Genomic DNA, 57,671 nt, shown 5'->3' on the forward strand with positions numbered 1-57,671 from the left:
TACAATTAGAAAAGCCTGCAAAAAGTTGGGTACTTACGACTTATCTGGATGTGAGCTTTACACTAACGCTTACCCTTGTCCAATGTGTCTTGGAGCTATTATTTGGGCAAATATCAAAACTTGTTACTACGGAAATACTGCCGAAGATGCTAAAAATATTGGCTTCAGAGATGACTTCATCTATCAATTTTTAGATAATGGTCTCCAAGATAAAAACACCTTGAACTTAGAACAGCATGACAGAGATACTACCATTAAAGCTTTTGACAACTTCAAAGATGATTCTTCACATACTATCTACTAAAAAAAGTTAAACCTCAACTGGTTTAACTTTTTTTATATTTAAAACTTCACTGCATTCTTATCCAACTGATAAACAGTCGCCTGAACTTTCATATCCTTCTCAGAAATAACGTTTAACTTAGCCCCGTCGGCATAAAATCTTTCTGTGAAGGTTCTTTCTCCATTATTAATGAATATTTCAATCGAACTGGTATCAACGTATAAATGGAATTCTAACTGTTCAGTTTTTGACAAAATTGCTTCGCGTTCAGGATCATCTCCCGAACGATTTAAAACAATTCTATTATTTCTCTTATCATATACAACTCTTAAAATTAAATTATTTTTGGCATTTCTTAGTTCAAAACCGGCCTCATCATTATCTCCAACATTAAGATTCAATTTAGCCTCATAGTTTCTAGAATTAGAAACTATATTCTGATTACCTTTAACTAGGTAATTTTTATTCAATAGTTCTCTGGTTCTTAATTTTTCTAATTCCTTAATTGGTTTCATTTTTAGAATTCCATCTTGATAAATCAGTTCTCGTGGAATAGTTAATGCTCCAGCCCAACCATCGGCACTTTCTGGCATTGGACTTTCCCACATATCCATCCAACCAATAACGATTCTTCGACCATCTGGGGTTAAGGTAGTCTGTGTTGCATAAAAATCATGTCCATTATCTAGTTCATTAAAATCTCCACGTTCAAAATTATTATCGTTATAACGATAATTACCTACTAAATAGCCTGTTTCATGAAGATTCTTAAAACGCCCTTTATCAGCCTCTATTCCTTGTGGGGACATTAGAAGAAAGTCATTATCTCCTAATCTAAAGAAATCTGGACATTCCCACATATAACCTTCTTTTTTTGTATCTTTTGATTCTGCAACTGGGCCTACTAAAATCCAATCAATTAAATTGTCCGATTTATAAAGTAATACTCGACCCATTTCTTGCTTATTTTGGCTTCCTAATATCAAATACCATTTTCCATTGTTATACCAGACTTTAGGATCACGAAAATGTTGAGTATTATCTTCAGGCGCTTGAGATATAATCGGATTATTTTCATATTTTTCAAAATGGATCCCATCTTCACTAATTGCCAAATTCTGATTTTGCCAAAAATGATCCGGATCACCATCTCCATAATAATGATGGCCTGTATAAATCAAATGCATCTTGCCGTTATAGACAACTGCACTTCCTGAGAAACAGCCATCTTCATCTTCTTTATCTCCAGGAGTAAGTGCTATTGGCAAAGTCTCCCAATGTACTAAATCCTTACTTCTAGCGTGTCCCCAATGCATTGGTCCCCATTTAGAATCATTAGGATAATGCTGGTAAAAAATATGATAATATCCTTGAAAATAACAAAAGCCATTTGGATCATTAATCCATCCAGATGGTGCCATTATATGGTATCCCAATCTATAACGTGTATTATTTAATTTTATCTTTTTACTTTCTACTTCTTGCATAAATTTCTCCTTAACTTTGAACATGAGCATCAATTGAATTTGTCTTAGTTATTTGTGAATCACCCTTTTTCAGAGTAAACACTGCTATTACTGCAAAGACACAAACAAAAATACCAAGATATAAATAAGTTATTTTAAATCCGAGTGAATCATACATTTTACCTACAAGTGAAGATAACCCAATCGTTCCAATCTGACTAGAGAACTGATAACCAACCAAATATAGAATAGAAGATAATCTAGCTTCAAAATTAGCATCTAAGTATTTAAATACAGAAACTAACAGAATTGGCAATTCAAATGAGTGAATTAGTTTCATCATTGAAATTAAAATTGGTCCATTAACCAAACCTGACCCCGTAATTCGAAATGCCATCAAAAATCCTGCTAGCAAAAGTGAATTACGAGCACCAATTTTATTAACAATCTTTGGTGCTAAAAGCATCATTCCAGCTTCAAGAAAAACTTGGAATGAATTTAAATAACCAAACATTTGATTACCTAATTTTACTGTTGCAAATTGTTCTGCAAAATAACGTGGAAATTGTTGATCATAAACCCCATAAACACATGTAACACCTAAAACAAAGATAACAAAGAACCAAAAATCCTTTAACTTAAATAAATTGAAAACATCTTTAACGGTAACTGAATCAGCATTCTTAGCTTCAACATCAGTAACTTCAACCTTAGTAGTCAAAATAATTAGGAACATCACAATTGCCGCAATAGATGCGATCCAGAAATTATAACTAGGATTTATGTTAAATAATTGTCCCGCAAAAAATGTTGTTACAGCCCAACCTAATGAACCCCACATCCGAGCACGTCCATATTCAAAATCATATTTACGACTGATTTTTTCAATATAAGATTCAACCGCACCACAAGAGGCCAAATATCCAACCCCTAGAAAAATTCCACCTACTATTGCTCCTATAACTACATTAAATTTTAATAATGGTCCATATACATAAATAAAAAATGGACCTGTGAAAATCAAAATACCGCTTAAATAAACTAGTAAATCTTTACGAACACCTAACTTATCCGAAATATATCCATACAAAGGTTGCATTAACAAAGTAAAAGCTGCGTTAATTCCAAAAATAAGCCCTGTTGCTTCACCATTTAAATGAATTTCTTGACCTAACCAAATTGCAAACAATGAATAACAAGCTGACCAACTGACAAAGAAAAAGAAGAAAAAGGCACTAAGTCTAACATAAGCATTTTTACGCATTATTGATTACTCCTTATTTTGTGTTAACCGGTTGACATTTAATTATTAAAAAATAAGCACTTAACAAAATTTATTGTAAGCACTTACATATTTTATGTCAACCGGTTATCACAAATTTATACTGTCTTTCCTCTCCAAACCTTAACTGGAAGAACCTTATTTTCCCCAGCATCATTATTAGAAATCCTTGCTACTAGCATATTTACAGCTATTTCGGCCATTCGATCAATGGGTTGAATAATTGTCGTTAAGTTCGGTAATAAAATTCTTGTAGTTTCTGCTCCATCATAGCCCACTATTTTCAAATCGTCAGGTACTTTATAGCCCAGATCACCAGCAATATCAATGACTTGAGCAGCATCCACATCATTAGAAATAAACATACCGTCAACATCCGGATGATCTTTAAAAATATTCTTTAAAAATTTGGCTTTTTGCTCATAACTAACATTGAAATCGACCGTATAAGTTATTGGTTTTAAGCCATATTGAATCATAGTATCTTCATATGCTTGACGTCTTTTTTGAGCTGGAGTTTGTAAAGTTTTTGGTCCATTTGTGTGGATAATCACCTTAGCACCATTTTTTATCAGTAATTCTGTAGCCATTTTACCGCCTTGATAATTATCGGATGATACTACGGGAATATCATTATTCATAATTCGATCAATAGCAATAATGGGTAAATTAGCATTTTGATACTCCTTGATACCTTGATTATGAGCACCAACAATCAAACCATCGACTTGATGTGCCATTAACTCTCGCAAATATAACTTTTCTTTTTCAGGATCATTCATAGAGTCACCAAGTAAAACTTTAAATCCTTTACTAAAAAGCTTTTTTTCCATAGTGGCAACCAATTGTCCAAAAAAGGGATTATTGACCGTTGGAAAAATCAACCCCACCAATTTTGTTTCCTGCTTAAATAACTGCCTTGCCACAACATTAGGTTGGTAATTTAATTCATCCATCGCATCATGAACTTTTTTAATTGTTTTCTCACTCAAATAACCCCGTTTATTCATCACCCTTGAAACGGTAGTTTTGGAAACTCCTGCTAATTTCGCTACATCATCTATTTTTGCTTTCATTATTTCACCCATTGTTTATATAACTAATTTAATTATATCATGCTGTCTTGAAACAAATTTCTTCAACTTATGACAATAATTTAGTAATTTATTTTGATAAATTTAATTTGACGTAAAAAACAAAAAATAGTATCGTGTAATACATTGAAAACGATTACCTGAAAATTGAAGGAGAGATTACATTGCTAGTAGGAAGTATTGAAGCGGGCGGAACTAAATTTGTTTGTGCTGTTGGTGACGAAGATTATCGAATTAAAGACAGTATTCATTTCCCAACTACAACACCAGAAGAAACCTTACAAAAGGCCATTGATTATTTTAAGAAATTTGACATTCAAGCTTTAGGAATTGCTTCTTTTGGTCCCATAGAACTACGTAAAAATTCACCTAAATATGGTTACATTACATCAACCCCTAAACCAGGCTGGAAAGATACTGATTTCATTGGAACAATGAAAAAAAGTCTAAATGTCCCAATGTTTTGGACAACAGACGTTAATGGTTCAGCTTATGGTGAGTATGTTATGTCAACATTATCCAATGAAAAAATCGATTCACTAGTTTATTACACTATTGGTACTGGTGTAGGTGCTGGTGCCATTTCTGATGGTAAATTCATCGGTAATATGGGACATCCTGAAATGGGTCATACTTTCTTAAAACGTCATCCTGACGATCTTGATTTTAAGGGTATCTGTCCTTTCCACGGCGACTGTTTGGAAGGTCTTGTTGCTGGTCCTACCTTTGATGCTCGTCTTGGCAAGCCTGGTAAAGATGTTCCTCTTACTGATCACGTTTGGGATATCATGGCTTACTATGTTGCTCAAGCAGCCATTCAAGCCACTTTAATTTTAAGACCTGACAAAATTGTCTTTGGTGGTGGCGTTGTTAGTGAGGCATTCCTAGAAAAAGTTCGTACTCAATTTAAAGAATTATTGAACAATTATATTGAAGTACCTGCCTTAGACAAATACATCACGATGCCTGAAGTTAAGAATAATGGCTCAGCTACAATGGGTGATTTTGCCTTGGCCATTCGTGAATTACAAGACTAATCTAATAATAAAAAGTGATAATGAATTTATAGAAATATTAAATTCATTATCACTTTTCTTTATATTTATGCTAAGTTGGATTTATTAACTCCAATTCTGAGGTATTGCCATGAAACTCCGTCATAAAATTTTCTTTATTACTATTGGTTTCGTTATTTTCATAACTTTATTTACAATTCTTTGGTTTAACTATCTTGATATAATTGAGAATTTTTTCAATTATACTTTTAATCGTCAAACCTTAATTACTCTTTTAAGAAGCCAAGGTAAACATAACGCCGTTATATTTATGGCAGTGATTGCTATTGGGTCGGCAATTCCTGGTGTACCAATCTCAGCCATTGCTATATTATCAGGCGTATGCTTTGGACGCTGGCTTGGATTCGGTATCAATATTTGTGGAATTGTTATTGGAAATCTATTAGCCATTAATATTCTTGGATCATTCCCTCATAAAGTTAAACCAAGTCGCTTTAGATCTTTAGCAGACCGTTTAAGGAACATGCGCCATCCAAGAATTGGTCTAAGTATCGGCTACGCGATTCCCATGTTGCCAACATTACTTGTCAATTACGCCGCTTTAGAATTGAAAATGTCATTGAAAAACAAAACCTTATGCATACTTATTGGTTCACTACCAGTTTCATTTCTATATGCCTTCGGTGGTGACGAATTGATTTTTGGTAATACTAAATTAGTTCTTATAGCAGCAATAATATTATTACTACTTTTTGGCTTATATGAAATCATTCGTCGAGATCAAAAAGTAATTGCAGAGAAAGAATAAAACTGATTTCATTAATCTGTAAAAATCCGCTAAAAATTTTTTTCCAACTAAAAAGAACAGCATCCATTAAAAGATTCAGATATATTTTTATATACCTTGAATACTTTTCAATAGATGCTGTTCTTTTTTATCTAGAATTTAAAGTAAAACACTATAATTTGAAAAATTCACAAATTAGTTTCTTTTTCTGAAAATAATAAACTTACTAAAAATATAGTTCAATAAAACAACTACTACATTAGCAATCAACTTAACAATAAAACCATTTCCATGTAATAGAATCATTCCGATAAACATCGTTCCTTGATCTATGATCCAAGAACCACCTCTGAAAAGGAAGAATGAACCCATTTCTTGAAAAAAGGCTTTCCATGTCGTCGTATGAGAATTGAAAACCCACAGTTTATTTGTCACATAGGCAAAAATAACTGAAATCAAATAGGCAATTGCATTAGCAATTTGTGAGTTCACTCCCATTACACGCCACAATAAGGCAAAAGCCAAATAATTTACTACAGTTGTTAAGACTCCGAAAAATAAATACGGAATCGCATCTTTATATTTATTCCATAATTCTTTTAACATTTGTTCATATCCTTAATGGTTTAATTTCCAATTCTTATAGCTTAATCCCAAGAAATATGCGATAACTTCAAAAGCTGAAATGAAGAACGTAACTGGCCAATTCGTAACAAAGGCTAAGTACAAACCTAACCAAACGCCAGCTAATGATAAACCAACTGATACCATGATCAACTTAGGAACTGTATGTACTACATATTTTGCAGTAGCCCCTGGTAAAGTTAGTAGAACGAAAACTAATAATGAACCAACAATCTGGGCGCCAATACTGACACTCAGAGCCAAAGTTACCAAAAAGGCAATCGATAGTAGTCTTGTTGGCAAACCGGCCGCACGAGCTCCAATATGGTCAAATGAATCAAATGACAAGGGCTTATAGAAAATAATGAAAACAAAAATAACGAATAATGCCAAAATCATCAATTGATTAACTTCTTTTGAACTAATACCAACGATACTCCCAAACAAAATATTAGTAGCATAACTACTAGATTCAGAGGATAACGATAAAAACAAGATTCCTAAACCAATGAATAACGATGATATAGCGCTAATTGACGCCTCACGTCTTGAGGATTCAGTACTTAAACTACCGACAGCAATCGAGCTGACTAAAGTAAAGAGAATCATCCCTGCCAATGGCGAAATACCAACCAGAATTCCAAACGCAGCTCCAGCAAATCCAATTTCTGAAAGTGTATGCGAAAGAAATGACATATTTCTTGAAACTACGAAAACTCCAACCAAACCAGCCGTTATAGCAATAAAGGTACTGGCGATGAAGGCCTCTTTCATAAATTCATATCCAAACATAATTAACTCCCCATCTCAAACATATCTTCAGAAACATCAGAAACTTTGACCTCTTCCAACGTCTTACCTTTAAAGAATAATGCCCGACTAGTATATTTCTTAGTTAATTCATAATCATGGGTAATGAAAATGACTGTCAAATTATACTTTTCATTTAATTCTTTAACCAAATCCATCAATTGCATTTTAACTTCAACATCAAGACTAGCTGTAGATTCATCCAAAATTAAAATTTTAGGATCATTTAGCAATGATTGTGCCAAATATGCCTTTTGCTTTTCACCACCGGACGCTAATCCTAATGGACGGTCCTTTAATTCAGTTAACTTGGTTTTAGCTAAAATTGTTTTGATCAACTCATTATTCTCGCGTCTTTTAGTTGGACTAATCGTGAATTTTAAATTCAATCTGACAAATTGTTCAATATCTAGAGGATAATCGAGATCAATATTTCTAAACTGTGGGACATAACCAATCGTTTGCGACTTATCAATCTTTAATTCGCCGCTAGTCTTTTTTTCTAACCCCATCATGATCTTAACTAAAGTTGTCTTACCTGATCCATTAGGACCAATCAGACTAATAAACTCACCATCTGGAATTTTAAAATTAAGATTCTCGAATACTAGTTGTTTTCCAAATCTCTTTGTTAAATCCTTCGCTTCAATCACAGCTATTTCTTCACTATCCTTTCGATCTGTGTAATATTGCCGTCCATCCAATCATAATATCCCACATCATTTGGTAATGTTTCTGTGAAATAAACGATTGGAACGTGATATTTTTTAGCCAAACCAGTCATTTTAGTAATAATTCCACTTGTAACTTGTTTATTTACCACTAAAAAACTAACTTTATGATTCTTCAAACCATTTTCCATATTCTTCACATCTTCAATTGAAGGATCAGTATCATCTTCAATTGATTTAGCAAAGTGAGGATTAGCAATTTTCACACCTAAATCTTTCAACATATAGTATGGCAGAGGCTCTGTGACATAAGCTTTTTTACCGTTAGTATATTTTTTCAAAGCATCTTCTCTTTGGATTAAACTAGTTAATTTTAAATTATATTCCTTAAAATTAGCTTGATAATACGACTTATTCTTAGGATCTACCTTAGACATATGTTGATAGACAGATTTGCTTAGTTTTTGTACATTCTTAACACCGAACCAAACATGCTCGTTGTCGCCATCTTTTTTGTGGAGTACATCACTAGCAAAATCTATTAAGTTTTTATTTTGATTATTAGCGGTCACAATTTTATTAACCCAATCATCATAGCCCAATCCACTTGAAACTATCAATTGTGAATCAGCAATTTGCTTGGCATCATTGCTTGAAGGTGAAAAACTGTGAGGATCAACGTTAACTGACTCAATAATCGATTCCACTTTATACTTATTGCCCACAACACTCTTAATCGGTTCAATATAAGTATTCACCGTTGTTGTGATAATTTTTTGAGATGTCTTTTTCTGAGCACATCCCCCTACAAATATCAGTAGCGAAAATAAAACAAATAAAATTACTTTCTTTTTTCGCATTTATTATCCTCTATTCAAATAATTACATGACTAAAATAGAGGCCTGAACAAAACCATAAGTTTTGTACCGACCTCTTAAAAATATAACTAATTATTATTGTAAAGGCAAGTTTAGTTACATTACAAATTTGCCGCCCTCTACAACAAAAAATGCCTATTAAGTATTTTTACTACCTTGAATACTTAATGGGCATTACTTTTTTTAATTACTAAAGATTACCAGATTTGGAAAAATTGACCATTTGTTGGTACCAAATAGCTTCCTACTGGTGAATCAGAATTCTTACTATAGATATTTATTTGATATCCATTAACATTATTCCAAGTAACTTTACCATTAGCAACATATTGTGTTGTTGACTTGTCATAAGTTGAGCTCAATTGATCTGCTAGATATTCCGTTGCCTGATCAGCAGTCGTGATATTAACTGATTGTTGACTTTGATCTTGTTGATCTTGAGTAGTCTGGTCATTACTCTTTGAATCAGTTGTACTTGAACTATTAGCATTGTTACTGCTTTGATCAGTTGTACCTTGATTGTTATTAGTATTTTGATCATTATCAGATTTTGAATTCGTTGAATTTTTAGCATTATCATCAGATTCAGTATCTGATGTATTAGCAGATTTAGTCGATTTATTGGGAGTTTTATTTTTCGTACTATCTTGTGTTTGTTCGGATCTAGCAGCTGATTGCGTACTAGCAGATTGTTGATTAGCACAGCCAGCTAATAATACCCCTGATAAGACAACCGTAAATATAGATAATCTTTTAAACATGTGGAAGTACCTCCTTATACACCAAATATTATATCGGAAGTGTTTCCAGCTCCGCAATGTTTCTCATGAAACATTAATAAATCTTAGTAAAATCGATTTTTTCGCCACGACGAATCTTTTCACCAAATTCAATTGATTTATCGACGATTACTCCTTGACCATCAATAACATTATATGGATGATCTGGTGCTTTTTCTTGAGCGAAAGATAACTCTGTACATCCTAGAACAATAACGTCACAGTCAAATTTATCATGCATTGTCTTCAAAATATGGAAGTACTTAGGAGCATTCATCTGACCCTTGATCTTAATATCGTCATAAATTAAACTCTCTACTTCATCTTGAACAGCTTGATCACCCAAACTATATTCAAAACCTGCATCTTTGATTTCATTTTCATAGACATGATCAGCAATTGTTCCCTTAGTAGCAATCAATCCGATTCTTTTTGCCTTTGGATACTTTTTCTTCATCACACTGATTGCCATATGGGGCATATGAATAATGGGAATATCAGTGGCTGCTTGTAGTTCCTTATAGTAATAGTGGGCTGTATTACAAATTATTACCATAAATTCAGGCTTTAATAAACTTTGTTGTTTAATATCTTCAGTTAGTGGAGGTAAGAAACTAGGCTTACTGTGGTCCAAAATATGTGCTGTCCGATCTGGAACAGTTGAATGATTAACCAAAATATAATCTAAATAATCTTGGTCTTTTTTTGTAGGTGTACGTTCATTCAGCAAATGAATATAACTTTCAGTAGCTAAACTACCCATTCCACCAATTACTGTAAAGAACTTCTTCATGATTCTAACCCTCAATATCCTTCAAAATTTTCTTAGCAACTACTGGATCGCTTGGATAAGGAACATCGACGCCTTTAGTCTTTTGATAAGCATCATTACCCTTAGCAGCTAAAACCACAATATCATCATCGCTACTAGATTCAATCATTTCACGAATGGCTTTTTCACGATCTAAAACAGTTTTCACTTGAACCTTTGTATGGTCAATCTGATCATCAATTTGTTTACAGATAGCTGCTGGATCTTCAAAACCAGGATCGTCAGTTGTTAAAATAGCAAAATCAGCTAGCTCAGTCAAAACTTTAGCAAAGCTTTCACGTCTAGAAACTCCCTTATCACCAGGACTTCCAACAACTACCTTAATCTTAGAACTTGGATATTCACGCTTGATGAAGCTCAAAAGAGCATTCATACTGGCATAATTGTGAGCATAATCTACAAAAATCGTTCCATGAGATTGGGTATTAATATGTTCCATTCTTCCGGGAACAAACGCTGATTTTAAACTATCAGCAATCACTTCGTTTTTAACACCGATCTTCTTGGCGGCAATTATTGCTGCCCCAGCATTTAACTCATTGAAGTCACCAACAAGGCCCAATTTGTATGTATATTCGCTATGTTCCTGTAAATCCTCTGCTTTATCACTTTCGGCTGTAAAGGTAAAGACAGAATCGTTCAAGTTTGATTCCTTGTTACGAATACTAAAATCAGTATCGCCAACTTCATTTTGAGCGAATCTGTAAATATCCTTATCAGTGCTTGTTTCTTTAGCTGCGGCATAAACTGTGTCGTAGTCATTTGTTTGACGATTAATAATATTGATCTTGGAATTGATCATTAATTGTTTCTTGCAATTCAAGTAGTCCTCATAAGTTGGATGTTCATTAGGTCCAATATGATCAGGTGTAATATTCAAGAATCCACCAATATCAAACTTCAAGCCATAAACACGATTCTTCTTATAAGCTTGAGAAGATACTTCCATAACTAAGTATTTAAGACCATTATCAACACATCTTCTCATGTCACGGAATAACTCCAATGACTCGGGTGTTGTAAGATCTGACTTAAATTCATCTTTAGGATCTGGTCCCACAATACGATCAACGGTTGAAAATAGACCAACTTGTTTAGGATAAGCATTCTTCAAAATATCATATAGGAAGTATGATGTCGTTGTTTTTCCTTTAGTTCCGGTAAAAGCAACAATGAATAAATCATTTTCTGGATTGCCATAGTATTTGGCACTCAATAGAGCCAAAGCTTTTGAAGCATCCTTAACGATTAAACAATCAATATCCTTACTATATTCTTTTTCTGATACATAAATTTTGGCACCATTCTTAATGGCTTGATCCAAATATTCAGCTTTAAATTTATTACCCTTGCAGAAGAAAATTCCATTTGTTTGATCCGCTTTAGAATTGTAACTAATATTTGTTACTTCAAGGTTTTCATCACTAACTGAACTAGAAACCAGTAAATCATGCTTTTTCAAAATCTCTATCGCACTACTAATTTTTAAACTCATTTCTACACGCTCCTAAAATAAATGTTTAAAAAATTCTATGATTTGATTCCACCAAGATTTCTGGTTTGTCTTCTTATCTACTACTTTTTTAACATCTGCCTTTTTAAACGGAAGATAACCGTTACCAGTGTTTGTGGCAATCAATTTTACCGTTTGTTTATCGTGAATTGCAGTAAAACCTAACTCGTCACTACTTACATTATAACGTAAATCTGCAATATTAAAGTTTTTAGGCAGCCAAGCATAAACAGGTTCATAAGTTTTATATTTTTTATTATTAATCGTGACACTTTGATTCTTTTGAACAATTTCTTTACGTTCGTAATTCTCTTTCAAATAATGCACCAACTTCTGAGTACTACGGAATCTCTTATCTTTGTCATCCTTCTCACCTTGGGCATTTAAAACGATCGTAACGATACGTGAGTTATCCATTGGCAATGTTCCGACAAAAGACTCGCCTGCAGCATCAGTCGTTCCCGTTTTTAATCCATCAAATTCATATCCTTCTTGATAATCACGATTACCTTTCAGCAAAAAATTCAAAGAATCAAAATTCTTCACTTCATTATCCACTGGAAACTCTAATTTAGACTTAGACGTTGTTTCTAGGATTTCTGGGTATTGATCTAAAACATGTTTAACAATAACCCCAATATCGTTAGCGGATAACTTATTCTCATCGTTCTTAGTACCAAGATACATCCCTGCATCCAAATCTGAATTATTCAAACCTGACACATTATAAAGCTGAGCATTCTTGATACCCCAATCCTTAACCGTTTGTCGCATCATCTTAACGAATTTAGCCTGACTTCCAGCCACCTTATCCGCTAACATCATTGCTGCCGAGTTTGATGAAACAATCCAAGCTGCATTATAAAGATCTTTTACTGAGTATGTTTTATCAGCATCAATTCTTACATTGGTATACTCGGCTTTTTGGGTCATATCAGCTTGAGCCTGTGTTGGCTGCAATTGGTCGTTCTCAGTAATTTTGCCCTCTTTAAGAGCCCTAGTTACTAAATATAAAGTAATGATTTTAGTTATTGAGCCGATTGCAACTTTTTCATCAGCATCTTTTTTATAAATGACTTGACCAGTTTGCTCGTCAAACATCATTCCTGCTGTAGCATTCAAATCAAACTGTGCTGCTGTATCATCAGCTTTAACAGTTGATGTAAAAATTGGCAACGTCAGAATAACAACTGACATTACCAACATTAATTTCTTAAAGAAACTTTTCATATTAAACCTCTTAAATCAATCTTGGGATTTTGAAATTGGAAAATGACTAATAAATGATGTTTTTTCGTCGTTTGAAGTAACGGCAATAGTTCCACCATGTAACTGCACCATACTTTGAGCTATTGCAAGACCTAAACCAGTTCCACCTGTTTTTTTAGATCGAGAATCTTCAACTCGATAAAAACGATCAAAAACATGTTTCAAAGAGTCTTCCGGAATAGATTTACCATTATTAGCTACTGTCACTACAACTTCTTTTTCTTTCATCTCAGCAGTCAGCCAAATATGGGTTGCTCCTTTACCATACTTAAAAGCATTCATGATCAGGTTATTGAAGACTCTTCCGAGCTTTTCAGTATCACCTTTCATCATGATCTTGTCTGGTACAGAATTAACAATAATTTCCATACCTCGCTTATTAGCCTCTAATTCAAAATCAGCCGACAATTGATCTAGCATTTGTGCCATATCAAATTTTGTCATATTCAAACGACTTGTTGCATGTTGCACATTAGCGTATTCAAATAGTGAATTGACTAGATTTTGCATTTCTAATGATTTTTTATAAGCAATATGCGTATACTTCAAAATCTGACCTAAATCATTGAAATTCTTGCTCTCAATCAATCCCAAATAACCAATAACTGAGGTTAAAGGCGTTCTGATATCATGACTGACATTACTAATCAATTCATCCTTACTTTTTTCAGATTGGCGCTGCTCTTCGGAGTGACGATTCATATTGGAAATTAATAGATTAAAGCTATCTACAATATTTTGCAAATTAGGATTCACTTTTAAATTGATCTGCTTAGTTAAATTATCTGTTGCAGTTTTATGCAAAATCTTTTTGATCTGACTTAGTTCCATCTCATGATAAGTATGAATAACTATTAAGTAAGTCAAAAATATTTCTAAAACCAAAACTAAAATAATTACCCAACTCTTATCTAAAAGTCCTTGGAAATTAGTTTGCAAATTATTCACTAACTTATTAGGACCAATTCCCGCAATTAAAATAACATTTATTATCTGAAATAAAAGAAAGGTGCCTATTCCTTCAATCAGGAGGACACCTTTTTCCCTTACATTCAGTTTGATTCGTTTGCTCAAAATCAAACCTCCACTTTGTAGCCTACGCCCCAAACGGTTTCAATAACCTTTTCACCATTGGTAGCTTCTTCTAATTTATCTCGTAAGTGACTAACATGTACCATAACTGTTTTAGCGGAAACAACACTCTCTTGTTTCCAAACTCGTTCAAAAATCTCATCAGCTGAAAATACTCGATTTGGATGACTGGCAAGCAAATAGAGCACCCCGAATTCCAAAGCTGTTAATTGGACTTTTTGATCTGAATCAGTTACAACTTCATGAGAATCCTTATATATTGTAATCGGACCAACTTCCAATTTGTCTGGAACATTTTTAGCCGTCTGTTGTGAACTACGACGTAACAATGAACGAATTCTGGCCATAATTTCCAAAGGATTGAATGGCTTCGTAACATAATCGTCAGCACCGGTAATAAGACCTTGTATCTTATCCATATCGGTAGTCTTGGCAGAAACAATTATAATTGGTATTTGTGAGTTTTTACGAACCCGTTTAACGACCTCAATCCCATCAATACCAGGCATCATGATATCTAAAACCATTAGCGCTATATCGCTATGAGCAGCCAATTGGTCCATTGCCTCTTGCCCCGAATTAGCCGCAATTGGCTCATATCCCTCATTCTTTATATAAATGCTGAGTAGTTCCACAATTTCTTTATCATCATCAACAACTAAGATTTTCATTTAATAAACCTCTCAAGCGAACATATATTTACAAGTCTACAACTAGTTAGTATTATACAATAAGATGTAGCTAGATTACTAATTAGACAATGAAAGAGAGCCCACATGGAATATTTAAAAAAGAGAATGAAGTTTCTACTGATAATTATCTTTTCGGTTGCCGTAATTTTCTTCGTTCAATATGAACTACATTTCGATAATAATTTAGATCTTAAAAAGGTTGGTTTGATCATGACCATTTTACAAGCTGCCGCCGGTGGTTATGGGATATATGGAGTGGTTCAATTCTTTCGGGTTAAATAAGACTGCCGTCCTCCGCAACAAAGAAAATTGGGCTGAAACGTAGTGAGCTAAGTAGAACTTCACTACTGAGCCCATTTTCTTTGTTGCTCCAGACTGGTGTATCCATTGGTTTTGATTGATATTTTAGATTTTAAATCTTTAAACAAATTTATTACTACTATTAATCCATTAGATATGATATTAGATCCTACTTCATTTCAATACAAAAATAAAAATAGCAGTATTTAGTAAGAAATCTGGAATTATATCTTCCAAGAGTCTTAGTAAATACTGCTTTATTTTTTATATTCAGAATCCTTATTTACGTATATCTTAGTCCGGAACAACAACCAGCTGATGGGCTCAGCCGCGAAATTCTACTTAGTGGGGAACCCACTTAAACCCACTTAGTAGAAGGTCAGTATTTGAAACAATTCGTAGAATTGTTTCAAATCTGTGCCCGCAGCGTTCCAGCCCAATCAGCTGGTTGTTGTGGAGGACGGCATCCTTCAATAAACCTCAAAATCACCTAAAATACTGAACGGTCATGAATTCCCATGGTACGGCGGAATACAAAACGAACACCGTAAGCAACTGCAGCGGCAATAAAGTAACCAATTGCATTAAGCGCTGGGTTGATTGTTGCAGGTACAACTGTCATAGCGGCTAGGAAAACAAACATAAATACTAAACCGACTAACAAGTAACCGATTGTAATTCCCCAACCTGGTCGTTTATCTTTAGGCAATTTCATTTGGTTGTTGAACCATGTCAACAAGACACCCCACATTGCTGATAAGACAACTAGAGTAACAATACCAGTTTGGTTATTAGGATCGGCTTTTTTACTTGTCAAAGCTACGATACCATACAACAAACCAAACAATGCAAAGAATAATAGAGATGTATCAATCCACGAAGCCCAGAATGGTGTCTTCTTAGGTTTTTTAACTGGATGAACAATATCTTTGGCTCTTTGAGTTACTGGTCCATAAAGTTGATTAGCTGGAATTCCTTTAATTTGGTTATCAACGATTTCAGGAAGTAATTTATCAATAGCTTCTTTAGCTTCTTCTTCCTTAAATCCGTCGTCCATTAAGTATTTATTTAGCTTGAATACATATTCAGCATTTTTATTACTTAATTTCTTGCGTAAATCATCCGCATTAGCACTATAAATTTCGCTTTTGATTTCTTCTTTTTTTTCGTTCTTAGCTGAAGCAACTTTTTGTTTTTCAGCAGCTTGTTTATTCTTCTCTCTTAAATCCTCTGACATTTTTGTCCCCCTGATTAGACATTGAAGCGGAATTCAATAATATCTCCGTCTTGTACTTCGTAATCCTTACCTTCAACTCGTAGTTTTCCGGCTTCTTTAACAGCTTTTTCGCTACCTAAACTATCTAAATCACTAAAAGCTGTAACTTCAGCACGGATAAATCCACGTTCAAAATCAGAATGGATAATTCCGGCAACTTGTGGTGCTTTCATACCTTCATGGAATGTCCAAGCACGTGTTTCTTTACCACCAGCTGTGAAGAATGTTCTAAGACCTAATAATTTGTAACTAGCCTTGATCAACTTATCAAGACCAGATTCAGTAACACCTTCAGCCTCAAGGAATTCTTTTCTTTCATCATCATCCAATTCAGCAATTTCTTCTTCAGTCTTAGCTGAAACTCCGATTACTTGAGCATTTTCCTTCTTAGCATAATCTTCAATTAACTTATAATACTTAGAAGCTTCTGGATCAGCCATATCTTCTTCAGCAATATTAGCTACATACAAAACTGGTTTTGAAGTTAATAGAAATAGTCCTTTAACAATTTTTTGTTCTTCCTCATCAAAATCAATTGATCTAACAGCTCCGCCTTCTTCAAGGACTGGCTTGATTTTTTCAAGTACAGCAAATTCAGCTTGAGCTTCTTTATCTTTAGCACTCTTAGCAGCCTTTTCAACACGTGTATAACGCTTATTGATACTATCAAGGTCAGCTAAACCAAGTTCCAAATTAATTGTTTCAATATCATCCAATGGGTCAACTTTACCAGTAACACTAGTAATATCATCATCATCAAAAGCACGAACTACGTGAACAATGGCATCAACTTGACGAATATTTTCCAAGAACTTGTTACCAAGTCCTTCACCTTTACTAGCACCCTTAACGATACCCGCAATATCTGTAAATTCAAAAGTTGTATGAATTATTTTTTTAGCAGGGATCAATTCATCGATTCTTGATAGACGTGCATCTGGCACTTCAACCATTCCGACATTAGGATCAATTGTAGCGAAAGGATAGTTGGCCATTTCGGCACCAGCCTTTGTAATAGCATTAAATAAAGTTGACTTACCAACATTTGGTAGTCCGACGATTCCGGCAGTTAGAGCCATTAGTTATTCCTCATTTCTTTTAATAAAGTTTGGTGGCATCAATTGAGATTTGCTCAAATAATGTTCTTCATTTTCCGTTTTTACCTGATCAGCTTGGGTTAAAACCTTCTTGAATTTCTTATTAAATTCAGCCCGTGGAATCATAACGATATGTCCACAGCCTAGACATTTAACTTTGATATCTGCACCAAGACGAATAACTTCCCAGCGGTTTGCCCCACAAGCATGAGGTTTCTTCATTGTGATAATATCTCCAAGTTTAAACATACAAGCCCTCTAATCTAAATGGATTCCTAATATGTCTAAAATACGATTTAAATCATCCGTATTTGTAAAATCAATTTCGAGTTTTCCATGACCGCTACGTGTTTCTTTAACCGTTACGGGAGTATCAAATCTCTCAACTAATTTTTCTTCAGTTGCTCTTATGTAAGGTGACTTTTGAGCAATCTTCTTTTTCTTTTTACTATTGTGCTTTGATTCGGTAGCCAATTGTTCTAGTTGGCGGACAGTCAAATCTTCATTAACAGCTCTTTGAGCTAATTTATCAATTTGATCTTTATCCTTCAAACTGAGTAAGGTTCTGGCTTGTCCCATTGATAATTGACCGTTCTGAACTAATTTCTTAGTTGCTTCTGGCAAATTCAACAGACGTAAATAGTTAGCAATGTAAGGACGACTTTTACCGAGTCGTTGAGAAACTTGTTCTTGAGTAAGATTTAACTTAGTAATCAAGGTTTGATAAGCGTCAGCTTCTTCAAGCGGAGTTAAGTCTTCACGTTGCAAGTTTTCTAAAACAGCGATTTCCATCATTCCTGATTCACTTAATGGACGAACGATTGCTGGAATAGCAGTCTTCTTAGCAATTTTACTAGCACGGAAACGTCTTTCACCGGCTATGATTTCAAATCCATTAACACTTTCACGAACGATAATCGGTTGAAAAACCCCATTTTGTTCAATTGAATGTGCTAATTCGTTTAAAGCATGTTCATCAAAAGTTTTTCTTGGTTGATACGGATTAGGTCGAATATCATCGATGGACAAATCAACGACGGTCTCGCTGTTTTCATCGATAGCTTCGAATTCTGAGAAGATTGCGTCGATTCCTCTCCCTAAGCCTTTTTTATTTTTGCTTGATGCCATTACGCTTTAACACCTCCTTAGCAAGGTCACGATAAGCTTGCGCACCCCTTGACTTATCGTCAAAATCTACGATGGGTAGGCCATAACTTGGAGCCTCAGCTAAACGTGTATTTCTTGGAACAATGGACTTGTAAACCGAATCGCCAAAGTATGATTTCACTTCATCAACAACTTGTGCCCCTAGATTAGTTCTCGCATCAAGCATTGTGATTAGAACACCTTCAATAGCTAAATTAGTATTGAAATGCTTTTGAACTAAACGAATTGTATTCAGTAGTTGACTCAAACCTTCCAGCGCATAATACTCACTTTGAACCGGAATAATAATTGAATCACTTGCTGTAAAGGCATTCGTGGAAAGCTGACCTAATGAAGGTGGACAGTCGATCAAAATTATATCGTAATCTTTATCAACCTCTTCGATTCCAGCACGCAAACGTGTTTCACGGGCCATCATGGTAGTCAATTCCATCTCTGCACCGGCCAGTTGAATTGTTGCAGGAACGATATCCAGATTTTTATGTTTAGTATGAATAATCGTTTTTCTCAAAGGGTATTCATTGACCAAAACATCATAGACATCTTTTTCAACATTGGCTTTTTTAATCCCCAGTCCACTAGTGGCATTACCTTGGGGATCAGTATCTACTATTAATACTTTTTGACCAAGATCAGTTAAACATGCTCCCAAATTGATGGTGGTTGTGGTTTTTCCAACACCACCCTTTTGATTTGCAACAGATATTTTTCGTGCCATCTTATTCCCCTATCTCTAGAAATTGTCGTAACAATTCCACAAAATATTTATCTATGGTAATCACTTTCTGGCGCTTTTGCCATAACTATACAATCTTATCATTTTTTCAATATCATTTAATACCTAGTAATTATTTCACAAGTGGTTTTTTGGCAGGTGTACCTGGTTTACGAGGATATTTTTTAGGTGTGTTAGAAATTTTACTTACAAAAATAAAATTACGGATTCCGGCATCATTTGGTAATTCAATTGACTCTTGTTGTTTGATTTCTCCACCTAAAGTTTTAATAGCATATTGTGCTGTTTTGACTTCTTCAGGTGCTTTTTCTGATTTCATAGCAACGAATTGTCCGCCAACCTTAACTAAAGGTAAACAAAATTCTGTCAAAACATTCATTGCTGCAACTGCACGAGCTGTGACAACATCAAAAGATTCACGGAATTGACTATTCTTGCCAACTTCCTCAGCACGTCCATGAACTAAATTAACATTATCTAAACCTAATTTTTCGACCAAAGTTTCCAAGAATTTGATTCGCTTATTCAATGAATCAACGATTGTAATCTTTAACTTGGGGTTGATGATTTTCAATGGCAATGATGGGAATCCTGCTCCTGAACCAACATCACAAAGTGTCAGTTCATCATGCAATAATTTATTATCAACGAATCCTAAAACAATTGAATCATAAAAATGTTTCAAATAAACTTGATCTTCTTCAGTAATAGAAGTTAAATTCATGACCTTATTAGTTTCAACTAATTCGTGAAAATAAGTTGCAAATTGTTCTTTTTGAGTTGAACTCAACTCGATGCCCTGTTTAGCCAAAGCTTCAAAAAATTCTTCCGGTTTCATTAACATACCTCCACTCGTGAAACACATGTTTCACACTCTTTTATCCTATATTATTGTGTAACTTAATTCAATGTCGAGTTAATGAAGCTCCTTAAAATTATTGTTGTATTTACAACAATTTAGCTATATGATATTCACCAATAATTCACTTACTTGGAGGTATCTTATGATTGATGTAAAACGCACTGACGATCTAACTACTCAGGAATTAATCGACATTTTAAAGGCTCGTGTTGGAGTCTTCGTTGTTGAACAGAACTGTCCTTACCAAGAAGTCGACGAAGATGACTATAACGATTTGCATGTTCGTCTACTCGAAAATGGAGTTTTAAAAGCTTACACTAGAATTATTGATAAGGGCGATCACATTACTTTTGGTCGTGTCTTAGTTGTCAAAGAGTATCGTAAAGCTGGTTTAGGTGAAAAAATCGTTGCCGCTACGATTGACGAAATCAAGCAAAGATTCCCTAATAAACCAATTCAAATACAAGCTCAAGCTTATTTACAAAAATTTTATTCTCAATTTGGCTTCAAAGCTATTTCTGATGTTTATCTGGAAGACAACATCCCTCACCTAGATATGCTTATGAAATTTTAAAAGGAAGTGCTTAATATGAAATTTAATTTATTACCTATCAGTATTAATGAAGTTGACTATTCCGACCTACCTTTACTAAAAAAGCTCAGTATCGAAACATTCAATGATTCTTTTCGTAGTGAACGTGGCGATTTATCAGGCTACACTAAAAAGAATTTTAATTATGGTCAATTAGCCGTAGAAATGATTAATCCGGATTCTCATTTTTACTTTATTTACTATAATCATAAATTGGCTGGTTATTTAAAGCTCAATCTTAATCATGCTCAATCTCAGGATATGGGCGTTGATGCTCTGGAAATCGACCGAATTTATCTTCTTCAAAAATTTGAATACATTGGCTTAGAAAGTAAATTAATTAATTTTGCTTTTGATCAAGCCAAGAAGTTTCATAAACATACTGTTTGGAGTAGCGTTTGGGAACACAATCAACCAATCATTCATTTTTATAATCAATTTGGCTTCAAATCTGTTGCCAGTAAAAAATTCCATTTGATTGGTCGATTACATAAGGATCTTGTCATGAAAACAAGCCTATAAAAGAAAAAAGTCTCCATGTAGTAACCACCTTTGATGGTCACCGCATAGAGATTTTTTATTGCTCGGGAATCAAATCCCGCTTTTTGTCGCCCCTGCCAAGGAACTTAATTTTAACACATATCTGAACAACCATCTGGTAGACAGTCACATTTAACACGTTCAGGAGCCGTTTTAATCTTTTCATTTAAAGTATTTTGTAAAATCTCAATATCCGAACGACTTATTTCCATCGAATCAATCAATTCATTTAAAACTGATCCCGACTTATGAGCACAAAAGTTACTAAATAAACCATTAGCATACTCATTCATTGTCGCCTGTTCTTCTACAGTTGCCGAATAAATATATCTGCCATTCTCTTTTTCTCGGCTAAGAAATCTCTTTTTAGTTAGACGTGTTATCAAGGTCTTAATTGTTGAATCAGACCAGGTCTGCTTCTTTTGCATAAGATTTATAATCTCGGAACTTGTAACATCATTTAGAGTCCAAACTATTCTCATAATTTGCCATTCAGCTGAAGAAATTTCAACTTTTTTCTGTTCTTTCTTTACCACAGTATCCATCAAAACATTCCTCTCGTAATGACAACATTATATAACATTCTTAGATTGATTTGAGATTAGATTTTTCGGCATAAACTTCAACGCAATAATTTTTTTGACCACAGTTAGGACAAACTAGTTTACGAGTTCTAGGGTTATGATTACTGAAAAAAGCTGCTTTAAATGTTGGTCTAAATTCATAATTACAATTTGGACATATGTAATTAACTTTGTTGAAATAATACTTAGAAATCCAAATAGCAAAAATAATTGCCATTAACATTATTATTATAAATGGCACCCATTGGTTCTTCTTAATTCCCCAAACTAGACTTCCAATTTCAGCCACATCCATTAATAAACCAGTAATAACCATTTTCATATGTACTTTTCTCAAGGCTTTTTTATTATTCATGATATTATCTATGTCATCAATCGTTCTTAATGAAATTTGATTTATTTGTGGCAAATTATGCTTAATATTTTCAATCATCTTTATTTGATTTTTAGAATTCTTGATCTGTAACTTAGTTGCTTTCAATTGTTGTTCTAACAGTAAATCTAAAACTTCCATTGAATTATCACTTTTGAGAATTTCCTTGATTGCCTTCAATGAAAGACCCAAATTTTTTAATAATAAAATCAATTTTAATCGACTAACATCTTTTTCAGAGTAAATTCTCTTACCATTATCATAAATATGACTTGGCTCAAGAAGTTCTTTTTTATCATAAAATTGTAAAGTTCTAATAGAGATCTGAAACATTTTTGCCAATTCACCAGTAGTATATTCTGACATAGATTTCACCTCCTTGATTCTATTTATAGCTTATTACCTTAGGTCGCTAGCAAGTCTTTTATCAAAAAATATTTATAACGGCGTTATGCTTATATATTTTATTATAATTTCACTTATCACAAAACTATATATTTATTGATATAAGCTTCAAAATGTCTTAGAATACTCTAATAGTGAACAACTGTAGACAAGGGGGAAAGACATACGAGTTATAGTTTTTTTGTTCAACCGCAAATAGATAAAAGTAACAACTCTATCTTTGGTTACGAGGTTCTTTTACGTAAAGAAGATAACGGTGCTTGGCATTTACCAAAGGATTTCACTGAACTTTCAATTGAGGATCAGGTTAAGTTAGTTGAGAAGACTGCCAAATCAATTAGGAATCACGTCGGGGAAAATAAGGCCTTATCATTCAACTTAAATAGACAACAAGCTAATGATCCTTATACTCTAGGGGAAATCATTGCCCTAAAAAAACGTATCAGTCCTGCTGAATTGACGATTGAATTAACCGAGGCAATGCCTTTGGATAAAATTAAGGAATTCAGTCTTTTACTCCATCAGTACGATATTTCTTTAGTTATCGATGATGTTGGTACTGGTTCTAATACCTTTGATAATATCAAACATTCATTGCCTTACGTAGATAAAATCAAATTTGCCATGCAAAACCTTCGTATGGAAGGTCATGCTGAAAAGATTCCGGATTACTTATCATTTTGGGTTCAACAGGCTAAAAAGTATTGTCTTGATGTCGTACTTGAAGGTGTTGAGGATTGCAAAGATCAACTTCTCGCCCAAAAATTTGGTATTGATATTCAACAAGGATATCTTTACGGAAAACCTGCTATGCCACAATAAAAATACAGCACATATTAAGAAAGTTCATACCACGAACTCTTAATATATGCTGTTATTTTTTTATACTATGATAAAGAATCCCAAGCAGGCAAAACTACTGGCTCTTGATCATATTCATTCAATTCTTGATTAGTAAGATATTTCTTATTAATAATTACTTCATAAACATAATCTTCAAACCACTTTTGGTCCATCATAAAGTAGCCATTTTCACCATTAGCCTGACCCCAGGAATTTTCAACCTTCCAACGATTTGGCTCCCCGTTAACTAAATTAACCCCAGTAATTGTCATTGCATGAGAAACTGCTGCTTGTTTGTAGTCCAAGCGCAACCCCTTTTCCACTTGAGAGTCGATACCAAATAATTGGTCATATTGATAAAGATCACCTAATAAATAACCCTTCTTACGATCTGATTCTTCTGAAACATCATTGCCAAACCAAATTGTGTCGTTACCCTTTAACTGTTCAACACTTAGTTCCTTCAATCGATCGATTGGCAAATTCAAGAATTTATCGACTGCACCGCCGACAACATTACCAGTTCCCTCGATTGTATAAACTTGGTGGTATCTTTTACTCTTTTGAGGAGAATTTTCGATTATCGCATAATCGTTCAAATCCATCGTAAAATATCTCTTCAAGAATTCCTTCGGAGTAATACTATTCTCTTCTATCAACTTACCATTATCATTTTGCAAAGAAAGTTCAAATTTCTTAGGTGGCAAACCAAATGAATAAACACATAAGCGGTAAACTTCACTGAGCATTTCTTCAACTCTTTGATTAATTTTTTTTTCAGAAAGACCCTCTTGAACCAAATGACGTAATTCAATTCCGTTCTTGCGCAATAATTTTCCTAAGACATCATTGAATTCAGTTGTATTATCAGATGCCGCCGTTTCTGGCATGACATAACTAGGAACTACTCCATACTTTTCAATTAAATTAGCCGCATATCTCCAAAAACCACCGTCACCATTAGGACTACTGAAAATATTATTAACTTTACGGTCATCGATTGGAAGATCTGCTGTAGCAATTACAGCCTGATAAAAATGATTGGATTTTTCTAAACGATCATAAAATGATAAATAGTTTTGAGATAGTTCAAAATCTTTCAAATTGTTTTTTAAAGCAAATTCAGTTCTTAATGTATTTAAAGCAGCGAACAACCAACAACGTCCAGAATGCTTTTGATTAGAGACTTTTCCTGTATCTACCGTTATATTGAACGATGGATTTAATAATGTTTTAGCTTCGGGATTTTCTGAAGCCTTATAGATACCAACTTGTGCTACTGAATTTTTTAACACATTATTAGTTGCATCTTGATTTAAGTTCTTGCGAAAATCTGCTAAAATCTCTTTATTGATTTCTTTTGTCAATTAAATCACCTCATTATCTAACTATATTACATGTTCCTACTTGTATTGGAGAAAAATCATGACAGATACTATAAAAATTGCTTATTTGTACGAAGATTTGATGAACACTTACGGAGATAGTGGCGATGTTAAGATCCTCAGCTTTCTTCTTAAAGAAAAAGGTTACGAAACTCAAGTCGACAACATCAGTTTGGATATGAAGTTCAATGCTTTTGACTATGACTTCTTATTCTTTGGCGGTGGCCAAGACTTTGAGCAATCTGTCGTTGCTACTGACCTACAAAGACATCGACAAACTATTAAAGATTACATTGAAGCCGACAAACCAATGCTTTGTATCTGCGGTGGCTATCAATTCTTAGGTAAATATTACGAAACTAGTGGTGGTCAAACTATTCAATGTCTTGACGTTTTGCCACTACACACCATCTTTAAAGCTGACAGCAGAATGATTGGTGACACCGAGTACGAAACAGAATGGGGAACCGTTAAAGCCTTTGAAAACCATAGTGGTAGAACCTATTTCGATGATAAAACTATGCTGAAACCATTTGGAAAGATGATTGAAGGTTACGGTAATAATCCTGATGAAAAACAAGAAGGTATGCGTTACAAGAACGTTATTGGAAGTTATTCACACGGACCAATTTTAAAAAATGAAAATGTTGCTCGTGCAATTGCTGATAAAATTATTACTTCCCACAAAGAACGACTAGCTCAAAAAGTTAAATAAAAGCATTTCTACTTTGACTATCTTAATTTATACTAAGATAGTCATTTTATTTATAAAGGGGACTACTTTGAAAAATAAAGAAAAAGTTTTTTTAGCTATTTCTGATATTCTTATTTTTGTAATTTTAACTTATCCTATCCTAAAAGGTGGAGTTGTTGGTGGTTACGATCCTGGTTTCCATATGGCTCGTATAAGTACATTAGCATCGAACATCTCTCACGGTCATTTTCCTAATCCTATCGGTTTTGAGTATCTTGATAAGTTAGGATACGGTGTGGGATTCTTCTATGGGAATTTTCTACTTTATCCCTTTGCCATTGTCAACGCCTTAGGATTAAGCAGTTATCATTCTTATCTACTATTTCTTTTTGTATTTGCTGCTTTAAATATCTTCTCAATTAATTTTGTTGTTAACAAATTATTCAATAATGCTTGGGCTACAATTGTATCTGCACCAATTTACCTTAGTTCCTATTACTTCTATGGTGTTATCTATATGCGAGCCGCCGCAGGTGAACTAATTGCCTTTGCATTAATTCCCTGGATATTACTAAGTACTTTTAAATTAGTAAAGGGGCATACGAATTATTGGCCCATGCTTTCGATATCCTTAGGTTTATTGTTTGTTTCTCATATCTTGTCATTTTTAATCACCTTAGGAACTGTTTTAATAATTTTTATTATGAACATTATCCCAGTTTTCAAAAACAAAAAGATATTCATTTCTTTTGTTAAATCTGGCTTATTATTTCTTGGCTTAACAAGTGTTTTTCTTTTCTCATTTATCCAACAATACACTGCCCAAAAATATATTGATACTTCTAAAACAGCTGATGGCCAATATGGAATTATTGTTAATGCCATGTTGAAGAAAAATTCTATTTTTGATACTCAACAATTTTTACCTGTTAATGGTACTTTTCTAGTTATTCTTTTATTAGCATCACTTATATTCTATTTGATCAAAGCAAAGGGATTTCATTTCTCTGATAACCTTATTCCCCAAGCTTTCATCATCATCGTGCTTTATAGTTCTTTATTACTTTCAACTGACCTATTAAAACTTGCCGTAAAAATATTTAAACCTTTAGTTTTATTACAAGTTATTTCTCGTGTTGACGTAATAATTTTGCCACTGTTAACATTTGTTGTCGCTAATGCATTAGGACAAATAATTACTCATACTGGTAAACTAAAGATTCCAGTAACCGCAGTCTTTTTAATCGTTATCGCAGTTATAACGATCTCTTTCCCAATTAAATCAAATCTTGCATTTGTCGCCAATCGCAAGGGACCCATTACTCCTTTAAGTGTCAGCATGGGTGAATATGAACCTGAAGATTTTATGAAATATATGACCGCCAATAATTTTCAAGTCACTACTAAATCAATCGCAAAGTCTGAGGGCTTTAAAGTTGTTCATAACGATCATAACGTTGTTACAGTAAAAATTGATAACAACACTAAAAACAGAACTATAATGTTACCACGCCTTTATTACAAAGGATATCAAGTATCTCTCAATTCAAATGGCAAAGAAGTTATTGTTCCAACTGAAGTTAAAAACGGACTAGTTGCTGCAACCTTACCAAAATCATTCCATTCTGGAAGAATTTCTGTTGAGTATAAGATGACAACTGTTGCTAAAATCGGTTGGGCAATTTCAATTATGACATTACTATTATCTGGTTATTTGATATTCAAAAAGAGATTCATTCAAAAAAGTTAACTAAAACATAAAAAGCCTCCCTAATGACTTTAAGGGAGGCCTTTTTAGTAGATTTAATAAAATTTCAATATCAAACTAATAGTCTATTTTTGTAATTTTGCAACTTGTCTAACCATTGCTAACTCTTCATCAGTTGGTATCAACAATACCTTAATTGCTGAATCAGAACTACTGATCAATCCTTCTTGACCAGCTTCATTTAACTTTGAATCCAATTTAACATTAAAAATAGCTAATTCATCAATGATCTGTTGACGTAATTGAACATTATGTTCACCAATACCACCGGCAAATACCAAAGCATCAGCACCATGCAATTCCGTCAAATAACTACCTGCATATTTAATAATTCGATTTACAAAAATGTCGACTGCTAATTTAGCCTGTGGGTTAGTTTGTTCTTGAGCTTTGATTTCACGCATATCCGGCGAAATTCCGGAAACACCTAATAAACCAGATTTCTGATTGAGCATCATCATAATTTCATTAGGATCAGTTATTTTTAGTTCTTTCATTAGGTAAGGAACAACTGCGGGATCAATATCTCCTGATCTTGTTCCCATTGTTACCCCTGTCAAAGGAGTGAATCCCATTGAAGTATCAAAAGCCTTGCCATCCTTAACTGCTGCTAATGATGCTCCACTACCCAAATGCATTGTTACCAAATCAATCTTACTCTTTGGCATATCGAGTAACTCAGCTGCTCGACTTGTTAAGTAGCCATGAGAAATACCATGTTCACCGTAACGACGAATTTGATATTTTTTAGTCAATTCATAAGGCAAGCTATAAATAGCATTCATTTCAGGAAGATCTGTAAAGAATTGGCTATCAAAGACAGCATATTGCTTCACACCAGGCAACGTCTTTGCCATTGTTTCAATTCCTTGTGCTTCCATTGGATTGTGTAATGGTGCGAAGTTACTCAAGTTCTTTATTTGTTCTAATACTTCTGGTGTCACTTCAACAGCTGACTTGAATACTTGACCGCCAGCAACGACTCTATGAGCTACAGCTGTTATTTCGGAAAGATCTTGTATTATTTCTAACTTTTGCAATTCATCAAAAACCATTTTTGCTGCATCAGCCTGATCTAGATTATCAACTGTTGTTTCAAATTTTTGATGATCACCATACTTAATTGTAAAAATTGAGCCCGGCATACTAATACGTTCTACTAAACCGCTAGCTAAGACATTTTCAGATGGCATTTCAAATAATTGCCACTTTAATGATGAGCTACCAGCATTGATGATTAATGTTTTTTGCATCGAAATCACACTCCCATTAATATAGAATACCTAATTTTCAGAAAATATGTTGAAGTTTCTCATTAGTTGATACAAAAATTCCTAATTGTCTAAAAATTTATTAGTCTTTAAAATTGCCGTGGAAATGGCTGGTGCTAATACAATCGCTGCAATCATCTCTGGTATTCCATTTGTTCCAATAATAACTAAGAGTAATTTATTCAATAAATCAGTTTGAGTAGCATAGGCCTGTGCCATAGCACTAGAATACATCACACGCATCAGTCCTAAGACTAAAACTGTATTTGTCAGTGATCCAAAAGCAGAGGCAATGGCCATCCCTAAAACCTTTTTATTAGTATTCTTTTTGAACCATAAATAAATCCAACCAGCAATCAAACCAACAATTACTCTTGGCAAAATTGCCACAACGGGATTAGTAAACACAGTCGTATCTATAATTGAAGTAGGACTTGTAAATGCACGAATAATCGTTCCGATCCCCCATACCAATCCAACGATTGCTCCATCTTTTGGTCCTAAAACAATTGCCGCCACAATAACTGTAATATGAATAATAGTAATATTAATGAACCCTGTAGGAATATATCCTAAAAAAGGAACCATTGATTGTACAAAAATAATAGCAATAAGTACCCCTAAAATTGCGGTGCGATAAGCTTTACGTCTTTGCAAAGTTCTTTCCCCTTTATCCAATTTTTCTTAATTCTAACCGATTACATCTCAAAGAACAAAAAAATACTTTATAACTGATAGAAGTATTTATTACCAATTATAAAGTATTTTAATCTTATTTAATTATTTATTTTCGGCAGCATCGACAGCCTTAATAACTGCATTTCTAAAACCGTACTCTTCCAAGGCAGCTACACCACGAATTGTCGAACCACCTGGTGAAGTAACCTCATCTTTTAAAGCAGAAACATTCATTTCTGATTGCTTGGCTAGCTTACTTGCACCAATTGCCATACCGATAGCAGCATCATAAGCCAATTTTCTATTCAATCCATGTTTAACACCAGCATCACTCAAAGCTTCTATGAAAAGATCTAAGAATGCAGGTGAACAACCAGCAACAGTTCCCAAAATACCCAATTGATTTTCAGGAACCTCAACAACTTGTCCGGTATATCCTAAAACAGATTCAATCTTCTTCTTATCTTCGTCAGTAAAGTTATTAGAATAAGCTATTCCTGTAAAACCTGCTCCAACCTTTACCGGTGTATTTGGAATAGCATGTGCAACTTTAACATCACCTAAAAATTGTTTCAGATGAGTTATCGAAGCTCCACCCGTAAAGGCAACAATCAACTTATCTGCTGCAATTTCCTTTAACTCTTTCAAAACACTATCAAGTGCATTAGCACCTACAGCAATAAAGATTACATCCGTTTCTTCTAATTGTTTAACCTTTTTTACCATTTGGAAGCCTAATTGATCGCACAAAAGTTTAGTGCGATTAGAGTGACCACCTTTAACAATAATATTTTTAGCATCATAGCCATTTTTGACCATACCCGTTATAACGGCTCCACCAATACTACCAGCACCAATAAATCCAATCATAAAATCTTCTCCTTTTTAAAGGTCTACATTATCTATTATATTTAAAGATAATTCGTAAACAAAATAAAAGCAATAATTATCTAATATCACCGTAATCGTGTATTCTTATTAAATGAAAGGGGGAGATAATTATGAAAAATTATCGTACAAGACTAGAACTCAAAAATGAGGTCAAAAATCTTTTAAGAGGTAATTGGTCAAAAGCTATTTTACTTTATTTGATTCCAATGATTATTTTTTGGTTCTCTAACGAATATGACAAATTTTCTCCAGATATAGATATTAGATACAGCATTACTAATTTTGATATAACCCACTTTACTAAGGTGGCTTCTTCTTTTGGTTTGATTAGTTTCATCCTAAGTTTAGTTTTCTTACTTGTCACTCTCTCAGTTACTTTCCGTGGCTTAGATTGGTTGGAAGATCCTGAACTTGACTTTAGTCCTTGGAAAAGTAACTTCACCTATTTCAGAAGCCCTGATTGGTGGCAGTTAATTATTATTTATGTCCTTATTAGCATCTTTACATTCCTTTGGGCATTACTTTTAATCATCCCAGGAATAGTTAAATCGATTGCTTATTCACAAACATACTTTATTTATAAAGATTTTAATGACCGTGGTTTAACTGATAACTATTCTCTCACGACTTATATCAATAAAAGTCAGCAATTGATGATGGGTAATAAATGGCGTTACTTTGTCCTACAACTAAGTTTTATCGGTTGGTGGATTCTTGGAGCTATTACCTTAGGAATTGGTTTTATTTGGATCTATCCTTACTATAAATTGACTATGGCTAATTTCTATCGTGATTTAATTGAAAAAAATCCTAATTTTATTGAATAAAACTGTAATACTAAAAAATCAGCGTCTATTAAGAGATTTAAGTGTATTTTATATATCTCTTAATAGATGCTGATTTTGCTTTTATAACTAGAATCTAAAATTTAACGAGCCTGAGAACTATTTTACTATTCCATAGAGATTTGCATCATGAAAGGCTCCATTAGAATAAATTTCGTCTTTTAATTGACCTTCTAGTTTAAAGTCAACATTTGTAGCCACATCATTACTAGCAGTATTAATCACTTCTGCCATTAATTTTATCTTATGAAGGTTTAATTGCTCGAATCCAACTTGCAAAACTTTTTTTAAACTATCAGTCATAACGCCGTTACCTTGATAATCCTTACCTAGCCAATAACCAATTTCAGCGTGCATGTTATCTAGATCAATATTATGGAGATCAATCATTCCAACTGGTTTATTATCAATCAAAATACTAGCATTCCATAGTTTCTTTTCTTGCATCCTACTTTGACAATACTCTAAAAAATCTCTTTCATCTTCAACAGACTGAGTTGATTCTCCCCATGGCATGAACTTTGCCAATTGCGAACGCGTTTTTTCAATCTGCTCGTATAAACTGGCTGCATCATCTGGGTCTACCAATCGTAACTTTACATTATCTCTAACAAACCATTCCTCCATAATTTCACCTTCTAATTATTTTGTATATTGGTATATCACATCATGAAGAAGTTTTACAACTGGCACTTGTGCTTTTTGATCATAATACTTAGTAAAACGGTCATCGTTTATATACATATCGACTAAACCACGATGAGCTTGTTTATTATATTTAGGCCACATGTATTTTAACCAATCTCTATGTTCTTGATAAATCTTTTCAGCTAATGATGATTTCAAATCTGGATTCTTTTTTAACTCCACTAAGTCAAATATCATTTGCTTTTCTAAATTCGTCATTTGTTTAAATTCTTGTTCTTCAAGTTGACCATATTTTGTATTTACTTGATCCACATTATCTTCTCCATACTTATTTCTAATTTCAGCTCCATATTGCTGCTCATTATTTTTGATTTGATTTTCTTTAAAAGCTTGAAACTTTTCTGAATCTGTCATATTGGTTACTCCTTGGTAATCTTTAATAGTATTTTCCAAATTAGTTAAAAGATTATTTATTTGCGCTTGCCTTGCCAAAAGTAGTTTTCTTTGCTCATTTAAAGCTTCTATCTCCGAAAAATTGGGATCATTCATCAACTGTTTAATTTTCTTTAACGAAAATCCTAGAGCTCGATAAAACATGATTTGCTGCAATTTATTTACATTTTTTTCAGTATAAATTCTGTAATTACTACTATTTATTTCGTCTGGTTTCAACAAATCTATTTGATCATAGTACCTCAATGTACGTGTACTAACACCGGCTAGTTCGGCTAATTTTTTAATTGTATATTTCATAAATAATTCTCCCAACAAAACAAATTCTAAGGGTTTACGTTACGTCAAGGTCAAGTAATTTACATAAAAAACTGCCGACATTTTCTAGTATTACTGTTAAGATAAGGGTTAACAATTATTAGGTGGGTGACTATATTGAATGAATTTACTCAAGTTTTAACTATTGCTGGCTCTGACTCTGACGGAAGTGCTGGTGCTCAAGCTGATCTAAAGACATTTATGGCTTGTGGTGTATACGGAATGTCCGTTCTAACCGCTGCCGTTGCTGGTAATTCTTATGGAATACACGATAGTGTTAATATGCCAGCTAGTTTTATCCAAAACCAAATCAAAGATATTAAGGATGATTTCAAGGTCTCTGCTTTTAAAACAGGTATGCTTTCTGATTCCGAAATTATCAATACCGTAGCTGATGCTATTAAAGACAAACCTTTTGGCACATTCGTCCTTGATCCTGTTATTATAACTAAACATGGTGCTATGCTTCTTGAATCTGAAGCGTACCAAACTTTGATCGACAAATTGTTCCCTCTTGCCGATTTGATCACTCCTAACTTTTATGAAGCAAAGAAATTATCTGGTCTGGAATTAAAAAATAAAGAAGAAATTATTAAGGCTGCACATAAATTACGCAAATTGGGACCAAAAAATATTATGATAAAGGGTGAACATAGTGACGACTCTATTAATGAAGTCGAAGACTACGTTCTACTAGAAGATGGACAATCATTCTGGATCTCTGAACCATATGTCAAAACTGATCACATTAATGGTACTGGTGATACACTTTCATCATGTATTGTGGCGGAAATTGCCAAAGGTCAAAGTATGGAAGATGCCATCAAAATTGCTAAAACATTTACTTACAATGCTATTAAACATGAAATTGCTGTAGGTCATAAATATGGTCCTATTAACCATTTTATAAAGGATTGATATACAATAGTATTTGTGAGTAAAATTGGAGGTTTATTATGGTAAGAATAACAAAAATTTCTGCCGGAATTTTATTGCTTATACTATCAATTGTTTTAATGATCAAGGCTGGCTTTGAAGGTTTTATAGCCGCTTTGGTAGGAACCGGTGCTATCGGTGGTGCTGCCGGAATTTTAATGGCCATCACTTATATTATTTCTGCTGCTATTTATATTTTGACAAATCGTACGTACAGTATCGTTCCTGATATTGTCGGTTTTGTCATTTTAATTCTTGGCGGTTTAATGGGATTATTTAACGCCAACATGCCTGGCGCTGGTTTCTTAAAGATTTGGGCTTGGGTTGGTATTATTATCGGTGCCATTGATTTAATAATTGTCATTGTTGATATGATTCTTCATCCTGTTTCTGATGAGGAACCTGAAGAAAATCCATACGATAATAATCAATTCAACAATCAAAACCAACCTAACCAGTTTTATGATCAACAACAATCACAGCAATTTAATCAACCAAACAATTTTAATCAACCTAACTATGGATATGATCCTTATCAAAATAATCAGGGAAACCAAGGGTACAATCAACCCATTCAAAACCCTAACCAATATCAACAAGGATCCTATGATCAGCGACCTATGAATCAACAATTTCATCCCAATATGGCTCAAAATCAAATGAACCAACAACAGATGCCGGGTCAACAGGGAAATTTCAATAATAATCGTTATAATCAAAACCAACAGATTCCTAATAACCGTTCTAACAATAATTACAATCAGAATCAGTATCAAAATCAACCTATGAACCAAAATCAAGTTCAAGGTAATTTCCAACAACCTCAGACCAACAATCAGTATCAAAATCAATATGGTAATAATAATGGTCAAGGTCAGTTCGATCCAAATTACAATCAAAACCAAAATTATGCTGCTAACAATCAAAACTTCAATCAACCAAATTATGGCAATCAAACTAATCAACAGTCTATGAATCAAAATAATCAAAGACAATTAGAAGCTCCACGTCAAAATAATTTTGGTGAAACTAGAAGTCGTAGCAGTCGTCATTAATACAAAGTGAGATAAAAAATCTCCAAACAATAAGAAAGCTCTCTGTAGTGACCATTAAAAATGGTTGCTACAAAGGGCTTTTTTTATACAAATAAACTTATTTTGTTCAACTCATTTAATTTAGAAACCCCTTTCTTTTTGTAAAAAATATTTGCCAATAATGATAAGCAGATATTTTTTAAAGGGGTATATTTTAAATATAGAAGTTTAGTATATAAATTTATTATTTTTTAATTTAATGCATTTTTAAAAGTCCTTTCATTGCCCTTCTAAAGCGATTAGACCAACGATGGAAACGATTTTTTCACAAGTGCTATTTGTTGCTTAACAGTTTAATTAATCATATGATAAATTTGTATATGTAATAAGGATTTATATTAATGTTTTAAGGAGGTTATTAACCATGCTAAATGTTGGTTTAAGCATTGTCTCATTAGCACGTTTTCAGTTTGCTATGACAACTGTTTTCCATTTTTTCTTTGTCCCATTTTCCATTGGGATGGGCTTTCTAGTCGCTATCATGGAAACCATTTACGCTGTTAAAAAAGACAAAGTTTACTTAGATATGGCAAAGTTCTGGGGAAAGATTTTTCTTCTAAGTTTTGCTGTTGGTATCGTTACGGGTATTATTCAAGAATTCCAATTCGGTATGAATTGGTCTGAATACTCACGTTTCATGGGTGATGTATTCGGTGCTCCATTGGCTATTGAAGCTTTATTGGCATTCTTTATTGAATCAGTCTTCATCGGTATTTGGATGTTCACTTGGGATCGTTTCAGACCCGGTGTGCACGCTTTTATGATTTGGATGACTTCAATTGGTACAATGCTTTCTGCTATTTGGATCTTAGCTGCCAATAGTTTTATGCAACATCCTACTGGTTTCAAGATCAATAGCACTACTGGTCGTATTCAATTGACAGACTTCGGTGCTGTCGTAGCTAATCCTCAACTATGGAAAGTCTTTCCACATGTTATCTTGGCTGCTTTTATGACTGCTGCCGTTGTTATTGCTGGTATTAGTGCTTGGGGGCTTTTGCGTAAGAAGAAAGAAGAAAATCATTTCTTCAAAACTTCACTACGTTTTGGCCTTTGGGCAAGTTTAATTTTCGCTATTCTATCTGCTGGTGCAGGTGATCTTCAAACACAACAAATTATCAAAGATCAACCTATGAAATTTGCTGCTACTGAAGGTATTTATAAAGATACTAAAGATCCTGCTCCTTGGACTGTAGTTGAAATGATCAATGCCAAAGATCATAAGGCTAGTGGTCAAATCGAAGTTCCAGGTGTTTTAAGTATCTTGGCTTACCACAAATTAAGTGGTTCTGTTAAGGGTATGGATACCATTAACAAAGAACTACATGCTAAATACGACAAGCAATTTGGCAAGGACATGAATTACTACGTTCCACCTAAGACTCTATTCTGGAGTTTTAGAGTTATGACAGGTATTGATGCCTTGATTATGTTGGTTGCTTTAGTCGGATTGATCTTCTCTCGTAAGAAGAAAGATACAATTGAGAACCACAAGTGGATGCTAGTTGTTTTAGGACTTTGTATCTGGGTTCCATTTATTGGTAATTCCGCTGGTTGGTTCATTACTGAATTTGGTCGTTATCCATGGATTGTTTATGGACTATTCACAATTGCTCAAGCTGTATCTCCAACTTCAACAGTTGCCAGTCTATTATTCAGTAACATCGTTTACTTCCTACTCTTCTTGTTCTTAGGTGGCGTTATGGTTTGGTATTGCAGACAAACACTTCACCATGGCCCATACTACGAAGAGGCTGATTCTAAACAAAATGTTGATCCATTTGCAAAGGAGGCCTTTGGAAAATGACACTCAGTACATTATGGTTTATCTTAATTGGTCTTCTATTTTCTATCTTCCTCTTTCTTGAAGGATTTGATTTTGGTGTCGGAATGTCTACTCGTTTCCTAGCCAAAGATGATCAAGAAAGAACTGCTATCATGTCTACTATCGGTCCTCACTGGGACGGTAATGAAACATGGTTAGTTACCGCTGGTGGTGCAATGTTTGCTTCCTTGCCACTTTGGTATGCCTCATTGTTCTCTGGTTACTATATCCTCTTCTTGCTAGTTCTAGTAGGTCTGATTTTACGTGGTGTTTCTTTTGAATTCCACAAACATGCCGAAACAAAGGCTGGCAAAAATATGTGGATGTGGACTTTCTTTATTGGAAGTATCATGCCTCCATTTTTCCTATGTATGATTCTTTTGAGTATGGTCCAAGGTATTCCAATGGACGCTCAAGGTAACGCCTTCCCAACTTTCTTCAACGTTGTTAACTTACTTTCAATCGTCGGTGGTGTTGCAGGCACTTTACTATCACTCGTCCACGGTTTGAATTTCATCAGATTAAGAATCGAAGGTCCGCTTCGTGATCGTGCTCGTAAATTAAACAAGATTTTATATCCAATTTTATTTGTTGGTGAAGTTATTTTCGCAGTTCTTGTTTTCTTACAAACGGACTTCTTTACCAAGAGATTCGGTTCTTCATTGTTCATCACAGTCCTAATTGTTTTGTTCTCACTATTAGGTTACTATGGAGTTCTAAAGGATAGAGAAGGCTGGAGCTTTGCTGGTAGTGGTTTATCACTAAGTATGGTCATCGTTCTATTGTTCAATGGACTATTCCCACGTGTCATGATTGCTACTAACCCAGCTCACAGTATTTTGATCAAAGAAGCCGCCAATTCACACTACACGCTTACAATTATGACGATTGTGGCTTGCATCTTGGTTCCAATTGTAGCTATTTACTTCATTTGGTCATACTCTCTATTCACAAAGAGAATAAATCCAAGAGAGAATACGGTGAAATACTAATGATCGATAAGCGTTTATTTCGCTTACCGGGAACAAAAAAACTTCTTCTAATGCTTGCAGGATTAACTCTCTTGCAAGCATTTGTTGTTTTATTCCAAGGTAAGTATTTAGCAGAAGCACTAGTCAATTCATGGGAACAAAAATCTTTACAAACCATCATCTATCCGATGGCTCTGTTTGCGGTTGCCTTTGTGCTAAGGCACCTCTTCAATTTGATCAATACCAAAATAGTAGAAAACTACGCTAGTAAAACCTCAGAAGACATTCGTAGTATGCTTTTAGATAAAGTTTACCAGGCTGGTCCTGAAATGATCTCTGAGGAAGGAACTGGTAATTTAGTTACCTCTTCTCTTGATGGAATTGATCTGGTTGAAAATTACTTTAAGTTAATTTTTACCAAACTGATGAATATGTCTATCATTCCACCAGTTCTTTTGATTTATATTTATACACAAAATGTTGCATCAGGTATTACTTTGACAATAATCGTTCCTCTAGTAATCCTTTTCATGATTATTTTAGGATTAGCAGCTCAATCAAAGGCAGATGCCCAATACAAGCAATACACAATTCTTTCAAATCACTTTTTAGATGCACTTCGGGGACTACCTACCCTTAAAATGCTAGGTCTAAGCAAACGTTACGCTAAAAATATTTATACTGTCAGTGACGAATATCGTCGCCGTACAATGAATACTTTAAGAATTGCCATTCTATCGACCTTTGCCTTAGATTGGCTAACAACGCTCGGTATTGCCATTTTGGCAGTGTTTTTAGGTCTTGGTCTAATCAATAATAGTTTTCCTCTCTTCCCAGCCTTAGTGACACTGATCCTAGCTCCTGAGTATTTCTTACCACTCCGTGATTTTTCAAATGACTATCATGCTACATTAAATGGCAAAAATGCCTTAAATTCTATTTTCGAAATTTTAGAACGTTCTAGTAAAAGTGAAGCAAATGAACTTAAAGACTTCTCTTGGAAACAAGATTCTCAAATTGAAATAAACAATCTTCAATTTACTTATAAAGGCGCTGGTAATAATGCTGTTAGTCTAGACATAGATAAATTGAAGCTATCAGGCTATCAACGTATCGGCGTTATAGGAAAATCCGGATCTGGTAAAACAACTTTAATTAGATCTATCGGTGGTTTTCTGGTCCCAGATCAAGCAGATATAAAAATTAACCATCAAGAAGTATCTAATTTTAAACAAATCAATTGGCAAAAGAAGTTAACCTTCTTGCCACAATCTCCATACTTATTTGCGGGTACAATTGCTGAGAATATTGCTTTTTATCGACCTGATGCTTCAATAAAAGAAATAAAAAAAGCTGCATCAGCAGCTGGTTTAAACGATTTCATAGATATTTTGTCTGATGGTTATCAAACTAAAATCGGTGAAGGTGGTCGTGGAATATCTGGTGGTCAGCAACAAAGAATCATGTTAGCTCGGGCCTTTCTAGCTGATGATCGTCACATCTTAATTTTCGATGAACCAACAGCCCATTTAGATATTGAAACAGAATATGCTCTCAAAAAACCTATGGAAGAGTTATTCAAAAATCATTTAGTTATCTTTGCAACACATCGTCTACATTGGATTAAAGAAATGGACTACGTCGTCGTTATGGATAACGGTCAAATAGTTGAACAAGGTACGCCTGAGAATTTAAGTAATCATAATGGTGCCTACTCTCAATTAATTAAGAATATGCGAGGTGATCAACTATGAACTTCTTTAAAACTTTTAAACATGATACTTGGGTCAAACCCTATATCAAGCAATACAAAGGCTTATTGATTACGGCTTTAATTCTCGGTCTATTCACGTCCTTTTGTGCCGCTGCTTTAATGTTTACTTCTGGTTACACCATTGATAAAGCCGCTACCCATCCAGTCAATATTCTCTTGATTTACGTCCCTATTTTGTTAACTAGAGCCTTTGGTATTGGACGTCCGGTCTTCAAGTATGTAGAACGATTAAAGAGCCATAACTGGGTTTTAAGAGTTACTTCAGATCTACGAACTAGACTCTATAAAACACTTGAAACTGATGCCTCATTTTTAGCCGAACATCATAAAACTGGTGACATTATGGGACTTTTATCAGAAGATATTAGTCACTTACAAAATCTATATTTAAGAACTATTTTCCCAGCAGTTATTTCATATTTATTAACAATCATTGCTTCAATTGCTCTTGGAATTTTTAATCCTTCGTTTGGATTCTTTGTTTTTCTACTATTATTCATCGAGGTTTTTATCGTTCCAATGGTTTCCGTTTCAATTGAAAGTGCTCGTCGTGCTTACCAAAAGTCAGTTAAAAGTGACCTTTATGTTCAATTGACTGATAATGTACTGGGCGTTGATGATTGGATTATTTCTGGTCGTAAGAATGATTTCAAAAATCTTGCCTCAAATAATATTCAAAATCTTGATAAATCAAAAAATAAATCTAAATCATTCAGACGCAATCGAGATTTTATTTTGCAACTAGTATTCGTAGCTATGGTAGTTTGCTTCTTGATTTTCACAAATTTAACTATGACCCATAATCAAGAACAAGCCAATTTTGTTTCGGCAGTTGTTCTAGCCATTTTCCCACTATCAGACGCCATTATTCCTGTCAGCCAAGGATTTGAAGAATGGCCCGAATATAAAGATTCAATTATTCGTTTGAACACCATCAAACCGATTCAAAATAATCTACCGATTCAAAAAGATTTAAATCCCAAAGATTTTAAATCAATTTCAATTGACAATATCACCTTCGAATATGATTCGGACTCTCCTATTCTAATCAAAAACTTCACGCAAAATATTAAAAAGGGCGAAAAATTAGCACTATTAGGTCCCAGTGGTATTGGAAAAACTACTATTCTACAGTTGATTCTTGGTGATTTATCACCTCAACAAGGACAAATTAGAGTCAATGATTTGGATATTTCTCAAATTCAAGAGAATCGTGAAAAAATATTTTCAGTATTAAATCAGAAACCATTTTTATTCAATACAACTCTAATGAATAACGTTCGATTGGGAAATGAAAGTAAGTCTGATGCAGAAGTTAAAAAGGCAATTGAAAGGGTTGGTTTAAAGGACCTAGTTGAATCATTGCCTGAAAAGTACAACACTATTGTTGGCGAAAATGGATCACGATTTTCTGGTGGTGAACAAGAGCGAATTGCTTTAGCAAGAATTCTTTTACAAGACGCTCCTGTCGTTTTGTTGGATGAACCAACAGTTGGACTTGATCCCATTACCGAAAATGATCTTTTAGAAACTTTCTTCACTGTTCTAAAAGATAAAACTATTATTTGGGTCACACATCATCTACAAGGCATTAATCATGTTGATCACGTAGTATTTATGAATAGTGAAAAGATCGAAATGGAAGGTTCACCTAAAGATCTATATAAAAATAATCAGCATTTCCAAGAACTTTACCGCATGGATCAAGGATTTTAACCGTTATAACGATAAAAGAAGAGCAGTATCTAAATAGATACTGCTCTTCTTTTATTATTTTGATTTAAAATTAGCTTCTTAATAAAGCCTAGATTACCAAAACGGCAAGTTTACTATACTGAAAAGAACCAAACTCCCATTATTAATGCATCACTGCCCCATTAATAGTACCGATACCACTTTGGAGAAATGATTCACGGGTCTTGGATTTTAACTGATTAATCAAATCATTTTGTTCTTTACTGAAATGATATTGTTTTCTCAACGCTATTTGTTGAAACTCGTAATTCATATCCCGAATCGTATCTGAAATTTCATTATATTGTTGATTTACCTTTTCTGGCTTATTGATTCTAATATATGCCTTTTGAATTTCACTTTTAACAGCATTTTGTTGTGTCACTGACTTATCTAATTCGTGAAGCAATTCATTAACATCTTTAATGAATTCTGTTTTCTTTTCAATATTCATATTTTCTCCAATTACTTAATCCTGTTAACTAACTTTTTTACTACAGTTGTAATTACCTTACGACTAGCGTTAGATGGTAATTTACTAATCTCACTTAGTGCATGTTGCGTATATGTTCGAGCAATATCTTTGGCCTGATTTAAATAACCATCGTCTATAACAATATTTGTGGCCTTACTACTGTCATCTGAGGTTAACTCATCCTTAGACAGAACCGTTATTAATTCTTGATTACCATCTTCTAAGCCCAAAATATAGGGTAATGAGTAAACACCATTTTTCAGATCTTCATGCACTGGTTTGCCTGTTTGAGCCGAATTACTGAAATCGAGAATATCATCAATGATTTGAAAAGCCATTCCGATATCATGACCGATTTCTTTACAACGATTGACCAATATTTCATCTCCACCACTAACGATGGCTCCCATATTGGCACTGAGGCTAAACAATTCTGCTGTTTTTCCAGATATTTCTTTTAGATACATATCAGTAGTAGCATGAACATTATAATTTATTCGCATTTGGTCTAATTCGCCAATCAAAATTCTCTTCATGCTCAAGGCGTTTCGTAATATATCAGTATTATTTTTTAAATGCTTAGAAATCAATTCAAAATAAATAGTAAATAAATAATCCCCAGCATAAATAGCATTTCTTCGACCATATTTAGTATGAATGGTTGGTTGTGATCTTCGCATTGGCGAATCGTCAATAACATCATCATGAATCAAAGTTGCAACATGCAATATTTCTAATGATGCAGCCAAAGGAATCAATTTTTCCGTTTCTTGTTTGTTCTCACTAAAATCACTAAACAACAAGAAAAAGGCCGGGCGTAACATTTTGCCACCTGAAGTTAAATCTATAATCATTGAGCTGATATCAAGATTCTTGATCTTCACCATCTGATGAATATAATCTGTCGTCAAATCCAACTTTTCCCCTAGTTGAGGATAGCTTTTCCAAATTGAGTTCGCCATAAAATATCTCTTACCCCTGTATCACTTTGTTGTATTCTAAAATAATTCTATAATAGAACCTATCAAATCCAAAGGACTGATTTTTGTGAAACCATCTGTATTTTTTGAACTTGTTGAAATCAAGGCCAAAACGGCCAGTGTATTCCCTTTTTTAATGGGAACTTTGTATTCATATTATCACTGGCACTCTGTTAACGCCCTTGATTTGATTCTTTTCTTTGTCGCTATGTTTCTCTTTAACATGGCCGTCGATATCAATGACAACTACTGGGACTATAAGAATGCCACCGGAGTTGAAAGCTTTCGCCGTGATACCAACGTTATAGGTGTTAACCATCTCAATATTCATTTAATTGGTTGGTTAGATTTCTCATTTACTTTGATAGCCGCCATTATTGGACTATTTATCGTTTCACGAACCGGTTGGCCACTACTTTATCTAGGCTTGTTCTCATTTGCCGTTGGCTTTTGTTACGCTGGCGGACCATGGCCTATTAACCGTGGACCTTTTGGTGAATTTTTCTCCGGATTTACTATGGGTTATGTCATTTACTTGACTGCTATTTATATCAATGTTGTCCATACACCTGGTATTATTTTAGATTTCAAATTTTATGGTGACGCCTTGCTTTCATCACTTTTAACTGTTTTTGCAATTTCTAATCTACTGCTAGCTAACAATATTGCTGATCAAAAAGAAGACTTAGACTTGGGAAGAAAAACCTTAGTTTATTATCTTGGCAAAGATAATTCGATTTTTATTTTAAAATCCCTTTATGTCTTGGGTTATCTGGCTTTAATTTGTTCTGTGATCTTAGGTCTTTTGCCAAAATTGATGTTATTGACCCTTTTGATTACGCCGATTGTTTACAAAAATGCCAAAGCTTTCAGTAAGAATCCAATCAAGAAGAAAACTTTCCCTTTGATTATCAAAAATCTTTTACTGATTACTTTGACAGAAACGGTAACCTTTATATTTGGAGTTATTTTTAATTTTTAAATTCATCAAGAACCTTGGCAAAACTATAAGTATCCTGAGCTATCATTAACTCTTCATTAGTTGGAATCGTGTATGCAGCAATCTTAGAATCGTCAGTGGTAATCCTAATTTCCTTACCACGAACTTGATTGTTTTCATGATCAATTTTCAAGCCCATAAATTCAAGTCCACTAAGGATATCTTCACGTACTTCGGCTGAATTTTCACCAACACCAGCGGTAAAGGCAATAACATCAACGCCTCCCATTTCAGCAATGTACGAACCAATGAACTTGATAACACGATTACGATACATTTCCAAAGCCAACTTAGCTCTTTGATTAGTATCTTCATTTGCTTCAATATCACGCATATCAGCTGAAATACCAGAAATTCCTAATAAACCAGATTTTTGATTAAGAATATCGATCATATCTGAAATATCAGTAATTCCTAATTTTCGCATTAGATATGGCAAAATTGAAAAGTCAATATCTCCACTTCTAGAACTCATCATAATTCCTGCAAGTGGTGTAAAGCCCATTGAAATATCAAAGGCCTTTCCATTCTTAATGGCACTAATTGAAGCTCCACTTCCCAAATGCAAAACAATAACATTTTTATCTTTAATGCCACCATCTACAATCTTATCCAACCTCTGTGCGATATAACGATGACTAGTACCATGGGCGCCATAACGGCGAACATGGTATTTTTTGTAATCTTCCAAATCAATACTGTAAAGATAATTTACCTTAGGCATGTCAACGAAAAAGGAAGTATCAAAAACTGCCACTTGAATAGCTCTTGGAACTAGTTTTCTGAAAACATTGATGTAATAAGCCTGTACTTTATTATGTAATGGTGCATATTCAGCTAAGGCTTCAATTTTATGTAGATTTTGTTCGGTAACAATTTCTGATTTCTTGAACTCTTCGCCACCAGCAACTACCCGATGACCGAAGGCAACGATATCTTCATATTTTTGAATAATATTCATATCTTTCAAAGCATCTAAAACTGACATAACGGCAATATCATTGGTTTTAATAGCTTCTTCTCGTTCAATCTTTTTGCCGTTATACTTTAATTTAAAGACCGACTTAGGACTTCCCAAGCGATCAATCATTCCGGAAGCAATTGTTGTTTTTTCAGGCATTTCAAAAAGTTTCCACTTCAAAGTTGAACTACCTGCATTTATAGCCATGATCTTCATACAAAAACTCTCCTTTTTTTGTCTACGTATTCTCTTTAAATAGCTTTATACCAGACTTTACACCATTATAAAAAAATGCTACTCTTTAGTAACTATTATAAGTCTTTTTATGGGGGAATTCATTCGTGAAATTTTTAGATATGCTACGCAAAATTGATGAGAAACCAGAGCAAACGGCTAAACCCGTTCCTGATCCTCCTAAAAAGGACGAAAATTCTAAGCCAAGCGCTACAGAATCTACTTCCGATACAGAGGTTGCTACTCAACCTGAACAGAAGGAAGAAAACCTACCAGTATCTGTTCATGATAAGCGCATTAATATTGAAGAGCAAATGAATGGCCTTTCTCATCAGTATGCTCAACTAAGAAATGATCTCAAAACTAATCTTTTCACTGAAAAAGATGAATTCGAAGCCAAAAAAGAAACTTTAGATAAATATTTAAAGACTCTTAAGCGTGACGAAAAAGAATCAAACGAAAAATTAGCCGATACAAAAGCCCAAAACGATGATGCCGCTAAAGAACATTTGGCTAGCGTTAACGCTGATCGTAAAGAACAAGAGGAAAATCTTGTCCAACTACAATCACAATTAAATGACTTAAATTCCGAAATAAATACTAAGACTGCCAATCTAGAATCACTTCAAAGTGATCTTGCTCAAAACGAACAATCTGAAACCGACATGTCAACTTCAATTAAAGAAGAAAAAGACTTACAAAAAATGATGGCATTGATGGAAGAACAAAAGAACTCTATCAATACGCTTTATGACGAAAGAAAAAATCTCAAAGGTCAAATTAATGATATTCAAGAAAATATCACTAAACTAAACGGTCAAGCTGACGATTTAAATTCTAATATCAGCAAGGTCAACAAACAAATCAACGATTTTAAGCAAAAAGCCAATGAAATTGAAGACAAAATCAAGAGTGACCACAATTACCGTATTGAAACTATTGCCGGACTAGAACGTCATATTCAAAGTTTAGGTGAAGAACATTCTAAAATTGATGGTGAATTAGGCGAGATCAACGACAATATTAGCTATATCAGCAAATATATCAAAGATGTCTTCCATTCAGCCTACTTGGTTCGTGACGTTTATCTTGATAAAGACAAAGAATATTACGTTGCTGCTGACGATTTTGATTCTGATGCCGCTAAAAATGATCTTTTCGGCATGATGAATTATCTTGAAACTAAGCTTCAAAAACCAGTTACTGTTGTTTCAACCTTCTATAACAATCATATCCATGAAATTATCGACGCCAAGGCTAAAACTGCTCATTTACCTATTCCTAACGTCGTCAATCTATTTGATCAATTACAATCAAGCTCTAATCCAACTGATAAAAAGGTTGCTATTCCTGAAAACGATAGTTGGGTAACTAGAACCGATGTTGAATCACAAGATACTTTCATCTACGATCAAAAACAAACTCTTTTAATGACAGTTGAATATTTTGAAAAGATCATTGATCGCATTAATTACTACAAGAATGATCAAATCGTTAAAACAAATATTTATAACGGTGACGGTCAACTATCTTCAACTCAAAACTTCAACAAGAATAAAGAACTATCTGAACAAAACTTCTATAGAACTGATGGTTCAATTGTTTTAACTGTTATTTTTGAAAAGAATCACGCTGTAAGTTACCAATTATTTGATAAGAATGGCCTTTTGGAACATGATTTCAACGAAAAGTCAGAACTTATCACATGGTGGCTTAAGAGTATTTCTCCAAATACTGAAAATTCTGTCTTCGTTGGTAATAACTCCGATTTACTCTACCAACTAATCCTCAGTGTTAATAGTATCTCTAGCAATAATACAATTCGTCTATTACAAGATGTTGTTAAAAACATTGATGCAGTAATTGATTTATTGGATAAAAACAATGACATCAAGGATATTTTTGTTCAAACTGACGATGATCTACACGAAATTGAGAATAAGACAAACCGTGATATTAGTGTTAGTGTTATTAATACAGCCAGCAATGGTATGTTGTCACTTCCAGAATCATTAAAAATATAACTTAATCAAAAACGCTCATTCATGAGTGTTTTTTTCTAATTATTTGTGAGAGTGAAAAAATTATGAAAACTATATCTATTATCGTTCCGTGTTTCAACGAAGAAGAAACCATCAATATTTATTACGACGCTATGACCAAATTAAAAGAGAAAATCAATAAATTTAACTTTGAATATTGGTTCGTAGACGATGGATCAAAAGATCGTACCTATTCGATCCTAAAAGAATTACAAAAAGAACATAGCGATGAAGTCCATTTCATTTCTTTTTCTCGTAATTTTGGTAAGGAATCAGCTTTATATGCCGGACTCAATGAAGTAACAGGTGATTACACTGCCGTTATGGACGTTGATTTACAAGATCCACCCGAAATGTTAGAAGAAATGTTTGATTTACTTGAAGAAGGAGAATATGACTGTGTTGGAACGGCTCGTATGGACCGTGAAGGTGAAAATAAAATCATTTCTTTCTTCTCTGAAGGATTTTACAAAGTTATCAATAAGATGTCGCAAACTAAGATCATTCCTGGTGCTAGAGATTATCGTTTGATGACTCGTCAAATGGTTGAAGCTATCAAATCAATGACTGAATACAATCGCTTCTCTAAAGGTATTTTTAGTTGGGTTGGTTTCAAGACTAAATACCTACCTTATAAGAATCGTGAACGTTCAGCTGGTACAACATCTTGGAATTTTTGGAAACTATTTAAATACGCCATCACAGGTATTGTAGACTTTTCAGAAGGTCCTCTAATGTTTGCTACATGGATGGGAACCATCTTCTCCATCACTTCTATCATTGCAATTATTGCTATTATCATTAGAAAATTCATCTATCCACTAAGTAGTGTCAACGGTTGGGCTTCAATCGTTTCAATCGTTCTTTTGATTGGTGGAATTCAATTGTTAAGTATTGGTATTCTTGGTGAATATATCGGGAAGATTTTCTTAGAAGTAAAGAAGCGTCCAATTTATATCGTTAAAGATAAAAAATAACAGCAGAGTTGATTTGCCGGTCTCCGACAGATCCTCTGCTGTTTTATTTTTAATATACGTCCACGTTATCACATGATAAACGCTTTACATTAATATATAATTGTATACGAATAGATCAAGGGATGGATAATAAAATGAATGTACGTGATCAACAAGCTGAGAATACGAAAAATGCAATTCTCAAAGTTGCAGCTGAAATGTTTTTATCACAGGGGTATCAGGCAACTTCAACTCGTAAAATTGCTCAAGAATTGAATATTACACAGCCAAACATGTACCACTATTATAAAAATAAAAAAGTACTCTACATCAAAGCTATCGAATATGCCGTCAGCGGTTTTAGCGACAATTTGTTGGACGAATATAAGCAAAATAAAGAACTACCTTTTGAGGAACTTCTACTACACATGTCACAATACATGATTGGAAATTTCCGAATCAACTACTTTGTAATGAGAAATGATATCGAAAATTTCTTTACCGATGAGGAACGTAAGAATCTCAGTCGTAATTGGGATGGAGGATATTACAAAGTCCTTTTTAACGTCTTTCAATCCCACAAAAATGAATTACGTTCTGACCTGGCCATACCAGTTCAAGTTGGAACTTTTTTGACAATGTTACTCCCTTACATTGAATATAACGATGCCAAAAGGAAGCGCAATATTGCTAATCTTAAAACGGTTATCAATATTTTTATCAATGGCATCACGAAAAACTAGGAGTACGCCATGGAATTTATAACCCTTTTAGCACTAATGCTTTTCTTAACATTAATTGTCAGTCATATTTTCAATAAATTGAATTTACCAGCTGTTGTTGGTCAATTAATCTTAGGAGTTGTTCTGGGAAAAGGTGTCTTTGATATTGTTAAAGCTGACTCAAAAGTCCAATTATTTGCAGATATCGGAGTTATTTTACTGATGTTTTTAGCAGGACTTGAGAGTGATTTAAAACTTCTACGCAAACATCTTTTACCAAGTATTAATGTTGCTATTTTTGGGGTTATTCTTCCAGTAGCTTTGACTTTAGGTACTGCTTTGATCTTTGGAATCAACTTAAAAGAGAGTATCTTCATGTCAGTTGTTTTCGCTGCCACATCAGTTTCAATTTCTGTCGAAGTACTCAAAAGTTTGAACTACTTATCTAGTACCTCGGGAACAGTTATTTTGGGTGCCGCTGTAGCAGATGATATTATGGCCATCTCAATTTTGAGTGTTATGTCAGGTACATTAACTGGGGACTTTTCTTTAAATAAAATTTTACTGTTATTAGGACTTTGGATTGTCTTCGGAATTGTCGTAGTTGTTTTCCATAAGTGGGTCATTCCTGAATTAATGAAACTTTCAGAATATGTCGAAGCTACCCATGCACCGACAATCTTTGCCTTAGTTATCTGCTTTGTTATGGCTTATATTGCTGATGAAGTTCAATTGGATTCAGTCTTAGGTGCTTTCGTAGCTGGTATTGCGGTTTCTAATTCAAAAGATTACGACGAAAAAATCAGTCGCAATATTGAAATGATCGGTTATGCTGTTTTCATACCTATTTTCTTTATCAGCATTGGTTTAAATCTCGAATTTAATAACTTCTTACGTGATTTTTGGTTAATCTTATTATTCACAATCACTGGTATTATCGGTAAATTATTTGGTGCAGGCTTTGGTGCCAGAATATCTGGCTTTGATCTCAAAGATTCATATGTTATTGGTTCTGGTATGATTTCACGTGGTGAAATGGCATTAATTGTTGCTCAAGTTGGATATAGCGTTCATCTCTTGTCAGAGGAATATTATTCAACCGTGATCATCAGTATTATTTTGATCACTATCATAGCGCCATTCTTTTTAAAGCACTCAATTAGTAAAAATCCTTTGTAGCATATGGTTTCCTCTAATTCGATCAACGATATATAATAGTATCGTAAATATCTAATTTCGGTATAGAAGGAGAAGGTTAATTATGGCACACATTTTAGTATTAGGCGCTGGCTATGGTGGTTTGAGAGCTGCTCGTGATTTGGCTAAAAACACTCCAGCGGGAACACAAATTGATTTAATTGATAAAAATGAAAAGCATGTTGAGAAGACTGCTTTACATACTATTGCAGCAGGAACTAATAGAGCTGATGCAATTAGTTTCGATGTCCGTTCGGTTCTACCCTCAAATGTTAACTTCATTAAAGCAACTGTTTCAAAATTAGATTTAGATAACAAGACAGTTGAATTCTCCGACCACGATGATATTACTTATGATTATATCGTCGTTTCATTGGGCTTCCGTTCAGAAGACTTTGGACTCGAAGGCGCTAGCGAAAATGCCTTGATCCTTCAAGACCTTGAAACAGCTCAAAATATTTATAAAAAGATAAATGAAAACATTGCCCACTACAAAGAATCACAAGACCCAGCTGATCTTTCAATTGTTGTCTGTGGTGCTGGATTTACAGGTGTCGAAATTCTTGGTGAATTAGTTGATACTGTTAAAATTCTCAAAGCAAAATATGAAGTACCAGAAATCAAAGTTACTTGTCTAGAAATGGCAACTAGAATTTTACCAATGTTTGATGAAAATCTTGCTAGTTATGCTGTCGATTACTTAGATAAGAATGGCATCAAGTTGCTAACTGGTGCTAAGATCAAGAAGATTGAACCAAAAGATGTTGTTTATATGGATGGCGATACTGAAAAGAAAGTTGCCGGTAGCACAATTATTTGGACTGTCGGTGTTAGTGGTTCTGATGTCATTAAAGATTCTGGTATTGATGCTAGAAGAAACCGTGTTATGACAACAGAATTCTTAAATCTTGAAGCACATCCTGAAGCTTACTTTATCGGTGATGATTCTGCTATTATTCCTAAGGGTGAAGAACGTCCTTATCCTACAACTGGTCAATTAGCTACCGCTGAAGGATCTGGTGCCGCCTTTAATATTGCTGCTGCATTGAATGGCAAGGAATTAAAACCATTCACATATCATTCAATGGGTACCGTTGCCTCATTAGGTCAAAATCACGGTATTGCTGAAATTACAGACAAGAATCTCAAATTCAAAGGTCCATTTGCTTCACTACTTAAACATTTATCCGCTGACCGTGGAATTATGGAAATTGCTGGTATCAAGACAGCTATTAAAAAAGGTACAATTTAATTAATAAAAAAACTCCCATACGGGAGTTTTTTTTGATTTAATTTTTCCCAAATAATATACTTACCCTGTAAACACAAGGGGTGTAAACTATGGCAATTAAAAAAAATCAAATCTGTGCAATTTGCGGTAACCGTTTTACGATCATGGAGGGATTATTCCTGAGGGATTTAAGCGACCTATTAAAAGAACAGGTTTTAAAAACCAATAGTTATGCTAAAGATTCCTCATTTATCTGCCTAAAGGATATGCAAAAACTTCGTATTGCTAGAATGCAAACTATTATCGATCAAGATTTACGAATTGATCAAAAAATGAGCGATGAATTAAAGAAGGAATTAGAAAAAGATACTTATGTCATTACTAATATCAACGACACCGTCTATGGAAAAAGAACTACTGGTCAAAGATTAGCTGACGCTGTAGCTAAATTCGGTGGTAGTTGGGGATTTATTATCACATTCACTATTATCTTAGTAGTATGGATGACAATCAATGTAGTGCACCTCTTCGGCGTTCATTTTGATCCTTACCCATTTATACTCTTAAACTTATTTTTGAGCTGTGTGGCGGCTATACAAGCTCCTATCATTATGATGAGTCAAAACCGTCAAGCCGAACGTGACCGTTTTGACTCTGAAAATGACTATAAAACGAATATGAAATCTGAAATGGAAATTCGTATTCTTCATAAAAAACTGGATCAACTGAATGAAGTTCAATGGCCCCATATTCTAGATATTCAAAAAATGCAAATTGAAGTTCTTAGTGAAATCGAAAACGAGATCCAATCTCTAAAAGCCAGCAATGAAAACAAAAATAGTCGTAATACTAGACATCCAAATAAATAAACCAAGCGCGATAAATCACGCTTGGTTTATTTATTTAAGCTAAATTCAAAAGTTCTTGATTAATACTTACCTTATTTTTAAACAATTTTTTCAAAACAGCAACAATGATAATTCCAACAATAGAAACAAACACAATTGTAAAAACCACTCCAAAGATCTGTAATCCAAGCAACTTGAATCCTCCACCGTAAAACAGACCATTATTGATAACACTATTATTAACAGATTTTGTGGCAAACAATCCTACACAGATCGAACCAATTATTCCGCTAACACCATGACATCCAAAAATATCGAGATAATCATTCAAATGTAATTTATATTTCAAATAGTTCATAAAATAAAAACTGCCAATTGCGGATATAATTCCAATTATAAATGATCCAAAAACAGTTACATACCCAGTGCCTGGTGTAATACCGACCAATCCACAGATACTACCAGTACATATACCGCTTAGAGTTACTTTTGACTTAAAAATTTGCTCTAAAACTATCCACGTAACTAATGACGAACAGGCAGCAATTGTTGTCGTAAAGAAGGCATTTATAGCTTGATAATTCATTCCTAAAGCACTACCAGCGTTAAACCCGTACCAACCAACCCATAGAAGGATAGTTCCCATCAGTATCCATAGTGGGTTACCAGTTACCTGTTCATTATTATATTTATATGGTTCTCTCAAGGTAATTGCTAAAATCAAGGCCGTTATACCAGCATCAATATGAATAACTGTTCCACCGGCAAAATCTAAGACGCCCATTTTTGCTAAAAAGCCAGTTGACGACCAAACAATGTGAGCTAATGGATAATAGATGAACAAAGACCATAACGCTACAAACAAAATAATAAATCTAATTCTAACTCGACTAGCAACTGCACCTAAAAAAAGAGCAGGCGTTAATATTGCGAACATCATTTGAAAGAGCAAATAAACTGAAGTTGGCAATCCCGTCGTACCGTAAGTAGACGATAAGTCTATCCCTGACAAAAAAAGATGTTGAAAATTACCAATAATTCCAAAATTGTTGCCCTCAAATGAAATAGGAAATCCTACTGCAATCCATAACAATCCTGCTAAACCAAACATTAGAAAACTATTAAACAAAATTCTAGTTACATCTCGATGTGGAACAAAACCACTATAAAAAACTGCTATTCCTGGAACCATTATCCATACCAATATTGCTGAAAGTATCATAAACACTTCATTCATAACTATCACTTTCTTTCCATAAAAGTATCCTCTTTAATTTCAGTATTGTATTACCTTTTTTATTCCATGTATACCAATTTGATTTGTGATAATCATAAATATTTTTAAATATTTAAAAAAAATCTATAATAGAGTTTGTATAAACAGCTTCAATTTCTTTTGGAAAGGAGCTTACTATGAAGAAATCCTCATTATCTACTTTGGGTATGTTAATAACACTCGGTATAGTTTATGGCGATATTGGTACCTCTCCACTTTATGTCATGAATGCTATCGTCAATGATGCTGGTACTATGTCTGCTGCCAAACCAGAATACATTCTTGGCAGTGTCTCTTTAATATTTTGGACTTTAATGCTGATTACAACCATTAAGTACGTCCTAATTGCCATGAAGGCTGATAACAATAATGAAGGTGGCATTTTTGCTCTCTATGCTTTAGTACGCTCTAAAGGTAAATGGTTGATTATTCCTGCCTTGATTGGTGGATCAGCACTCTTGGCTGATGGAACTTTAACCCCAGCCGTAACTGTCACTTCTGCCATCGAGGGCATTAAGGGACAACGATTTGGAAATCTCATTTTCTCTAACAAACAATCAGTCGTTTTAATTATTGTAACGGTAATTCTATTATCAATTTTTATCATTCAAAAATTTGGAACCGAAAAGATTGGAAAATCCTTTGGACCAATCATGTTAATATGGTTTAGTTTCATTGGTTTAGCAGGATTATTCAATCTCACTAATAATTTTGAAGTTCTAAAGGCTCTCTCTCCCGTTTATGCAATTAGAGTTTTATTTAGTCCCGTAAATAAAGTTGGTATCTTCATACTAGGCAGTGTCTTTCTAGCAACCACTGGTGCAGAAGCACTCTATTCCGATATGGGACAAGTGGGAAAACATAATATATATGCTACCTGGCCTTTCGTTTATCTAATGTTAATGCTTAATTACTTAGGACAAGCCGCTTGGGTAATTAACAATTATCAAAACAGTCATTTTAATAATATTTCTGGAATAAATCCCTTTTATGAAATGTTACCTGACGAATTCAAAATTTTTGCTATTGTGATTGCAACTTTAGCTGCAATTATTGCCTCTCAGGCTTTGATAACTGGATCATTTACTCTAGTCCAAGAAGCAATTGGTCTAAAAATATTGCCTCGTTTAAAAGTGAAATTCCCTGGTAAAGTTCAAAGCCAACTCTATATTGAAACAATTAACTGGTTGCTTTGTCTGGTTACAGTTAGCATCGTCTGGGGATTCCAAACTTCAGAACACATGGAAGCCGCCTACGGATTAGCAATTACCATGACTATGTTAATGACGACGATTCTACTACACCAGTTTCTTATTATGAAACACAAGAAAATTGCCGCAAATATTTTCTTAGTTTGCTTCTTTGCTCTAGAAAGTCTCTTCTTAATATCCAGTTTAACAAAATTTGTTCATGGTGGTTATATCACCGTTATAATCACTTTGGCTATCCTTGCTATAATGGTGATTTGGTTCTTTGGTAATAAACGTCGTGATGCTTACATGGATGAAAGTGAAAATGTATGTTTACTCGATTTTATTCCTCAGCTTGAAAAGTTAAGTAATGATTCATCTATACCCATCTATGCTACTAATTTGGTTTATATGATTAAAGTCGGAGACGATTATTCTATTAAGAGATCTATTGTCTATTCTATTTTGGACCAAGAACCTAAACGTGCTAAAGTTTACTGGTTCATAACGGTACATCAAACTAGTGCTCCATACGAATGTACTTATTCAGTGGATATGATGCACACTAGAAACGTAGTTAAAGTTACTTTGAATTTGGGCTTCAAAAAGTCCCAACATGTCAATATTTATATCCGCCAGATCATTAACAGTCTACTTGATCAAAAAGTTATTGATGATCAAACACCAACTTATTCGATAGTTCCAAAGCGTCGCGTTGGTTCCTTCAAATTCGTTATTCAAAACCAGCAATTTCAGGACCTCGGTGCTCAAGAATATATGAGTAGTCTTGATCGAATGCTTATTGGTGGTCGATTACTTTTGCAAAACATTACCATTCCTCCAGCACTTTGGTATGGTTTAGAATTCAGCGATGTTGTTGAAGAAAAAGTTCCTCTATTTTTGGGAATTCATACTGATCAATATCTTACAGAGCTTAAGGTTAAAAATCAGAAAAAAAATAATATTTCATAAAAAACGGCATCTATTAGGAGATTAGGCATAACCTCTTAACAGATGCCGTATTCATAAAATTTTATTCTACTACCTTTGCCCCTAAACAACTCTTAAAGTGATTCAATGCCCAAGAGTGTCCCGTTTGATCAAATGAAGCTACACAATTCTCATGTACTACAATTTGATAACCTAAATTATAAGCATCAACAGCTGTATGAAGTACACAAATATCTGTACAAACACCAACTAGATGTATTGTATCAACTTTTCTTTCTCGTAAGCGTAAATCTAAATCCGTACCTGCAAAAGCGCTATAACGGGTCTTATCGAATAATTTAACTTTTTCTTGATCGTTATGATCTTCGAACCAACTCTTTAAATCACCATATAATTCTCTACCCCAAGTATTACGAACATTATGAGTAGGAAATAGTTTACTTTCAGGATGATATGGATCATTTGGTTTATGAACATCAGTTGGAAACCAGACCCAATCACCGTTTTGATACATTTTTTCTGCCAAATCTAAGATATTAGATTCAATCGATTGACCTGGTTTACCACATGTTAAAGCTCCTTTGTCAGCGACAAAGTCATTCGTATAATCAATAATCAATAACGCTTGCTGTGAAGACATAGTAATTCCTACTTTCTTCTAGTTATTTAGTTACAATAAAATTATTTAGGAGATTATTTTCAAAGTCAATTTATAGGCTTATACCTGCCACTTTAAAATTGGGGATTATGTTATAATCTCCCTAATTAACAAACAGGGGCCATTAATATGCATACAAAATATCGGGAACCTATTAACAAAAAGTATTTGATCATCTCTATTATCGGTGTGACTATTTTTGCCATTCTTTTAGCTGTTTTCACACCTAAATTCTCTTCAAATACTAAACAAGTTGCTAGACAAACAACTCCAGAATACAAATCTATCCAAAAAAATCTTAACCAAAAATTCAATCAAAATGGACGCGTTGTAACGATTAAAACCGAACAAAACATCAATGATAGTACCAGTAGGCATCCCCACTCTGTAGTGGTCATTCGTTTGACTGACAAACAAACGCAGAAGTATCTGAAGACTTCTTACGAAGCTGTACAATCTGGACAGGCAACTGATGACCAAAAAATGTATGTTTATTCAATTCAAGATATAGTTTCCAAACAGGCAAAAAAGCTAGATAACAATTATGATGTTATCCAATTTGTCTATAAAGATGGCAAAAAATTTATTCCCGTTGCTAGTTCACAAAAAAATAAATTTCTCATTAAACCGGTAAAACTAAAAAATCAAACAAATTCATAACTGAATATACGTAAAAAGAACAGCATTTATTAAGAGATTTAGGTATTTTTTACATACCTCGAATATCCCTTAAAAAATGCTGTTCTTTTTCATAACTGAAATTTTTTTATATAAATGGATCTTGACTGCCCATATAGTACCCTTCATCAAAACCAGCATCATAATCTGAATTGCCTAACTCATATCCACCGCCATTATGAGGATGGTTCTTATTTCGCTGATGAATAATAAACCAGATAATCAATCCAACGATTATCCCTAATATAAGCAAAACCCCATTAATAATATTCTTAATATCATAATAGCTTTTCGAGTATATGAACTCTTTATTATCAGCAACCTTTTGCAACTTTGGTTCTAATCTTTCTGCTAGATCAAATAAAGCTTCCATTCTCTGTGTGGTGGTTCCATCAGTTAAATTATTCATTCCAATCTTAATCTTCCAAAACATTAGGTCTGTAATATATGAACTTGATTGATCACTAGGATCAAAATAAACCCGATCATTCTTTAAATCGTAGACCAAATAATTGTTTTTCCAATCTGGTATACCATTTTCATCCGAATCAATATCGTAATAATGATTCTGCCCATATAAAACTTCACCAGTTTTATTAACTATATCTTCTGGAATTCCTTTAATTTTGGGATCATTATCAGTTAAATAATTAAAGCGTCTTACACTATCATTATCACTCAATACTAAAATATATAACCTTTGCGGATTAGGCCCCGTTTCAATTTGACCATTGATATCTTCCAGTTTTTCATACTGTTGATTAGTAACTACTTCTTGATCTTCATATATATAATTTCCGAGATTAGGACCACCTAGTCCTGCAGCTTGTATAACAGTTACTGAACTGGCACATCCTAGCAAAACCGCTATCCCCAAAAGAAAAGCCTTAATTTTCAACATAATTCTCCCCCGAATCACTGTCTAATTAAGACTTTAGCACTGTCATTCAACTAGTAAAGACAAAAAAACACTCAAAATTATTCTTGAGTGTTTTTTTGATCTGATTCTTTTTCTGTTGTTTCATCAAATTTTATAATCTTTTGGGCAATTTCTTCTGGTTTTTCAATCATAGCTAAATGACCGGCACCCTTAATATCTTCAATTTGAAGATCAGGTACTCGA

58 protein-coding genes and 1 pseudogene (2 of these 59 running past the window's edge) are annotated in these 57,671 nt (G+C 33.9%); 25 read left to right on the forward strand and 34 right to left on the reverse strand.

The genetic code is table 11. From position 1 onward, the window contains the following. On the forward strand, window positions 1-304 hold the 3' portion of the coding sequence (locus LAB100_RS06185) for a nucleoside deaminase (RefSeq protein ID WP_119325412.1). It extends 173 nt beyond the left edge of the window; only the last 304 of its 477 coding nucleotides appear in the window; its start codon lies off the left edge, out of view; the stop codon is at window positions 302-304. A 38-nt stretch (window positions 305-342) separates the two neighbouring features. On the opposite strand, the gene LAB100_RS06190 is transcribed toward LAB100_RS06185, so the two are convergent. The 3 genes from LAB100_RS06190 to LAB100_RS06200 form a co-directional block, all read right to left on the reverse strand. Then, window positions 343-1,770, reverse strand: a complete 1,428-nt coding sequence (locus tag LAB100_RS06190; RefSeq protein WP_119325411.1) for a glycoside hydrolase family 32 protein — start codon at window positions 1,768-1,770, stop codon at window positions 343-345. 10 nt (window positions 1,771-1,780) lie between these two features. Then, window positions 1,781-3,013, reverse strand: coding sequence for an MFS transporter (locus LAB100_RS06195; protein WP_119325410.1), 1,233 nt, complete (start codon window positions 3,011-3,013; stop codon window positions 1,781-1,783). Window positions 3,014-3,129: 116 nt separating this feature from the next. Next, window positions 3,130-4,107 carry a LacI family DNA-binding transcriptional regulator gene (locus tag LAB100_RS06200; protein ID WP_119325409.1) on the reverse strand — a complete coding sequence of 326 codons (978 nt, stop codon included), beginning with the start codon at window positions 4,105-4,107 and terminating at the stop codon, window positions 3,130-3,132. Between the two features lie 182 nt (window positions 4,108-4,289). Here LAB100_RS06200 and scrK point away from each other — a divergent pair, with 182 nt between their 5' ends. Both scrK and LAB100_RS06210 read left to right on the forward strand, forming a co-directional pair. Continuing rightward, window positions 4,290-5,162 carry a fructokinase ScrK gene (scrK, locus tag LAB100_RS06205; protein ID WP_119325408.1) on the forward strand — a complete coding sequence of 291 codons (873 nt, stop codon included), beginning with the start codon at window positions 4,290-4,292 and terminating at the stop codon, window positions 5,160-5,162. Window positions 5,163-5,271: 109 nt separating this feature from the next. Further along, window positions 5,272-5,949 (forward strand): TVP38/TMEM64 family protein, encoded by a 678-nt coding sequence (locus LAB100_RS06210; protein WP_119325407.1) that lies wholly within the window; start codon window positions 5,272-5,274, stop codon window positions 5,947-5,949. Between the two features lie 174 nt (window positions 5,950-6,123). Here LAB100_RS06210 and LAB100_RS06215 read toward each other — a convergent pair whose 3' ends face one another. The 10 genes from LAB100_RS06215 to LAB100_RS06260 all read right to left on the reverse strand — a co-directional run bounded on the left by LAB100_RS06215 (window position 6,124) and on the right by LAB100_RS06260 (window position 15,068). Further along, a complete protein-coding gene (locus LAB100_RS06215; protein ID WP_119325406.1) occupies window positions 6,124-6,534 on the reverse strand; it encodes a GtrA family protein in 411 nt (136 codons plus the stop codon). 12 nt (window positions 6,535-6,546) lie between these two features. Continuing rightward, window positions 6,547-7,344, reverse strand: a complete 798-nt coding sequence (locus tag LAB100_RS06220; RefSeq protein ID WP_119325405.1) for a metal ABC transporter permease — start codon at window positions 7,342-7,344, stop codon at window positions 6,547-6,549. A 2-nt stretch (window positions 7,345-7,346) separates the two neighbouring features. Then, window positions 7,347-8,015 (reverse strand): metal ABC transporter ATP-binding protein, encoded by a 669-nt coding sequence (locus LAB100_RS06225; RefSeq protein WP_119325404.1) that lies wholly within the window; start codon window positions 8,013-8,015, stop codon window positions 7,347-7,349. 2 nt (window positions 8,016-8,017) lie between these two features. After that, the gene (locus tag LAB100_RS06230; protein ID WP_119325403.1) at window positions 8,018-8,893 is read right to left on the reverse strand and encodes a metal ABC transporter solute-binding protein, Zn/Mn family; all 876 of its coding nucleotides are present in this window, start codon (window positions 8,891-8,893) and stop codon (window positions 8,018-8,020) included. A gap of 216 nt (window positions 8,894-9,109) precedes the next feature. Then, window positions 9,110-9,673 carry a hypothetical protein gene (locus LAB100_RS06235; RefSeq protein WP_119325402.1) on the reverse strand — a complete coding sequence of 188 codons (564 nt, stop codon included), beginning with the start codon at window positions 9,671-9,673 and terminating at the stop codon, window positions 9,110-9,112. A gap of 73 nt (window positions 9,674-9,746) precedes the next feature. Beyond that, a complete protein-coding gene (locus tag LAB100_RS06240; RefSeq protein ID WP_119325401.1) occupies window positions 9,747-10,484 on the reverse strand; it encodes an aspartate/glutamate racemase family protein in 738 nt (245 codons plus the stop codon). A gap of 4 nt (window positions 10,485-10,488) precedes the next feature. Continuing rightward, a complete protein-coding gene (locus LAB100_RS06245) occupies window positions 10,489-12,018 on the reverse strand; it encodes a UDP-N-acetylmuramoyl-L-alanyl-D-glutamate--2,6-diaminopimelate ligase (RefSeq protein WP_119325400.1) in 1,530 nt (509 codons plus the stop codon). 12 nt (window positions 12,019-12,030) lie between these two features. After that, window positions 12,031-13,266, reverse strand: a complete 1,236-nt coding sequence (locus tag LAB100_RS06250) for a D-alanyl-D-alanine carboxypeptidase family protein (RefSeq protein ID WP_119325399.1) — start codon at window positions 13,264-13,266, stop codon at window positions 12,031-12,033. Between the two features lie 15 nt (window positions 13,267-13,281). Next, window positions 13,282-14,379 carry a sensor histidine kinase gene (locus LAB100_RS06255; protein WP_119325398.1) on the reverse strand — a complete coding sequence of 366 codons (1,098 nt, stop codon included), beginning with the start codon at window positions 14,377-14,379 and terminating at the stop codon, window positions 13,282-13,284. 2 nt (window positions 14,380-14,381) lie between these two features. Continuing rightward, window positions 14,382-15,068, reverse strand: coding sequence for a response regulator transcription factor (locus LAB100_RS06260; RefSeq protein WP_119325397.1), 687 nt, complete (start codon window positions 15,066-15,068; stop codon window positions 14,382-14,384). Between the two features lie 105 nt (window positions 15,069-15,173). Here LAB100_RS06260 and LAB100_RS06265 point away from each other — a divergent pair, with 105 nt between their 5' ends. Beyond that, entirely contained in the window at window positions 15,174-15,371 is a 198-nt protein-coding gene (locus LAB100_RS06265; RefSeq protein ID WP_119325396.1) for a hypothetical protein, read from the forward strand. Between the two features lie 508 nt (window positions 15,372-15,879). Here the strand turns inward: LAB100_RS06265 and LAB100_RS06270 are convergent. The 6 genes from LAB100_RS06270 to rsmG form a co-directional block, all read right to left on the reverse strand. Beyond that, the gene (locus LAB100_RS06270) at window positions 15,880-16,626 is read right to left on the reverse strand and encodes a DUF1129 family protein (protein ID WP_119325395.1); all 747 of its coding nucleotides are present in this window, start codon (window positions 16,624-16,626) and stop codon (window positions 15,880-15,882) included. A gap of 14 nt (window positions 16,627-16,640) precedes the next feature. After that, window positions 16,641-17,744 carry a redox-regulated ATPase YchF gene (gene ychF, locus LAB100_RS06275; protein WP_119325394.1) on the reverse strand — a complete coding sequence of 368 codons (1,104 nt, stop codon included), beginning with the start codon at window positions 17,742-17,744 and terminating at the stop codon, window positions 16,641-16,643. Window positions 17,745-17,747: 3 nt separating this feature from the next. After that, complete coding sequence (locus LAB100_RS06280; protein ID WP_119325393.1) at window positions 17,748-18,011, reverse strand: DUF951 domain-containing protein; 264 nt, start codon at window positions 18,009-18,011, stop codon at window positions 17,748-17,750. Window positions 18,012-18,020: 9 nt separating this feature from the next. Next, complete coding sequence (locus tag LAB100_RS06285; protein WP_119325392.1) at window positions 18,021-18,890, reverse strand: ParB/RepB/Spo0J family partition protein; 870 nt, start codon at window positions 18,888-18,890, stop codon at window positions 18,021-18,023. Then, window positions 18,871-19,647 carry a ParA family protein gene (locus tag LAB100_RS06290; protein WP_119325391.1) on the reverse strand — a complete coding sequence of 259 codons (777 nt, stop codon included), beginning with the start codon at window positions 19,645-19,647 and terminating at the stop codon, window positions 18,871-18,873. Before LAB100_RS06290 ends, LAB100_RS06285 begins: the two co-directional genes overlap by 20 nt. A gap of 130 nt (window positions 19,648-19,777) precedes the next feature. Then, window positions 19,778-20,503, reverse strand: coding sequence for a 16S rRNA (guanine(527)-N(7))-methyltransferase RsmG (gene rsmG, locus LAB100_RS06295; RefSeq protein WP_119325390.1), 726 nt, complete (start codon window positions 20,501-20,503; stop codon window positions 19,778-19,780). 166 nt (window positions 20,504-20,669) lie between these two features. Between rsmG and LAB100_RS06300 the strand changes: the two genes are divergently transcribed. Together LAB100_RS06300 and LAB100_RS06305 are read left to right on the forward strand one after the other, a co-directional pair. Then, window positions 20,670-21,101 carry a GNAT family N-acetyltransferase gene (locus tag LAB100_RS06300; protein WP_119325389.1) on the forward strand — a complete coding sequence of 144 codons (432 nt, stop codon included), beginning with the start codon at window positions 20,670-20,672 and terminating at the stop codon, window positions 21,099-21,101. Between the two features lie 15 nt (window positions 21,102-21,116). Next, window positions 21,117-21,641, forward strand: coding sequence for a GNAT family N-acetyltransferase (locus tag LAB100_RS06305; protein WP_119325388.1), 525 nt, complete (start codon window positions 21,117-21,119; stop codon window positions 21,639-21,641). A gap of 110 nt (window positions 21,642-21,751) precedes the next feature. Here the strand turns inward: LAB100_RS06305 and LAB100_RS06310 are convergent, their stop codons facing one another. Both LAB100_RS06310 and LAB100_RS06315 read right to left on the reverse strand, forming a co-directional pair. Then, window positions 21,752-22,204: a CopY/TcrY family copper transport repressor gene (locus LAB100_RS06310; protein ID WP_119325387.1), complete on the reverse strand. Its 453-nt coding sequence runs from the start codon at window positions 22,202-22,204 to the stop codon at window positions 21,752-21,754. A gap of 40 nt (window positions 22,205-22,244) precedes the next feature. Then, on the reverse strand, window positions 22,245-22,982 hold the full coding sequence (locus tag LAB100_RS06315; RefSeq protein ID WP_119325386.1) for a MerR family transcriptional regulator: 738 nt from the start codon (window positions 22,980-22,982) through the stop codon (window positions 22,245-22,247). 228 nt (window positions 22,983-23,210) lie between these two features. Here LAB100_RS06315 and LAB100_RS06320 point away from each other — a divergent pair. Further along, window positions 23,211-23,843: pseudogene (locus LAB100_RS06320) on the forward strand (EAL domain-containing protein); the annotation flags it as partial. A gap of 65 nt (window positions 23,844-23,908) precedes the next feature. Here the strand turns inward: LAB100_RS06320 and LAB100_RS06325 are convergent. Beyond that, window positions 23,909-25,231, reverse strand: coding sequence for a C1 family peptidase (locus LAB100_RS06325; protein ID WP_119325384.1), 1,323 nt, complete (start codon window positions 25,229-25,231; stop codon window positions 23,909-23,911). 58 nt (window positions 25,232-25,289) lie between these two features. Here LAB100_RS06325 and LAB100_RS06330 point away from each other — a divergent pair, with 58 nt between their 5' ends. Both LAB100_RS06330 and LAB100_RS06335 read left to right on the forward strand, forming a co-directional pair. Further along, on the forward strand, window positions 25,290-25,964 hold the full coding sequence (locus LAB100_RS06330) for a type 1 glutamine amidotransferase (RefSeq protein WP_119325383.1): 675 nt from the start codon (window positions 25,290-25,292) through the stop codon (window positions 25,962-25,964). 67 nt (window positions 25,965-26,031) lie between these two features. Beyond that, window positions 26,032-27,693 carry a putative glycosyltransferase family protein gene (locus LAB100_RS06335; RefSeq protein ID WP_119325382.1) on the forward strand — a complete coding sequence of 554 codons (1,662 nt, stop codon included), beginning with the start codon at window positions 26,032-26,034 and terminating at the stop codon, window positions 27,691-27,693. Between the two features lie 83 nt (window positions 27,694-27,776). Here LAB100_RS06335 and LAB100_RS06340 read toward each other — a convergent pair whose 3' ends face one another. From LAB100_RS06340 to proC, 3 genes are all read right to left on the reverse strand, one after another. Next, on the reverse strand, window positions 27,777-28,964 hold the full coding sequence (locus LAB100_RS06340; protein WP_119325381.1) for an acetate/propionate family kinase: 1,188 nt from the start codon (window positions 28,962-28,964) through the stop codon (window positions 27,777-27,779). Window positions 28,965-29,045: 81 nt separating this feature from the next. Continuing rightward, window positions 29,046-29,639 carry an ECF transporter S component gene (locus LAB100_RS06345; protein WP_119325380.1) on the reverse strand — a complete coding sequence of 198 codons (594 nt, stop codon included), beginning with the start codon at window positions 29,637-29,639 and terminating at the stop codon, window positions 29,046-29,048. A 123-nt stretch (window positions 29,640-29,762) separates the two neighbouring features. Next, window positions 29,763-30,530 (reverse strand): pyrroline-5-carboxylate reductase, encoded by a 768-nt coding sequence (gene proC, locus LAB100_RS06350; RefSeq protein WP_119325379.1) that lies wholly within the window; start codon window positions 30,528-30,530, stop codon window positions 29,763-29,765. Between the two features lie 131 nt (window positions 30,531-30,661). Between proC and LAB100_RS06355 the strand changes: the two genes are divergently transcribed. Then, entirely contained in the window at window positions 30,662-31,378 is a 717-nt protein-coding gene (locus tag LAB100_RS06355) for a DUF975 family protein (protein WP_119325378.1), read from the forward strand. A gap of 117 nt (window positions 31,379-31,495) precedes the next feature. On the opposite strand, the gene LAB100_RS06360 is transcribed toward LAB100_RS06355, so the two are convergent. Beyond that, window positions 31,496-32,023 (reverse strand): GNAT family N-acetyltransferase, encoded by a 528-nt coding sequence (locus LAB100_RS06360; protein ID WP_119325377.1) that lies wholly within the window; start codon window positions 32,021-32,023, stop codon window positions 31,496-31,498. A gap of 15 nt (window positions 32,024-32,038) precedes the next feature. Further along, entirely contained in the window at window positions 32,039-32,797 is a 759-nt protein-coding gene (locus tag LAB100_RS06365; protein WP_119325376.1) for a MerR family transcriptional regulator, read from the reverse strand. A 132-nt stretch (window positions 32,798-32,929) separates the two neighbouring features. Here LAB100_RS06365 and thiD point away from each other — a divergent pair, with 132 nt between their 5' ends. The 6 genes from thiD (at window position 32,930) to cydC (ending at window position 41,131) form a co-directional block, all read left to right on the forward strand. Then, entirely contained in the window at window positions 32,930-33,733 is an 804-nt protein-coding gene (gene thiD, locus LAB100_RS06370; RefSeq protein ID WP_162894166.1) for a bifunctional hydroxymethylpyrimidine kinase/phosphomethylpyrimidine kinase, read from the forward strand. Between the two features lie 38 nt (window positions 33,734-33,771). After that, window positions 33,772-34,806 carry a hypothetical protein gene (locus LAB100_RS06375; RefSeq protein ID WP_119325374.1) on the forward strand — a complete coding sequence of 345 codons (1,035 nt, stop codon included), beginning with the start codon at window positions 33,772-33,774 and terminating at the stop codon, window positions 34,804-34,806. 403 nt (window positions 34,807-35,209) lie between these two features. Further along, window positions 35,210-36,652 (forward strand): cytochrome ubiquinol oxidase subunit I, encoded by a 1,443-nt coding sequence (locus LAB100_RS06380; protein WP_119325373.1) that lies wholly within the window; start codon window positions 35,210-35,212, stop codon window positions 36,650-36,652. After that, window positions 36,649-37,662 (forward strand): cytochrome d ubiquinol oxidase subunit II, encoded by a 1,014-nt coding sequence (gene cydB / locus LAB100_RS06385; RefSeq protein ID WP_119325372.1) that lies wholly within the window; start codon window positions 36,649-36,651, stop codon window positions 37,660-37,662. The genes LAB100_RS06380 and cydB overlap by 4 nt, the downstream gene beginning before the upstream one ends. Further along, a complete protein-coding gene (gene cydD / locus LAB100_RS06390; protein WP_119325371.1) occupies window positions 37,662-39,395 on the forward strand; it encodes a thiol reductant ABC exporter subunit CydD in 1,734 nt (577 codons plus the stop codon). The genes cydB and cydD overlap by 1 nt, the downstream gene beginning before the upstream one ends. Further along, complete coding sequence (gene cydC / locus LAB100_RS06395; RefSeq protein ID WP_119325370.1) at window positions 39,392-41,131, forward strand: thiol reductant ABC exporter subunit CydC; 1,740 nt, start codon at window positions 39,392-39,394, stop codon at window positions 41,129-41,131. Before cydD ends, cydC begins: the two co-directional genes overlap by 4 nt. A gap of 142 nt (window positions 41,132-41,273) precedes the next feature. On the opposite strand, the gene LAB100_RS06400 is transcribed toward cydC, so the two are convergent. Both LAB100_RS06400 and LAB100_RS06405 read right to left on the reverse strand, forming a co-directional pair. Continuing rightward, on the reverse strand, window positions 41,274-41,603 hold the full coding sequence (locus LAB100_RS06400; protein WP_119325369.1) for a hypothetical protein: 330 nt from the start codon (window positions 41,601-41,603) through the stop codon (window positions 41,274-41,276). Between the two features lie 11 nt (window positions 41,604-41,614). Then, window positions 41,615-42,586: a polyprenyl synthetase family protein gene (locus LAB100_RS06405; RefSeq protein WP_119325368.1), complete on the reverse strand. Its 972-nt coding sequence runs from the start codon at window positions 42,584-42,586 to the stop codon at window positions 41,615-41,617. A gap of 85 nt (window positions 42,587-42,671) precedes the next feature. Here LAB100_RS06405 and LAB100_RS06410 point away from each other — a divergent pair, with 85 nt between their 5' ends. Continuing rightward, the gene (locus LAB100_RS06410; RefSeq protein WP_119325367.1) at window positions 42,672-43,586 is read left to right on the forward strand and encodes a 1,4-dihydroxy-2-naphthoate polyprenyltransferase; all 915 of its coding nucleotides are present in this window, start codon (window positions 42,672-42,674) and stop codon (window positions 43,584-43,586) included. Here LAB100_RS06410 and LAB100_RS06415 read toward each other — a convergent pair. Then, window positions 43,576-44,781 (reverse strand): acetate/propionate family kinase, encoded by a 1,206-nt coding sequence (locus tag LAB100_RS06415; protein WP_119325366.1) that lies wholly within the window; start codon window positions 44,779-44,781, stop codon window positions 43,576-43,578. The genes LAB100_RS06410 and LAB100_RS06415 overlap by 11 nt on opposite strands. A 125-nt stretch (window positions 44,782-44,906) precedes the next feature. On the opposite strand from LAB100_RS06415, the gene LAB100_RS06420 reads away from it, so the two are divergent. From LAB100_RS06420 to LAB100_RS06445, 6 genes are all read left to right on the forward strand, one after another. Further along, the gene (locus LAB100_RS06420; protein ID WP_119325365.1) at window positions 44,907-46,823 is read left to right on the forward strand and encodes a coiled-coil domain-containing protein; all 1,917 of its coding nucleotides are present in this window, start codon (window positions 44,907-44,909) and stop codon (window positions 46,821-46,823) included. Between the two features lie 62 nt (window positions 46,824-46,885). Beyond that, window positions 46,886-47,818: a glycosyltransferase family 2 protein gene (locus LAB100_RS06425; RefSeq protein WP_119325364.1), complete on the forward strand. Its 933-nt coding sequence runs from the start codon at window positions 46,886-46,888 to the stop codon at window positions 47,816-47,818. Between the two features lie 134 nt (window positions 47,819-47,952). Then, window positions 47,953-48,540: a TetR/AcrR family transcriptional regulator gene (locus tag LAB100_RS06430; protein WP_119325363.1), complete on the forward strand. Its 588-nt coding sequence runs from the start codon at window positions 47,953-47,955 to the stop codon at window positions 48,538-48,540. Between the two features lie 9 nt (window positions 48,541-48,549). Next, window positions 48,550-49,698, forward strand: a complete 1,149-nt coding sequence (locus LAB100_RS06435) for a cation:proton antiporter (protein WP_119325362.1) — start codon at window positions 48,550-48,552, stop codon at window positions 49,696-49,698. Between the two features lie 82 nt (window positions 49,699-49,780). Further along, a complete protein-coding gene (locus LAB100_RS06440; RefSeq protein WP_119325361.1) occupies window positions 49,781-50,968 on the forward strand; it encodes an NAD(P)/FAD-dependent oxidoreductase in 1,188 nt (395 codons plus the stop codon). Window positions 50,969-51,057: 89 nt separating this feature from the next. Continuing rightward, on the forward strand, window positions 51,058-51,816 hold the full coding sequence (locus LAB100_RS06445; protein ID WP_119325360.1) for a DUF1003 domain-containing protein: 759 nt from the start codon (window positions 51,058-51,060) through the stop codon (window positions 51,814-51,816). A gap of 34 nt (window positions 51,817-51,850) precedes the next feature. Here LAB100_RS06445 and LAB100_RS06450 read toward each other — a convergent pair whose 3' ends face one another. Next, on the reverse strand, window positions 51,851-53,032 hold the full coding sequence (locus LAB100_RS06450) for an ammonium transporter (RefSeq protein ID WP_119325359.1): 1,182 nt from the start codon (window positions 53,030-53,032) through the stop codon (window positions 51,851-51,853). Between the two features lie 176 nt (window positions 53,033-53,208). Here LAB100_RS06450 and LAB100_RS06455 point away from each other — a divergent pair, with 176 nt between their 5' ends. Beyond that, the gene (locus LAB100_RS06455; RefSeq protein WP_119325358.1) at window positions 53,209-55,233 is read left to right on the forward strand and encodes a KUP/HAK/KT family potassium transporter; all 2,025 of its coding nucleotides are present in this window, start codon (window positions 53,209-53,211) and stop codon (window positions 55,231-55,233) included. Window positions 55,234-55,294: 61 nt separating this feature from the next. On the opposite strand, the gene LAB100_RS06460 is transcribed toward LAB100_RS06455, so the two are convergent. Then, window positions 55,295-55,852 carry a cysteine hydrolase family protein gene (locus tag LAB100_RS06460; RefSeq protein ID WP_119325357.1) on the reverse strand — a complete coding sequence of 186 codons (558 nt, stop codon included), beginning with the start codon at window positions 55,850-55,852 and terminating at the stop codon, window positions 55,295-55,297. A gap of 147 nt (window positions 55,853-55,999) precedes the next feature. Between LAB100_RS06460 and LAB100_RS06465 the strand changes: the two genes are divergently transcribed. Then, entirely contained in the window at window positions 56,000-56,530 is a 531-nt protein-coding gene (locus LAB100_RS06465; protein ID WP_119325356.1) for a hypothetical protein, read from the forward strand. A 106-nt stretch (window positions 56,531-56,636) separates the two neighbouring features. Here LAB100_RS06465 and LAB100_RS06470 read toward each other — a convergent pair whose 3' ends face one another. Both LAB100_RS06470 and LAB100_RS06475 read right to left on the reverse strand, forming a co-directional pair. Beyond that, entirely contained in the window at window positions 56,637-57,449 is an 813-nt protein-coding gene (locus LAB100_RS06470) for a hypothetical protein (RefSeq protein WP_119325355.1), read from the reverse strand. 77 nt (window positions 57,450-57,526) lie between these two features. Then, window positions 57,527-57,671 carry the end of an alpha/beta fold hydrolase gene (locus LAB100_RS06475; protein ID WP_119325354.1) on the reverse strand. It continues 713 nt past the right edge of the window, so 145 of the gene's 858 nt are visible here — the last part of the coding sequence; the start codon falls outside the window, past its right edge; its stop codon occupies window positions 57,527-57,529.

This window comes from Companilactobacillus musae, assembly GCF_003967595.1.
GTDB lineage: Bacteria > Bacillota > Bacilli > Lactobacillales > Lactobacillaceae > Companilactobacillus > Companilactobacillus musae.

Coding starts and splice junctions, on each gene's coding strand:
- LAB100_RS06190 (WP_119325411.1), bottom strand. CDS start 1,770: ATGCAAGAAGTAGAAAGTAAAAAGATAAAATTAAATAATACACGTTAT.
- LAB100_RS06195 (WP_119325410.1), bottom strand. CDS start 3,013: ATGCGTAAAAATGCTTATGTTAGACTTAGTGCCTTTTTCTTCTTTTTC.
- LAB100_RS06200 (WP_119325409.1), bottom strand. CDS start 4,107: ATGAAAGCAAAAATAGATGATGTAGCGAAATTAGCAGGAGTTTCCAAA.
- LAB100_RS06210 (WP_119325407.1), top strand. CDS start 5,272: ATGAAACTCCGTCATAAAATTTTCTTTATTACTATTGGTTTCGTTATT.
- LAB100_RS06215 (WP_119325406.1), bottom strand. CDS start 6,534: ATGTTAAAAGAATTATGGAATAAATATAAAGATGCGATTCCGTATTTA.
- LAB100_RS06220 (WP_119325405.1), bottom strand. CDS start 7,344: ATGTTTGGATATGAATTTATGAAAGAGGCCTTCATCGCCAGTACCTTT.
- LAB100_RS06230 (WP_119325403.1), bottom strand. CDS start 8,893: ATGCGAAAAAAGAAAGTAATTTTATTTGTTTTATTTTCGCTACTGATA.
- LAB100_RS06235 (WP_119325402.1), bottom strand. CDS start 9,673: ATGTTTAAAAGATTATCTATATTTACGGTTGTCTTATCAGGGGTATTA.
- LAB100_RS06240 (WP_119325401.1), bottom strand. CDS start 10,484: ATGAAGAAGTTCTTTACAGTAATTGGTGGAATGGGTAGTTTAGCTACT.
- LAB100_RS06245 (WP_119325400.1), bottom strand. CDS start 12,018: ATGAGTTTAAAAATTAGTAGTGCGATAGAGATTTTGAAAAAGCATGAT.
- LAB100_RS06250 (WP_119325399.1), bottom strand. CDS start 13,266: ATGAAAAGTTTCTTTAAGAAATTAATGTTGGTAATGTCAGTTGTTATT.
- LAB100_RS06260 (WP_119325397.1), bottom strand. CDS start 15,068: ATGAAAATCTTAGTTGTTGATGATGATAAAGAAATTGTGGAACTACTC.
- LAB100_RS06265 (WP_119325396.1), top strand. CDS start 15,174: ATGGAATATTTAAAAAAGAGAATGAAGTTTCTACTGATAATTATCTTT.
- LAB100_RS06270 (WP_119325395.1), bottom strand. CDS start 16,626: ATGTCAGAGGATTTAAGAGAGAAGAATAAACAAGCTGCTGAAAAACAA.
- ychF (WP_119325394.1), bottom strand. CDS start 17,744: ATGGCTCTAACTGCCGGAATCGTCGGACTACCAAATGTTGGTAAGTCA.
- LAB100_RS06280 (WP_119325393.1), bottom strand. CDS start 18,011: ATGTTTAAACTTGGAGATATTATCACAATGAAGAAACCTCATGCTTGT.
- LAB100_RS06285 (WP_119325392.1), bottom strand. CDS start 18,890: ATGGCATCAAGCAAAAATAAAAAAGGCTTAGGGAGAGGAATCGACGCA.
- LAB100_RS06290 (WP_119325391.1), bottom strand. CDS start 19,647: ATGGCACGAAAAATATCTGTTGCAAATCAAAAGGGTGGTGTTGGAAAA.
- rsmG (WP_119325390.1), bottom strand. CDS start 20,503: ATGAAACCGGAAGAATTTTTTGAAGCTTTGGCTAAACAGGGCATCGAG.
- LAB100_RS06300 (WP_119325389.1), top strand. CDS start 20,670: ATGATTGATGTAAAACGCACTGACGATCTAACTACTCAGGAATTAATC.
- LAB100_RS06305 (WP_119325388.1), top strand. CDS start 21,117: ATGAAATTTAATTTATTACCTATCAGTATTAATGAAGTTGACTATTCC.
- LAB100_RS06310 (WP_119325387.1), bottom strand. CDS start 22,204: ATGGATACTGTGGTAAAGAAAGAACAGAAAAAAGTTGAAATTTCTTCA.
- LAB100_RS06315 (WP_119325386.1), bottom strand. CDS start 22,982: ATGTCAGAATATACTACTGGTGAATTGGCAAAAATGTTTCAGATCTCT.
- LAB100_RS06330 (WP_119325383.1), top strand. CDS start 25,290: ATGACAGATACTATAAAAATTGCTTATTTGTACGAAGATTTGATGAAC.
- LAB100_RS06340 (WP_119325381.1), bottom strand. CDS start 28,964: ATGCAAAAAACATTAATCATCAATGCTGGTAGCTCATCATTAAAGTGG.
- proC (WP_119325379.1), bottom strand. CDS start 30,530: ATGATTGGATTTATTGGTGCTGGTAGTATTGGTGGAGCCGTTATAACG.
- LAB100_RS06355 (WP_119325378.1), top strand. CDS start 30,662: ATGAAAAATTATCGTACAAGACTAGAACTCAAAAATGAGGTCAAAAAT.
- LAB100_RS06360 (WP_119325377.1), bottom strand. CDS start 32,023: ATGGAGGAATGGTTTGTTAGAGATAATGTAAAGTTACGATTGGTAGAC.
- LAB100_RS06365 (WP_119325376.1), bottom strand. CDS start 32,797: ATGAAATATACAATTAAAAAATTAGCCGAACTAGCCGGTGTTAGTACA.
- LAB100_RS06375 (WP_119325374.1), top strand. CDS start 33,772: ATGGTAAGAATAACAAAAATTTCTGCCGGAATTTTATTGCTTATACTA.
- LAB100_RS06380 (WP_119325373.1), top strand. CDS start 35,210: ATGCTAAATGTTGGTTTAAGCATTGTCTCATTAGCACGTTTTCAGTTT.
- cydB (WP_119325372.1), top strand. CDS start 36,649: ATGACACTCAGTACATTATGGTTTATCTTAATTGGTCTTCTATTTTCT.
- cydD (WP_119325371.1), top strand. CDS start 37,662: ATGATCGATAAGCGTTTATTTCGCTTACCGGGAACAAAAAAACTTCTT.
- cydC (WP_119325370.1), top strand. CDS start 39,392: ATGAACTTCTTTAAAACTTTTAAACATGATACTTGGGTCAAACCCTAT.
- LAB100_RS06400 (WP_119325369.1), bottom strand. CDS start 41,603: ATGAATATTGAAAAGAAAACAGAATTCATTAAAGATGTTAATGAATTG.
- LAB100_RS06405 (WP_119325368.1), bottom strand. CDS start 42,586: ATGGCGAACTCAATTTGGAAAAGCTATCCTCAACTAGGGGAAAAGTTG.
- LAB100_RS06415 (WP_119325366.1), bottom strand. CDS start 44,781: ATGAAGATCATGGCTATAAATGCAGGTAGTTCAACTTTGAAGTGGAAA.
- LAB100_RS06425 (WP_119325364.1), top strand. CDS start 46,886: ATGAAAACTATATCTATTATCGTTCCGTGTTTCAACGAAGAAGAAACC.
- LAB100_RS06430 (WP_119325363.1), top strand. CDS start 47,953: ATGAATGTACGTGATCAACAAGCTGAGAATACGAAAAATGCAATTCTC.
- LAB100_RS06435 (WP_119325362.1), top strand. CDS start 48,550: ATGGAATTTATAACCCTTTTAGCACTAATGCTTTTCTTAACATTAATT.
- LAB100_RS06440 (WP_119325361.1), top strand. CDS start 49,781: ATGGCACACATTTTAGTATTAGGCGCTGGCTATGGTGGTTTGAGAGCT.
- LAB100_RS06445 (WP_119325360.1), top strand. CDS start 51,058: ATGGCAATTAAAAAAAATCAAATCTGTGCAATTTGCGGTAACCGTTTT.
- LAB100_RS06450 (WP_119325359.1), bottom strand. CDS start 53,032: ATGAATGAAGTGTTTATGATACTTTCAGCAATATTGGTATGGATAATG.
- LAB100_RS06455 (WP_119325358.1), top strand. CDS start 53,209: ATGAAGAAATCCTCATTATCTACTTTGGGTATGTTAATAACACTCGGT.
- LAB100_RS06460 (WP_119325357.1), bottom strand. CDS start 55,852: ATGTCTTCACAGCAAGCGTTATTGATTATTGATTATACGAATGACTTT.
- LAB100_RS06465 (WP_119325356.1), top strand. CDS start 56,000: ATGCATACAAAATATCGGGAACCTATTAACAAAAAGTATTTGATCATC.
- LAB100_RS06470 (WP_119325355.1), bottom strand. CDS start 57,449: ATGTTGAAAATTAAGGCTTTTCTTTTGGGGATAGCGGTTTTGCTAGGA.